This is a genomic window from Pseudomonas sp. TWI929 (genome assembly GCF_039673335.1).
In the GTDB taxonomy this organism is placed as follows: domain Bacteria; phylum Pseudomonadota; class Gammaproteobacteria; order Pseudomonadales; family Pseudomonadaceae; genus Aquipseudomonas.
The window spans coordinates 1-57,671 of sequence record NZ_JBDJLK010000008.1 but is presented as its reverse complement, the minus strand read 5'-3'; the positions used below and the strand labels follow the sequence as shown (position 1 = coordinate 57,671).

General features: G+C 63.0%; 53 protein-coding genes. 49 read left to right on the top strand and 4 right to left on the bottom strand.

All coding sequences use genetic code 11. The annotated features are described in order from the left end of the window. Positions 1-153: 153 nt before the first annotated feature. The 49 genes from ABE456_RS06130 (at position 154) to ABE456_RS05890 (ending at position 49,856) form a co-directional block, all read left to right on the top strand. The gene (locus tag ABE456_RS06130; protein WP_024087482.1) at positions 154-324 is read left to right on the top strand and encodes a hypothetical protein; all 171 of its coding nucleotides are present in this window, start codon (positions 154-156) and stop codon (positions 322-324) included. Positions 325-483: 159 nt separating this feature from the next. Continuing rightward, positions 484-1,224 carry a flagellar basal body rod protein FlgF gene (locus tag ABE456_RS06125; protein WP_024087481.1) on the top strand — a complete coding sequence of 247 codons (741 nt, stop codon included), beginning with the start codon at positions 484-486 and terminating at the stop codon, positions 1,222-1,224. A gap of 47 nt (positions 1,225-1,271) precedes the next feature. Next, complete coding sequence (flgG, locus tag ABE456_RS06120) at positions 1,272-2,057, top strand: flagellar basal-body rod protein FlgG (protein ID WP_024087480.1); 786 nt, start codon at positions 1,272-1,274, stop codon at positions 2,055-2,057. Positions 2,058-2,102: 45 nt separating this feature from the next. Continuing rightward, positions 2,103-2,798 (top strand): flagellar basal body L-ring protein FlgH, encoded by a 696-nt coding sequence (flgH, locus tag ABE456_RS06115; RefSeq protein ID WP_024087479.1) that lies wholly within the window; start codon positions 2,103-2,105, stop codon positions 2,796-2,798. A 6-nt stretch (positions 2,799-2,804) separates the two neighbouring features. Beyond that, a complete protein-coding gene (locus ABE456_RS06110) occupies positions 2,805-3,920 on the top strand; it encodes a flagellar basal body P-ring protein FlgI (RefSeq protein WP_346643147.1) in 1,116 nt (371 codons plus the stop codon). An 11-nt stretch (positions 3,921-3,931) separates the two neighbouring features. Continuing rightward, on the top strand, positions 3,932-5,086 hold the full coding sequence (flgJ, locus tag ABE456_RS06105) for a flagellar assembly peptidoglycan hydrolase FlgJ (RefSeq protein ID WP_346643146.1): 1,155 nt from the start codon (positions 3,932-3,934) through the stop codon (positions 5,084-5,086). Between the two features lie 12 nt (positions 5,087-5,098). Next, positions 5,099-7,141 carry a flagellar hook-associated protein FlgK gene (flgK, locus tag ABE456_RS06100; RefSeq protein ID WP_346643145.1) on the top strand — a complete coding sequence of 681 codons (2,043 nt, stop codon included), beginning with the start codon at positions 5,099-5,101 and terminating at the stop codon, positions 7,139-7,141. A 13-nt stretch (positions 7,142-7,154) separates the two neighbouring features. Then, positions 7,155-8,720 (top strand): flagellar hook-associated protein 3, encoded by a 1,566-nt coding sequence (locus ABE456_RS06095; protein ID WP_346643144.1) that lies wholly within the window; start codon positions 7,155-7,157, stop codon positions 8,718-8,720. A 498-nt stretch (positions 8,721-9,218) separates the two neighbouring features. Beyond that, the gene (locus tag ABE456_RS06090; RefSeq protein ID WP_024087474.1) at positions 9,219-10,148 is read left to right on the top strand and encodes a ketoacyl-ACP synthase III; all 930 of its coding nucleotides are present in this window, start codon (positions 9,219-9,221) and stop codon (positions 10,146-10,148) included. Positions 10,149-10,561: 413 nt separating this feature from the next. After that, positions 10,562-12,571 carry a flagellin gene (locus ABE456_RS06085; RefSeq protein WP_346643143.1) on the top strand — a complete coding sequence of 670 codons (2,010 nt, stop codon included), beginning with the start codon at positions 10,562-10,564 and terminating at the stop codon, positions 12,569-12,571. Positions 12,572-12,646: 75 nt separating this feature from the next. Beyond that, entirely contained in the window at positions 12,647-12,997 is a 351-nt protein-coding gene (locus tag ABE456_RS06080; protein ID WP_346643142.1) for a flagellar protein FlaG, read from the top strand. A gap of 78 nt (positions 12,998-13,075) precedes the next feature. Further along, positions 13,076-14,431, top strand: a complete 1,356-nt coding sequence (gene fliD / locus ABE456_RS06075) for a flagellar filament capping protein FliD (RefSeq protein WP_346643141.1) — start codon at positions 13,076-13,078, stop codon at positions 14,429-14,431. An 82-nt stretch (positions 14,432-14,513) separates the two neighbouring features. Continuing rightward, the gene (fliS, locus tag ABE456_RS06070; protein ID WP_346643140.1) at positions 14,514-14,909 is read left to right on the top strand and encodes a flagellar export chaperone FliS; all 396 of its coding nucleotides are present in this window, start codon (positions 14,514-14,516) and stop codon (positions 14,907-14,909) included. 16 nt (positions 14,910-14,925) lie between these two features. After that, the gene (locus tag ABE456_RS06065; RefSeq protein WP_156858277.1) at positions 14,926-15,219 is read left to right on the top strand and encodes a flagellar protein FliT; all 294 of its coding nucleotides are present in this window, start codon (positions 14,926-14,928) and stop codon (positions 15,217-15,219) included. A gap of 171 nt (positions 15,220-15,390) precedes the next feature. Next, a complete protein-coding gene (fleQ, locus tag ABE456_RS06060) occupies positions 15,391-16,866 on the top strand; it encodes a transcriptional regulator FleQ (RefSeq protein ID WP_346643139.1) in 1,476 nt (491 codons plus the stop codon). A gap of 242 nt (positions 16,867-17,108) precedes the next feature. Continuing rightward, positions 17,109-18,326 carry an ATP-binding protein gene (locus tag ABE456_RS06055; RefSeq protein ID WP_346643138.1) on the top strand — a complete coding sequence of 406 codons (1,218 nt, stop codon included), beginning with the start codon at positions 17,109-17,111 and terminating at the stop codon, positions 18,324-18,326. Then, positions 18,326-19,681: a sigma-54 dependent transcriptional regulator gene (locus ABE456_RS06050; protein WP_346643137.1), complete on the top strand. Its 1,356-nt coding sequence runs from the start codon at positions 18,326-18,328 to the stop codon at positions 19,679-19,681. Before ABE456_RS06055 ends, ABE456_RS06050 begins: the two co-directional genes overlap by 1 nt. 257 nt (positions 19,682-19,938) lie before the next feature. After that, complete coding sequence (gene fliE / locus ABE456_RS06045; protein ID WP_013973606.1) at positions 19,939-20,271, top strand: flagellar hook-basal body complex protein FliE; 333 nt, start codon at positions 19,939-19,941, stop codon at positions 20,269-20,271. Between the two features lie 15 nt (positions 20,272-20,286). Next, positions 20,287-22,065 (top strand): flagellar basal-body MS-ring/collar protein FliF, encoded by a 1,779-nt coding sequence (fliF, locus tag ABE456_RS06040; RefSeq protein ID WP_346643136.1) that lies wholly within the window; start codon positions 20,287-20,289, stop codon positions 22,063-22,065. After that, a complete protein-coding gene (gene fliG / locus ABE456_RS06035; protein ID WP_024087463.1) occupies positions 22,058-23,077 on the top strand; it encodes a flagellar motor switch protein FliG in 1,020 nt (339 codons plus the stop codon). Before fliF ends, fliG begins: the two co-directional genes overlap by 8 nt. Before the next feature lie 161 nt (positions 23,078-23,238). Further along, positions 23,239-24,021 (top strand): flagellar assembly protein FliH, encoded by a 783-nt coding sequence (gene fliH, locus ABE456_RS06030; protein ID WP_346643135.1) that lies wholly within the window; start codon positions 23,239-23,241, stop codon positions 24,019-24,021. Then, positions 24,011-25,366 carry a flagellar protein export ATPase FliI gene (gene fliI / locus ABE456_RS06025; RefSeq protein ID WP_051100825.1) on the top strand — a complete coding sequence of 452 codons (1,356 nt, stop codon included), beginning with the start codon at positions 24,011-24,013 and terminating at the stop codon, positions 25,364-25,366. The genes fliH and fliI overlap by 11 nt, the downstream gene beginning before the upstream one ends. A 6-nt stretch (positions 25,367-25,372) precedes the next feature. Further along, positions 25,373-25,825 (top strand): flagellar export protein FliJ, encoded by a 453-nt coding sequence (gene fliJ, locus ABE456_RS06020; RefSeq protein WP_346643134.1) that lies wholly within the window; start codon positions 25,373-25,375, stop codon positions 25,823-25,825. A gap of 189 nt (positions 25,826-26,014) precedes the next feature. Continuing rightward, the gene (locus ABE456_RS06015; RefSeq protein ID WP_013973600.1) at positions 26,015-26,320 is read left to right on the top strand and encodes an STAS domain-containing protein; all 306 of its coding nucleotides are present in this window, start codon (positions 26,015-26,017) and stop codon (positions 26,318-26,320) included. Between the two features lie 8 nt (positions 26,321-26,328). After that, positions 26,329-28,020 carry a fused response regulator/phosphatase gene (locus ABE456_RS06010; protein WP_346643133.1) on the top strand — a complete coding sequence of 564 codons (1,692 nt, stop codon included), beginning with the start codon at positions 26,329-26,331 and terminating at the stop codon, positions 28,018-28,020. A gap of 48 nt (positions 28,021-28,068) precedes the next feature. Next, positions 28,069-28,416: an Hpt domain-containing protein gene (locus tag ABE456_RS06005; protein ID WP_346643132.1), complete on the top strand. Its 348-nt coding sequence runs from the start codon at positions 28,069-28,071 to the stop codon at positions 28,414-28,416. Positions 28,417-28,488: 72 nt separating this feature from the next. After that, the gene (locus tag ABE456_RS06000; RefSeq protein ID WP_346643131.1) at positions 28,489-29,751 is read left to right on the top strand and encodes a flagellar hook-length control protein FliK; all 1,263 of its coding nucleotides are present in this window, start codon (positions 28,489-28,491) and stop codon (positions 29,749-29,751) included. Between the two features lie 162 nt (positions 29,752-29,913). Then, the gene (gene fliL / locus ABE456_RS05995) at positions 29,914-30,411 is read left to right on the top strand and encodes a flagellar basal body-associated protein FliL (protein WP_346643130.1); all 498 of its coding nucleotides are present in this window, start codon (positions 29,914-29,916) and stop codon (positions 30,409-30,411) included. Positions 30,412-30,420: 9 nt separating this feature from the next. Continuing rightward, entirely contained in the window at positions 30,421-31,389 is a 969-nt protein-coding gene (gene fliM, locus ABE456_RS05990) for a flagellar motor switch protein FliM (protein ID WP_027593022.1), read from the top strand. A 47-nt stretch (positions 31,390-31,436) separates the two neighbouring features. Then, the gene (gene fliN, locus ABE456_RS05985) at positions 31,437-31,904 is read left to right on the top strand and encodes a flagellar motor switch protein FliN (RefSeq protein WP_156858284.1); all 468 of its coding nucleotides are present in this window, start codon (positions 31,437-31,439) and stop codon (positions 31,902-31,904) included. A gap of 12 nt (positions 31,905-31,916) precedes the next feature. Then, positions 31,917-32,351: a flagellar biosynthetic protein FliO gene (gene fliO, locus ABE456_RS05980; protein WP_346643129.1), complete on the top strand. Its 435-nt coding sequence runs from the start codon at positions 31,917-31,919 to the stop codon at positions 32,349-32,351. After that, complete coding sequence (gene fliP / locus ABE456_RS05975; protein ID WP_346643128.1) at positions 32,351-33,106, top strand: flagellar type III secretion system pore protein FliP; 756 nt, start codon at positions 32,351-32,353, stop codon at positions 33,104-33,106. Before fliO ends, fliP begins: the two co-directional genes overlap by 1 nt. Before the next feature lie 21 nt (positions 33,107-33,127). Then, positions 33,128-33,397, top strand: a complete 270-nt coding sequence (fliQ, locus tag ABE456_RS05970; RefSeq protein ID WP_346643127.1) for a flagellar biosynthesis protein FliQ — start codon at positions 33,128-33,130, stop codon at positions 33,395-33,397. Between the two features lie 7 nt (positions 33,398-33,404). After that, positions 33,405-34,181 (top strand): flagellar biosynthetic protein FliR, encoded by a 777-nt coding sequence (fliR, locus tag ABE456_RS05965; protein WP_346643126.1) that lies wholly within the window; start codon positions 33,405-33,407, stop codon positions 34,179-34,181. A 2-nt stretch (positions 34,182-34,183) separates the two neighbouring features. Beyond that, positions 34,184-35,326 carry a flagellar biosynthesis protein FlhB gene (gene flhB / locus ABE456_RS05960; RefSeq protein WP_346643125.1) on the top strand — a complete coding sequence of 381 codons (1,143 nt, stop codon included), beginning with the start codon at positions 34,184-34,186 and terminating at the stop codon, positions 35,324-35,326. 377 nt (positions 35,327-35,703) lie between these two features. After that, the gene (gene flhA / locus ABE456_RS05955) at positions 35,704-37,833 is read left to right on the top strand and encodes a flagellar biosynthesis protein FlhA (RefSeq protein WP_156858290.1); all 2,130 of its coding nucleotides are present in this window, start codon (positions 35,704-35,706) and stop codon (positions 37,831-37,833) included. 11 nt (positions 37,834-37,844) lie between these two features. Continuing rightward, entirely contained in the window at positions 37,845-39,152 is a 1,308-nt protein-coding gene (flhF, locus tag ABE456_RS05950; protein WP_346643124.1) for a flagellar biosynthesis protein FlhF, read from the top strand. 93 nt (positions 39,153-39,245) lie between these two features. Continuing rightward, entirely contained in the window at positions 39,246-40,079 is an 834-nt protein-coding gene (gene fleN / locus ABE456_RS05945) for a flagellar synthesis regulator FleN (protein ID WP_264312203.1), read from the top strand. Then, positions 40,076-40,816, top strand: a complete 741-nt coding sequence (gene fliA / locus ABE456_RS05940) for an RNA polymerase sigma factor FliA (RefSeq protein ID WP_346643123.1) — start codon at positions 40,076-40,078, stop codon at positions 40,814-40,816. The genes fleN and fliA overlap by 4 nt, the downstream gene beginning before the upstream one ends. Positions 40,817-40,921: 105 nt before the next feature. After that, complete coding sequence (locus tag ABE456_RS05935) at positions 40,922-41,296, top strand: chemotaxis response regulator CheY (RefSeq protein ID WP_162241140.1); 375 nt, start codon at positions 40,922-40,924, stop codon at positions 41,294-41,296. 20 nt (positions 41,297-41,316) lie between these two features. Beyond that, on the top strand, positions 41,317-42,105 hold the full coding sequence (locus ABE456_RS05930; RefSeq protein ID WP_156858294.1) for a protein phosphatase CheZ: 789 nt from the start codon (positions 41,317-41,319) through the stop codon (positions 42,103-42,105). 12 nt (positions 42,106-42,117) lie between these two features. After that, entirely contained in the window at positions 42,118-44,349 is a 2,232-nt protein-coding gene (locus tag ABE456_RS05925; protein WP_346643122.1) for a chemotaxis protein CheA, read from the top strand. Positions 44,350-44,395: 46 nt separating this feature from the next. Then, the gene (locus ABE456_RS05920; RefSeq protein ID WP_156858296.1) at positions 44,396-45,514 is read left to right on the top strand and encodes a chemotaxis response regulator protein-glutamate methylesterase; all 1,119 of its coding nucleotides are present in this window, start codon (positions 44,396-44,398) and stop codon (positions 45,512-45,514) included. Continuing rightward, positions 45,514-46,254, top strand: a complete 741-nt coding sequence (locus tag ABE456_RS05915) for a flagellar motor protein (RefSeq protein WP_346643121.1) — start codon at positions 45,514-45,516, stop codon at positions 46,252-46,254. The genes ABE456_RS05920 and ABE456_RS05915 overlap by 1 nt, the downstream gene beginning before the upstream one ends. Positions 46,255-46,257: 3 nt before the next feature. Next, positions 46,258-47,115 (top strand): flagellar motor protein MotD, encoded by an 858-nt coding sequence (motD, locus tag ABE456_RS05910; protein ID WP_156858298.1) that lies wholly within the window; start codon positions 46,258-46,260, stop codon positions 47,113-47,115. Between the two features lie 138 nt (positions 47,116-47,253). Further along, positions 47,254-48,042, top strand: a complete 789-nt coding sequence (locus ABE456_RS05905) for a ParA family protein (RefSeq protein WP_156858299.1) — start codon at positions 47,254-47,256, stop codon at positions 48,040-48,042. Continuing rightward, entirely contained in the window at positions 48,042-48,935 is an 894-nt protein-coding gene (locus ABE456_RS05900) for a chemotaxis protein CheW (protein ID WP_346643120.1), read from the top strand. Before ABE456_RS05905 ends, ABE456_RS05900 begins: the two co-directional genes overlap by 1 nt. A gap of 44 nt (positions 48,936-48,979) precedes the next feature. Continuing rightward, entirely contained in the window at positions 48,980-49,459 is a 480-nt protein-coding gene (locus tag ABE456_RS05895; protein WP_003254393.1) for a chemotaxis protein CheW, read from the top strand. A 1-nt stretch (position 49,460) separates the two neighbouring features. Continuing rightward, positions 49,461-49,856 (top strand): DUF2802 domain-containing protein, encoded by a 396-nt coding sequence (locus ABE456_RS05890; protein WP_346643119.1) that lies wholly within the window; start codon positions 49,461-49,463, stop codon positions 49,854-49,856. Positions 49,857-49,888: 32 nt separating this feature from the next. Here ABE456_RS05890 and ABE456_RS05885 read toward each other — a convergent pair whose 3' ends face one another. From ABE456_RS05885 to ABE456_RS05870, 4 genes are all read right to left on the bottom strand, one after another. Continuing rightward, on the bottom strand, positions 49,889-52,573 hold the full coding sequence (locus ABE456_RS05885) for a DUF6543 domain-containing protein (protein WP_346643118.1): 2,685 nt from the start codon (positions 52,571-52,573) through the stop codon (positions 49,889-49,891). A gap of 257 nt (positions 52,574-52,830) precedes the next feature. Then, complete coding sequence (locus tag ABE456_RS05880; RefSeq protein ID WP_346643117.1) at positions 52,831-55,539, bottom strand: DUF6543 domain-containing protein; 2,709 nt, start codon at positions 55,537-55,539, stop codon at positions 52,831-52,833. Positions 55,540-55,608: 69 nt separating this feature from the next. Beyond that, complete coding sequence (locus ABE456_RS05875) at positions 55,609-55,950, bottom strand: EscU/YscU/HrcU family type III secretion system export apparatus switch protein (RefSeq protein ID WP_346643116.1); 342 nt, start codon at positions 55,948-55,950, stop codon at positions 55,609-55,611. Beyond that, on the bottom strand, positions 55,947-57,503 hold the full coding sequence (locus ABE456_RS05870) for a flagellar hook-length control protein FliK (RefSeq protein WP_346643115.1): 1,557 nt from the start codon (positions 57,501-57,503) through the stop codon (positions 55,947-55,949). Before ABE456_RS05870 ends, ABE456_RS05875 begins: the two co-directional genes overlap by 4 nt. Positions 57,504-57,671 lie beyond the last annotated feature (168 nt).

Genomic DNA, 57,671 nt, shown 5'->3' with positions numbered 1-57,671 from the left:
GCACAGTTGTGTGTGATTGGGGCTGCTTTGCAGCCCGTCGCAGGCAAGCCAGCTCCTACAGGGAAACGCGTTCCCCTTGTAGGCGCTGGCTTGCCTGCGATGGGCCGCAAAGCGGCCCCAAATTCTAAAAGGCTAACGCTAATGAAACGGCTAATGCTCACAGCCCTCCTGGCCATGGCCTTGCCGCTCTCGGCCGCCCCCGCGCCGTTCTACCAATGGCAAAGCCTGGCCACCGGCCGCTACATGTGTTCGGCCACCAACCCAGGCGATGGCTGGGTACGCCATTCCGGCCCGTACAACAACGCCGGCTGCCGTACCTACTGAGCAAACCCTTGCCGCAGGCGGCAAATATCCGCCGACAAACTGACGTTTATTGCCCCTTGCCTGGCTGAGCCCCCCGTAAACAGGGGCTTGCGGACTTGGTTCGATTATTGCTTGACCCTGCGCAGTGACAGCGCGGCAGGTGCGCGCATAGGAGATGCTGTGGACAAACTGCTTTATGTGGCCATGACCGGCGCCAGCCAGAACGCGCTGGCGCAAAAGGCCCACGCCAACAACCTGGCGAACGTTTCCACCAACGGTTTTCAGCGTGACCTGGAACAGGCGCGCTCGATGCCGGTGTTTGGCGACAGCTTTCCGGCGCGCGCCTTTGCCATGACCGAGCGCCCGGCTACCGACTTCAGCGAGGGCCCACTGGTGGAAACCGGCCGCGACCTCGACGTGGCGGTAACCGGCAAGGGCTTTATTGCCGTGCAGGCGCCGGATGGCAGCGAAGCCTATGTGCGTACCGGCAGCCTGAATATCGACGCCCTCGGCGTGCTGCGCGCCGGCAACGGCATGCCGGTGATCGGCAACGGTGGCCCGATTGCCATCCCGCCAGAGCAGAAGGTGGAAGTGGGCGCCGACGGCACCCTCAGCATCCGCTCCATGGGTGAAGACCCGCGGGTGATCGCCGAAGTCGACCGCATCAAACTGGTCAACCCGGACACCAAGGGCCTGAACAAGGGCCCGGACGGCCTGATCCACACCACCTCTGGCCAGCCGGCCGATGCCGACGTCAACGTACGGGTGGTATCGGGCTTCCTGGAAGGCAGCAACGTCAACGCTGTCGAGGAAATGACCTCGGTGCTGGCGCTGTCCCGCCAGTTCGAACTGCACGTCAAGATGATGAACACGGCCAAGGAAGGCGACGAAGCCATGGCTCGGGTTTTGCAAATCGGCTAATCACTTTTGAACGGGTGCCGTAAAACAGGCGCACGAGGAGAACTTACATGCTTCCGGCTCTTTGGGTCGCTAAAACCGGCCTGTCCGCCCAGGACACCAACCTGACGGTCATTTCCAACAACCTGGCCAACGTCTCCACCACCGGCTTCAAGCGTGACCGTGCCGAATTTGCCGACTTGCTCTACCAGATCAAGCGTCAGCCTGGCGCCCAGTCCACCCAGGACAGCGAGCTGCCGTCGGGCCTGCAGGTCGGTACTGGGGTGCGCATTGTCGGCACCCAGAAAAGCTTCATCGCCGGTAGCCTGCAAACCACCGAAAACCCGCTGGACATGGCGGTCAACGGCCGTGGTTTCTTCCAGGTCCTGCAGCCGGACGGCACTGTTTCGTACACCCGTGACGGTACCTTCCACCTGAACTCCGACGGCCAGATCGTTACCGCCAACGGCTACGCCCTGGAGCCTGCCATCGTCGTGCCGAACGACGCGCAAACCTTCACCGTGGGCACCGACGGCACCGTGTCGATCACCACTGCCGGCAACCCGGCTGCGCAGGTGATCGGCAACATCCAGACCGCCGATTTCATCAACCCGGCCGGCCTGCAGGCGATCGGCGACAACCTGTTCCTCGAAACCGCCGCCAGCGGTGCGCCGCAAGTCGGCACCCCGGGCCTGAACGGTTTCGGCACCACCCAGCAGCAGACCCTGGAAAACTCCAACGTCAGCACCGTGGAAGAGCTGGTGAACATGATCACCACCCAGCGTGCCTACGAGATGAACTCCAAGGTCATCTCCACCGCCGACCAGATGCTGTCGTTCGTTACCCAGCAGCTGTAAGCCGCATTGATCTTTCGTTACACCCGTGCCCGTGAGGTAAGCGTCATGAATCGTCTGTTGTCCGTTTTCGCCCTGGGGGGGGCGGTGTTGCTGGCAGGTTGCGTCGCGCCGACGCCCAAGCCCAACGACCCGTACTACGCGCCGGTACTGCCGCGCACCCCGTTGCCGGCAGCGGCCAACAACGGTTCGATCTACCAGGCCGGTTTCGAGCAGAACCTGTACAGCGACCGCAAGGCGTTCCGGGTGGGTGACATCATCACCATCACCCTCAACGAGAAAACCTCGGCCAGCAAGAACGCCGGTTCGCAGATCCAGAAGAACAGCAACGCCAACATTGGCCTGACGTCATTGTTCGGCACCACGCCGAACACCAACAACCCGTTCGGCAGCGGTGACCTGTCGCTGGAAGCCGGCTACAACGGCGAGCGCGCCACCAAGGGCGACAGCAAGGCCACTCAGGGCAACACGCTGACTGGCTCCATCACCGTGACCGTGGCTGAAGTGCTGCCCAACGGCATCATCGCCGTGCGTGGCGAGAAGTGGCTGACCCTGAACACCGGCGAAGAGCTGGTGCGCATTGCTGGCATGATCCGCGCCGACGACATCGCCACCGACAACACCGTGCCGTCCACCCGTGTGGCCGACGCGCGCATCACCTATTCCGGTACCGGCTCGTTCGCCGATGCCAGCCAGCCCGGGTGGCTGGACCGCTTCTTCATCAGCCCGCTTTGGCCTTTCTGAGTACGGATGACCATGTTCAACGTGAGGCAGTTGCTTGCCGCAACCCTGCTCCTGTCCTGTGCCTTTGCGGCCCAGGCCGAGCGCCTGAAGGACATCGCCAGCATCTCTGGCGTGCGTTCCAACCAGTTGATCGGTTACGGCCTGGTGGTGGGGCTTAACGGCACGGGGGACCAGACCACCCAAACGCCGTTCACCCTGCAAACCTTCAACAACATGCTGTCGCAGTTCGGCATCAAGGTGCCGGCCGGCTCCGGCAACGTGCAGCTGAAGAACGTCGCGGCGGTGTCGGTGCATGCCGACCTGCCACCGTTCGCCAAGCCCGGCCAGGTGGTGGACATTACCGTGTCCTCGATCGGTAACTCCAAGAGCCTGCGCGGCGGTAGCCTGCTGATGACCCCGCTCAAGGGTATCGACGGCAATGTCTACGCCATCGCCCAAGGCAACCTGGTGGTGGGCGGCTTCGATGCCGAGGGCCGTGACGGCTCGAAGATCACCGTCAACGTTCCGTCGGCCGGTCGCATCCCTGGCGGTGCCAGCGTTGAACGTGCCGTGCCGAGCGGCTTCAACCAGGGCAACAGCCTGACCCTGAACCTCAACCGCCCCGATTTCACCACCGCCAAGCGCATTGTCGACAAGGTCAACGACCTGCTCGGCCCTGGTGTGGCCCAGGCCGTGGACGGTGGCTCGGTGCGGGTCAGTGCGCCCATGGACCCAAGCCAGCGCGTGGATTACCTGTCGATCCTCGAAAACCTCGAAATCGACCCGGGCCAGGCCGTGGCCAAGGTCATCATCAACTCGCGTACCGGCACCATCGTCATCGGCCAGAACGTCAAGGTGTCGCCTGCAGCGGTGACCCACGGCAGCCTGACCGTGACCATTACCGAAGACCCGATCGTCAGCCAGCCGGGGCCGTTCTCCAACGGCCAGACCGCCGTGGTGCCACGCTCGCGGGTTAACGCCGAGCAGGAAGCCAAGCCGATGTTCAAGTTCGGCCCGGGCACCACGCTGGATGAGATCGTCCGCGCGGTGAACCAGGTGGGCGCAGCGCCCAGCGACCTGATGGCCATCCTCGAAGCCCTGAAACAGGCCGGCGCCTTGCAGGCCGACCTGATCGTGATTTGAGGACGGCGCGGATGAACAGCAAAAGCCTGGTTACCGGCAGCGGCGACAGCGGTGCCTACACCGACCTCAACCGCCTGAATGCCCTGAAGCATGGCGACCGCGACAGCGAAGCCAACGTGCGCAAGGTGGCGCAGGAGTTCGAGTCGCTGTTCATCAGTGAAATGCTCAAGGCCTCGCGCAAGGCCAGCGACGTGCTGGCCGATGACAACCCGATGAACACCGAAACGGTCAAGCAGTACCGTGACATGTACGACCAGCAGCTGGCCGTGAGCATGTCCCGCGAGGGCGGCGGTATCGGCCTGCAGGACGTGCTGGTGCGCCAGCTGACCAAGGGCCGCAGCGCGTCGATCAACACCAGCCCGTTCCCGCGTGTCGATAATGCTGGCCCGGCGCTGTGGGGCAACAAGGTGGCGGAGCCGGTACACGCCACGGATACGGCCACCACCCGCAACGACGTCGCCGCGCTCAACTCGCGGCGCCTGGCGCTGCCGAGCAAGCTCACCGACCGCCTGCTGGCTGGCATCGTGCCGTCGGCAGCCACCGCCAACAGCGCTGCCGTGCCGGCCCGCGAGGGCCAGCAAGTGGCCAAGGCCTTCGCCGTACCAGACAGCGGCCTGCGCATTGTCGGCCGCGCCGTGGCTCAGCCGCCGCTTGCGCCGAACAAGGCCTTCGCCGACAGCGACGCATTCGTCGCCACCATGCTGCCGATGGCCGAGCAGGCCGCCAAGCGCATTGGCATCGACCCACGCTACCTGGTGGCCCAGGCCGCCCTGGAAACCGGCTGGGGCAAGTCGGTGATGCGCAATACCGATGGCAGCAGCAGCCACAACCTGTTCGGTATCAAGGCCACTGGCAACTGGCAGGGCGAGCAGGCCAGGGCGATTACCAGCGAGTTCCGCGATGGCCAGTTCGTCAAGGAAACGGCGGCGTTCCGCAGCTACGACTCGTATCAGGACAGCTTCCACGACCTGGTAAGCCTGTTGCAGAGCAATTCTCGCTATCAAGGTGCGCTGGATTCGGCCGATAACCCTGAGCAGTTTGCAAGAGAGCTGCAAAAGGCAGGTTATGCGACCGACCCGGGCTATGCGCGCAAGATCATCAGCATCGCCCAGCAAATGCAGACAACCCCGCAATACGCCATGGCTGGCAGAACCACGAATCTATAAAAGGACTAAATCATGTCGAGCCTGATTTCGATCGGCCTGAGTGGCCTGAGTGCCAGCCAGGCGGCCTTGTCGGTAACCAGTAACAACATCGCCAACGCCGCGACCAGTGGCTATTCGCGCCAGCAGACGATCCAGGCGGCGGGGCCCTCGCACAATATCGGCGCCGGCTTCCTCGGCACCGGTACCACGCTGTCAGACGTGCGCCGCATCTACAGCTCCTACCTGGACAACCAGCTGCAGACCGCCACCTCGCTGCAGGCGGATTCGGTCGCTTACCAGGACCAGATCAACAGCGTCGACAAGCTGCTGGCCGACCGCGACACCGGCATCAGCTCGGTGCTCACTGCGTTCTTCTCGGCCCTGCAGACCGCAGCGGCCAAACCCGGTGACGTGGCCTCGCGCCAGCTGCTGCTGACCCAGGCGCAAACCCTGAGCAACCGTTTCAACGCGGTAAGCGCCCAGCTGACCCAGCAGAGCGAAACGATCAACTCCCAGCTCGACACCATGGCTGGCCAGGTCAACAAGCTGACCGCCAACATCGCCGAGTACAACAAGCAGATCGCCGCAGCCAGCGGCACCGGCAACACCCCCAACAGCCTGCTGGATGCGCGCAACGAAGCGGTGCGCCAGCTCAACGAGCTGGTGGGTGTGACGGTGCAGGAGCGCGACGGCAACTACGACGTGTACCTGGGCAGTGGCCAGTCGCTGGTTACCGGCAACAAGGCCAACACCCTGTCGGTGCAGCCTGGCGCTGCCGACAAGAGCCAGGCCAGCCTGCGTATCAACTACGAGTCGTTCAGCTCCGACGTGACCTCGGTGGTGACCGGTGGCGCGATCGGTGGCCTGCTGCGCTATCGCCAGGACGTGCTGATGCCGTCGATGAACGAGCTGGGTCGGGTTGCTCTGGTGGTGGCCGACAGCATCAACAGCCAGCTGGGCCAAGGCTTGGATGCCAACGGCCAGTTCGGCAGCTCGCTGTTCTCCAGCATCAACAGCGCCACCGCCATTGCCCAGCGCAGCCTGGCCTCGTCGAACAACAGTACAGGTTCCGGCAACCTGGACGTGACCATTGCCGATAGCGGCGCGCTGACCACCTACGACTACGAGGTGACGTTTACCAGCGCCAACCAGTACAGCGTGCGCCGCTCCGACGGCACCGACATGGGCAGCTTCGACCTCAGCGCCGACCCGGCGCCGGTCATCGACGGTTTCAGCCTGTCGCTGAAGGGCGGCGGCCTGGCAGCAGGGGACAGCTTCAAAGTGATCCCCACCCGCGCAGCGGCGGGCAGCATCAGTACCGTGCTCACCGATGCCAACAAGCTGGCCTTTGCCGGGCCGATCAGCGCCACGGCGGGCAGCGGCAATGCCGGCACTGGCACCATCACCCAGCCGTCGCTTGGCGAAACGCTGGATATCTACGGCGGTGCCGACACCGCGCTGGTGCAAAAGGCAATCAGCGACTCGATGCCGGTGCGCGTGGTGTTCGACGCCGCCAGCGGCGGCTCCCAAGGCTACAAACTGTACGACGCCAAAGGTACCCAGATTGGTACCGGCAGCGTGGTGCCTGGCCAGGACAACAAACTGTCCATCGCCGTGCCGATGCTCGATGCCTCTGGCAACCCGATTCTCGATGCCAGCGGCAACCCGCGCAGCTTTGCCGTCGAAACCACCATCGGCGGCAGCCCGGCGGCCAACGACAGCTTCACCCTGTCGTTCAATGCCGACGGCAAGGCAGACAACCGCAACGCCAACGCCCTGCTGGACCTGCAAACCAAGTCGACCGTGGGTACCAACTCCGGTACCGGCACCAGCTTCACCTCGGCTTATGCCTCGCTGGTCGAGCGGGTAGGGGCCAAGGCCAGCCAGGCCACCATCGACACCACGGCGACCCAGGCGGTGCTCAAGTCCGCCACCGAAAGCCGCAGCGCGGTGTCGGGCGTGAACCTCGATGACGAGGCGGCCAGCCTGGTGAAGTTCCAGCATTACTACACGGCGTCGTCGCAGATCATCAAGGCGGCGCAAGAAACCTTCAGCACCCTGATCAACGCCTTGTAAGGAGTAGACGACCGTGCGTATTTCCACTGCTCAGTTCTATGAGACCAGCGCCACCAGCTACTCGCAGAACTACTCCAACCTGGCCAAGATCACCGAACAGGTCACTTCCAAGTCGCGCATCCAGTCTGCCGGTGACGACCCGGTTGGCGCTGCGCGCCTGCTGGTGCTGCAGCAGCAGAGCGCCTTGCTGGAGCAGTACAGCGGCAACATGACCACGGTCAAGAATGCCCTGCTGCAGGAAGAGAGCGTGCTCTCCACCATCAACGACGCCCTGCAGCGCGCCAGCGAACTGGCGATCCAGGCCGGTAACGGCGGCCTCAGCGATGCCGACCGCACCTCGATTGCCAGCGAGATCAAGGAAATCGAAGCCAACGTGTTCGGCCTGCTGAACACGCGCGATGCCAACGGCGACTACATGTTCGGCGGCTCCAAGTCGTCGACCCCGCCCTATGTGCGCAACGCCGATGGCACCTACAGCTACCAGGGCGACCAGACCCAGCTGAGCCTGCAGGTGTCCGACACCCTGCGCTTGGCCACCAACGACACCGGCTACAGCATTTTCGACCAGGCCACCAACAACAGCCGCACCCAGTCGAACCTGGTGGCGCCGTCGCCGGATGATGGCAAGGTGCTGTTGTCTGGCGGCCTGCTGACTTCGGCCACCACCTACGGCAACCAGTTTGCCGCCGGCCAGCCGTACACCGTCACCTTCACCAGTGCCACCGAGTACAGCGTGAAGGATGCCGCCGGCAACGACATCACCACCGAAACCGCAGGCAAGGGTAAGTTCGACGTCAACACCGAAGGCGGCAAGATGATCTCGCTGCGCGGTGTCGACTTCGAGGTCAACCTCAACCTCGCCGAAGGCGACGATGCCGACGCTGTGGTGGCTGGCCACGTGTTCACCCTTGAAGCCAAGCCAGACACCCTGACTGCCACGCGCAGCGCCGGCAACCCGTCGACGGCGCAGGTGACCGGCACCAGCATCACCGACCCGGAAGCTTACCGCAGCACCTTCCCCAGCGACGGCGCGGTGATCCGCTTTACCAGCGACACCGAGTATTCGCTGTATGCCCAGCCGTATAGTGCCGACAGCAAGCCGATTGCCTCGGGCACGGTAGGGGCGGGCAACGCGGTCACGGTGGCTGGCGTTACCTACCAGTTCGACAGCGCGCCAGCGCAGGGTGACCAGTTCTCGGTGAGCGCCAATACCCACCGCACGCAGAACGTGCTGGACACCCTGGGCCAGTTGCGCAGCGCCCTGGAAAAGCCGATTGACTCGCCAGAGGCGCAGGCCGCGCTGAAAACCGCCACCGACTCGGCGATTTCCAACCTGGCCAGTGCCCGTGACCGCATCGACATCACCCGCGGTTCGATCGGTGCGCGGGGCAACTCGCTGGATATTCAGGCGCAGGAAAACGAAAGCCTGGGGCTGGCCAACAAAAGCACGCAAAGTGCCATTGGTGATACCGACATGGCCTCGGCGACCATCCAGCTGACCCTGCAGCAAGCCATGCTCGAAGCCTCGCAGCTGGCCTTTGCGCGCATTTCGCAGCTGAGCCTGTTCGACAAGATCTGATCCATCGCCTGGCAGGCTGGAGCGCTCGCCCTGGCGGGCGCTGCTGCCGTGTTCAACTTCTGGAAGCTGGTGCGGTCCCTGTGGGAGCGGGTTCACCCGCGAACACCGGCGCAGCCGGTGCCATCCACCGCGTCGCCTGCTTCGCGGGTAAACCCGCTCCCACAGGGATCGAGCAGGTTTCAGGATCACACATAACTGTGGGATGCTTTTTTTACCCGCCTTTCGCGACTGAAGGCCTATCCCGCAGGTGTTGTGCCCGCCCGGTCACCCCCAAAATTCCCCAGTCCCCACACCTTCCGCACGGCTTTCGTAGCATTTCAATGTGACCAATGAGTCAAAACGTTCATCTTCCCTGTATTCTATGCAGCAGCTGTTGCAGCATTTTGTTACCGGTGCGCAGGCGAGCACTGCCTTCAGCCCCCAGCGGTGACGCTCCGGTATTTGGCGCCCTCAATTCATCGAGTGGTGGTCTTTGGCTGTTTTCATTGGGAAGCCAGAATGATTGGCATCAAAAGCATCGCGAGTTACGTGCCCACCGCTGGCCTGGACAACTACGTCCAGGGTGCGAAGTTCGGCAAGGACGAAGAGTTCATGTTCGGCAAGATCGGCGCGTCGTTCCTGCCGCGTAAAGCCGCCGAACAGGAAACCTCCGACCTGTGCGTAGAAGCCGCCCAGGCGCTGTTCGCCAGCAACCCCGACCTCGACCCGCAATCGATCGATGCGCTGATCGTGGTCACCCAGAACGGTGACGAAGAAGGCCTGCCGCACACCGCCGCCATCGTCCAGAGCAAACTCGGCCTGTCTACCCGCGTGGCAGCGTTCGACGTGTCGCTGGGCTGCTCTGGCTATGTGTACGGCCTGTACGCGATCAAGGGCTTCATGGAAGCGGCAGGGCTGAAAAACGGCCTGCTGATCACTGCCGACCCGTATTCGAAGATCGTCGACCCGGAAGACCGCAATACCACCATGCTGTTCGGCGACGCCGCCACGGCCACCTGGATGGGTGAAAATGCGGTATGGAACCTGGGCCAGGCACGTTTCGGCACTGACGGTTCCGGTGCCGAGCACCTGAAAGTCACCGATGGCAAGTTCTTCATGAACGGCCGCCAGGTGTTCAACTTCGCCCTGGTCAAGGTGCCGGCGCACCTGCACGAGCTGCTCGACGCCAGCGGCCTGAAGTCGGCGGATATCGACGCCTTCTGCATCCACCAGGGCAGTGCGGCGATTGTCGATGCCGTGGCGCGCCGCTTCGAAGAGCAGCACCCGGAGAAGTTCGTCAAGGACATGCTGGAAACCGGCAATACCGTGTCCTCCAGCGTGCCGCTGCTGCTGCAGAAGCACATGCTCGACGGCAGCTGGAAGCGCGTGGCGATCAGCGGCTTCGGCGTGGGCCTGTCATGGGGCTCGGCCATCCTCTATCGCGACTGATCCCTCTCAGTCCAAAAAAAAGCGCCCGGCGGCCACCGCCCGGCGCTTTTTTCATGCCTTAAAAAAATCGCGGCTCCGGGTGCGTTCCCTATGTGGGAGCGGGTTCACCCGCGAACACCGGCGAAGCCGGTGCCATCCACCGCGTCGCCTTCTTCGCGGGTAAACCCGCTCCCACAGGAGAGGGTGGTGGTGCTGAGAACCGGCACCCGGGCTATCTTGCTTGGAACTTGACGCCAATAATCCGCCCTTAACCCCTTGATTTCTCTGGGCTGGCCCCCTGCCAGTATTTTTTTTTCGAAAAACCCCTCAAGCAACCCGCGCACCCGACGATAACCATTACGAAGGTTCTCTAGGCCACACCCGGCTGTCGCCAGGGCCGGAAGCCGCAGTATCCATACAACGAGGAATTCGTCATGGCTTTGACCGTTAACACTAACATCACCTCCTTGGGCGTTCAGAAGAACCTGAACCGTGCTTCCGACGCGCTGGGCACCTCGATGTCCCGCCTGTCCTCTGGCCTGAAAATCAACAGCGCCAAAGACGACGCCGCTGGCCTGCAGATCGCCAACCGTCTGACCAGCCAGATCAAAGGCCTGAGCGTTGCCGTGAAAAACGCCAACGACGGCATCTCCATCGCCCAGACCGCTGAAGGCGCGATGCAGGAATCGACCAGCATTCTGCAGCGTATGCGCGAACTGGCCCTGCAGTCGGCTAACGGCTCGAACAGCGGCGACGACCGTACTTCCCTGCAGCAGGAATTCACTGCTCTGTCGGGTGAGCTGACTCGTATTGCAAAGACTACTACTTTCGGTGGCCGTAACATTCTGGACGGTTCGTTCCAGAACGTTGGCTTCCAGATCGGCGCTAGCGCTAACGAAACTATTTCGTTTGGCATGACCGATATTGGCGCTACTGGTTTGAAAGGTTCTTACAGCGAAGCCACCGTTGACGGCGACGCGATGAAAGGTCTGACCAAAACTTCCCTGGGCACCAAGCTCGTCACACCGGCAACGCCTGCAGGTGTTTCGGTTGATGGTGCAGCAACTGCCGCACTGCAGGCTGCCGGTGCTGGTTTGGGTGCTGCTGGCACCATTTCGATCAATGGTACAAACGTCAATCTGGCTGCTGGCGATAAAGGCGCTGCTGTAGCGACCAAAATTAACGCCGCTGCAATTGGTGACGTTAAAGCAGAATGGGATGAAACTGCAGGTAAACTGAAACTTACCTCTACTGGGCAGATCGCCACTGGCGGCGCTGATATCGGTAACATTGGTCACACAACTACTACCACTTCTCGTACTGCCACAGGTGTCGCCGTTGAAGGCGTTGCTACCGCAGCGCTGAAGTCTGGTGGCGCCGGCCTGGGTGCTGCTTCCGCAATTACGGTAAACGGTACAACTGTTAACCTTGCGGCGGGCGATAAAGGTGCTGACGTTGCTTCTAAAATCAACGGTGCCTTGATTGGTGATGTCAAAGCTGAATGGGACGATACCGCTGGTAAGTTGAAACTGACTTCCGCTACCGGTATCACAACTGGCGGTGCTGATATTGCTAGCGTTGGTCTGACAGGTAGTGTTGCGGGCGTTACTGCTCCAGTGCCAGCGGCGACTAAGACTGGCGCCACTGCCCTGGAAAAAGCTGGCGATATCACTGTAAACGGCACTGCAGTATCTTGGAAAGCTGGCGATGATATCGACAGCGTACTGGCAAGCATCAAAAATGCTGATGGCATTGCAGATGCAAAAATCGAAGATGGGCGTATCAGCATCACCTCAGAAGATGGCAGCGATGTCAAACTCGCCAACGCCAGCAGCGGTGCTCTCGGCCAGCTGGGTCTGACCGCCGGGTCTGCAGAGGCACGCACCAGCCAAGATACCTCGATCACTCTGAACAATGTTGAAGTCAAGTTCGTCAAAGGCTCTACTGCCCAGGAAATCGTTTCGGCGATCAATAGCGCAAGTACTGGCGTAACTGCTAGCCTGAGCGAAGATGGCAAGTTGTCGCTGTTCTCGGACAAGGACATTTCCATCGCTGACGGCAGTGCGGGCACTGGCTTGGATATCCTGGGCCTGACTGGTAAAACCGGTGCTACGGCGATTTCGATGGAAACCACCGTTTCCAATCTGAATATCACCGATGCCAAATCTTCCCAGATTTCTATTCAAGCCCTTGATGCGGCCATCGCTCAGGTCGACAGCCAGCGCGCCCAGCTGGGTGCCGTTCAGAACCGCTTCGATAGCACCGTCGCCAATCTGAATAGCATCTCGGAAAACTCCACTGCTGCCCGCAGCCGTGTTCAGGACGCCGACTTCGCTGCCGAAACCGCCGAGCTGACCAAGCAGCAGACCCTGCAACAGGCTTCCACCGCGATCCTGTCCCAGGCCAACCAGCTGCCGTCGTCGGTACTGAAACTGCTGGGCTAATTCAAAAGCTGAGTAGTTTGACGAAGGGTACGGTGACGTACCCTTTCGTCTTTCCAAGAAAAAGAGGTGTAAGACATGGATATGAGCGTGAAACTGGGCCTGTCCTATCCCGCCTCCGCTGCGCTCGACGCATCGACGAGCAAGCGGCAAGCAAGCGAGCAGGCAGCCAACGAGCCTGTCGACAAAGAATCCAAGCCTGCAGCCCGGCAAGACCTGGAAAGCGCCGTCAGTGCCATCCAGGACTTCGTCAAGGCTTCAGAGCGACAACTCGACTTTTCGATCGATGACTCTACTGGTCAAGTGGTGGTCAAGGTCATCGCTCGCCAGAGCGGCGAAGTCATCCGTCAGTTGCCCTCCGAAGTGGCACTGAAGCTGGCGGAAAACCTGAAAGATGCCAACAGCCTGCTGTTCAATACCCAGGTTTGAATTGGCATGACATTTGATTGTCAGCGCAGGGACGCCTTTTCGTCGAAAAACCGGCGGATATGATTAAGGAGATGTGAAATGGCGAGCTCAACCATCAATGGGCTTGGCTCTGGCCTGGATATCAGCGGTATCGTAAAGGCCCTTGCGGATGCTGAGAAGGCACCGAAGCAGTCCCAGATCAATACCCAGACCGCTACGGCGACGACGACCCTTTCAGCAATCGGTACGGTTAAGAGCGCGCTGGATACCTACCGAGCCGCGATTGCCAAACTGAATACCCAGGCAAGTTTCAGCGGGTTGGCTGCAACTTCATCTGATGAGGCGGTTGCAAAAATCAAGCTGGGCGATGGCGCATCGTCGGGTAATTATTCACTTGAAGTTACCCAATTGGCGACGGCATCGAAAATTTCGACGCAGGTATATAACTCTACCTCGTCTGTGGTCAATGCTTCGGGGGAAAGCCAGACGCTGACCATTACCCAAGGAAGCGCCACTCACAGTGTTGCGATCGCTACTGGCAGTACCCTGCAGCAGGCGCGGGATGCTATCAACGGGCAACTGCAGTCCAAGGGCATCACCGCTAACATCGTCACCGATTCAAGCGGCTCGCGTCTCATTTTCTCATCTACGCAGATGGGTGAGGGTACCGAACTGACGCTGGGCGGCAGTGCTGATATGGCTGCCGATGTAACTACCCTCGCTACGCCGCAGAATGCTAAGTACAAGCTAGATGGCATGGAGCTGCAATCGGCTTCCAACACTGTCACCGGGGCGGTGAGCGGTGTAGATATCGAATTGATCAAGGAGGGTAAATCCTCCCTGTCTGTGGCGAGTAACAATGCTACGTTGAAGAGCTCTGTTCAGTCTTTTGTGACGGCTTACAACGCTTTGATGACGGCTATCAACGGGCAGACCAAGGTCACTGCTGGTGCTGACGATAGTAGTGCTTCCGGGGCTTCGCTTACAGGTGACGCTACCATGCGGTCCTTGGTCAACTCGATCCGGAGTGAGCTCACGCGAAGCGTTGGTACCGGCTCGCTTCGTACTTTGTCGCAGCTTGGTATCAATACTGTTCAGAAAACGGGCTTGCTCGAATTTAGTGACACCAAATGGGACGCGGCGGTCAAAACCTATGGTGCTGACATCAACGGCCTTTTCACGGGTAAAGATGGTCTTTTGACGCGTATGACCGCGGCCACTGAAGACTATACGAAGGCCGGTGGCATACTTGCTTCACGGCAGGCTAGCTTGACGACACAGCTCAAAGAGTTGGAAGAATCGCAAAAAACGCTCGACCGTCGCATTGAGTCGCTGACAGATACCCTAACCAAGAAATACAACGCCATGGACACCATGGTCGCCCAACTCAAGTCCACTAGCGACAGTGTGATGAGCACGCTGAACGCACTGAACAAAGCCAACAGCGACGACTGACCGTACTAAAGAAAACCGTGGCAGGGCCGATGCAGTTGGTATGCGGCCCCTGTCCAGCAGCCCCGTTCACTGAGGATCCCCCATGCACCCGATGAGAGCCCTTCGCCAGTACCAGAAGGTCAATTCCCACGCCCAGATTTCCGAAGCCACTCCACACCGCCTGGTGCAGATGCTGATGGAAGGCTCGCTCGACCGCATGGCTCAGGCCAAGGGGGCAATCGCTCGTGGCGACGTTGCTCAGAAATGCATCATGCTGGGCAAGGCCATCGACATCATCGGTGGCCTGCGTGAAGGCCTGGACAAGGAAAAAACCGACAATCCAGACGAACTGGACCGCCTCGACAGCCTGTACGACTACATGGCCCGTCGCCTGACCCAGGCCAACCTGCACAGCGACCCGGCGATGATCGACGAAGTCGCCCAGCTGATGATCACCGTGAAAAGCGGTTGGGATGCCATCGCCTCAGCCGAGCAATAACCGCCAAGGAGTGCCCATGAGCGCGTTGCAGCAAATCGAAGATACCCGCCAGGCCCTCAGCGAGGCCCTGCAAGCGCGCGACTGGGCCGCCATCGGTGAGCTGGACCTGGCGTGCCGGGCGCTGATGGATGAAGTGCTGCAGGATGAGCAGGAAGATGAGGCCGCCGTGCGGGCCAAGCTGGAAGCGTTGATGGCGGTTTATCGTCAGCTAATCGACGTTGCAAGTGACGAGCGTCAATCGTTGGTCACGCAAATGTCGAATATCAATCAAGCGAAACAAGCCACAAAGGTATACCATCTGTTCAGCTGAGGCTGAGCAAAATGCAACGTTTCGGCGCCATTAATTTGACTGCCTTTAAGTTTTTGACTTTACTAGTGGCTGTTCTCGAATTTTCAGACGTCCGAACACTGACCATTCAGTCGGAATGATGTCGAGCATGCCCCTGCTGGGCGCCGATATGACTAGGGAAGTTGCTATTGCATGTGGCGTGAAACCAAGATTCTGCTGATCGACGACGACAGCGCGCGCCGCCGCGACCTTGCGGTGGTGCTGAACTTTCTCGGCGAAGAAAACATCGCGTGCTCCAGCCAGGACTGGCAGCAGGCCGTCGAGCCGTTGTCTTCAAGTCGCGAAGTGCTGTGTGTGCTCATTGGCGCCGTCAGCGCTCCGGGCAATCTCCTTGGGCTCGTTAAGACAGTGGCTGGGTGGGATGAGTTCCTTCCGGTTCTGCTTTTAGGTGAAATTTCTTCTGCGGAGTTCCCGGAAGACCTTCGCCGCCGGGTGCTTTCCAACCTGGAAATGCCGCCAAGTTACAGCCAGCTGCTGGATTCGCTGCACCGTGCCCAGGTTTACCGCGAAATGTACGACCAGGCGCGCGAGCGCGGTCGCCAGCGCGAGCCCAACCTGTTCCGCAGCCTGGTCGGCACCAGCCGTGCCATCCAGCACGTGCGGCAGATGATGCAGCAAGTGGCCGATACCGACGCCAGCGTGCTGATCCTGGGTGAGTCGGGCACCGGCAAGGAAGTGGTGGCGCGCAACCTGCACTACCATTCCAAGCGCCGCGAAGCACCGTTTGTGCCCGTGAACTGCGGGGCGATCCCGGCCGAGTTGCTGGAAAGCGAACTGTTCGGCCACGAGAAGGGTGCCTTTACCGGGGCAATCACCAGCCGAGCCGGGCGTTTCGAGCTGGCCAACGGCGGTACCCTGTTCCTCGACGAAATCGGCGACATGCCGCTGCCGATGCAGGTCAAGCTGCTGCGCGTGCTGCAGGAGCGTACCTTCGAGCGCGTGGGCAGCAACAAGACCCAGAGCATTGACGTACGCATCATCGCCGCGACCCACAAAAACCTCGAAACCATGATCGAGGAGGGTACGTTCCGCGAAGACCTGTACTACCGCCTGAACGTGTTCCCCATCGAAATGGCGCCGCTGCGTGAGCGGGTAGAAGACATCCCGCTGCTGATGAACGAGCTGATCTCGCGCATGGAGCACGAGAAGCGCGGCTCCATCCGCTTCAACTCCGCCTCGATCATGTCGCTGTGCCGCCACGGCTGGCCGGGTAACGTGCGTGAGCTGGCCAACCTGGTCGAGCGCATGGCCATCATGCACCCGTACGGGGTGATTGGTGTGTCCGAGCTGCCGAAGAAGTTCCGCTACGTCGACGACGAAGACGAGCAGATGGTCGACAGCCTGCGCAGCGACCTGGAAGAGCGCGTGGCCATCAATGGCCACACGCCAAACTTCAGCAACCACGCCATGCTGCCGCCTGAAGGCCTGGACCTGAAAGACTACCTCGGCAGCCTGGAGCAAGGCCTGATCCAGCAGGCGCTGGACGATGCCAACGGTATCGTTGCGCGCGCGGCTGAACGTTTGCGTATTCGCCGTACCACCCTGGTCGAGAAGATGCGCAAATACGGCATGAGCCGCCAGGGCGGCGAGGACCAGGCTGAGGATTGACGCCTGGCTTGGAATTTTGGGGGCGCTTTGCGCCCCTTTCGCGACACAAGGCCGCTCCCACAGGACTGTGCAATGCTTGAAGCCTGCGCCGTACCTGTGGGAGCGGCCTTGTGTCGCGAAAGGGCTGCGCAGCAGCCCCAGGGTTGTTCAGGGTAAACCCAATCCCCCATCTCCGGCACGGCTATTGCTACACCGCAGGCAACATACCGTTTTTATGACGGTCAGCCACGCGAGAGAGCATGATGCCCCAGGCCGCCCACCTATCCCGAGCCCCCGATCAGCAGGGGCACACCCCGGTCGAGCAGGACAGCCGCCAGGGTATCGAGCACGCCTTTGCCCTGTTCAATCAGGTGTCCAGCCAGCTGAGCCAGTCCTACAGCCTGCTTGAAGCCCGGGTCAGTGAACTCAAGGGTGAGCTGGCGGTGGTCAGTGCCCAGCGTATCGATGAGCTGAGCGAAAAAGAGCGCCTGGCCAACCGCCTGCAAAACCTGCTGGACCTGCTGCCTGGCGGGGTTATCGTGATCGATGGCCAGGGCCTGGTGCGCGAAGCCAACCCGGCTGCCTGCGAGCTGCTCGGCGAGCCGCTGATCGGCCAGCTGTGGCGCCAGGTAATCGCCCGCAGCTTCGCCCCTCGCAAAGACGACGGCCACGAAGTCTCGCTGCGCGACGGCCGCCGCCTGTCCATCGCTACCCGCTCGCTGGATGCCGAACCCGGCCAGCTGGTGTTGCTCAACGACCTGACCGAAACCCGGCGCCTGCAAGACCAGCTGGCGCGCCACGAGCGCCTGTCGTCGCTGGGGCGCATGGTTGCCTCGCTGGCACACCAGATTCGCACGCCTCTGTCGGCGGCCATGCTCTATGCCAGCCACCTGGCCGACAGCGAGCAACACCTGAGCACGGAAACCCGCCAGCGCTTTGCCGGTACCCTGAAGGAGCGCCTGCACGAGCTGGAGCACCAGGTGCGCGACATGCTGGTGTTCGCCCGGGGCGAGCTGCCGCTGGGTGACCGGTTAACCCCAAAAGCCTTGTTCCAGGCCCTGCAGCAGGCTGCCCAGCCGCATGTGCAGGGCCACGCCGTGCGTTGGCAGTGCGACAGCCATCTGGGCGAGCTGCTGTGCAACCGCGACACCCTGGTCGGTGCCTTGCTCAACCTGGTCGAAAACGCCCTGCAAGCCAGCGACGGCGCGGCGCGGCTCAAGGTGCACCTGTTCCGCCGCGAGCACACCTTGCATCTGTGCGTGAGCGATGCCGGCAGCGGCATCGACGCCGCTTTGCTTGGCCGGCTGGGTGAGCCGTTCCTCACCACCAAGGCCACCGGCACCGGGCTGGGCCTGGCCGTGGTCAAGGCCGTGGTGCGGGCGCACCAGGGCACGCTCAGCCTGCGCTCCAAGGTTGGCCGGGGCACCTGCGTGCGGGTGGCGTTGCCATTGATCGACGGGCAGTTGGCGGAGGGCGTGTAATGGCAATCAAGGTGCTGCTGGTCGAGGATGACCGCGTATTGCGCCAGGCGCTGGGCGATACCCTGGAAATCGGCGGCTTCGCCTACTGGGCGGTGGGCAGTGCCGAAGAGGCGCTGGAGGCGGTGCTGGATGAAGCCTTCAGCCTGGTGGTCAGCGATGTGAACATGCCTGGCATGGACGGGCACCAGCTGCTGGCCCAGCTGCGCCGCCAACAACCGCAGCTGCCGGTGTTGCTGATGACCGCGCACGCCGCCGTGGAGCGCGCCGTCGAGGCAATGCGCCAGGGCGCTGCGGATTATCTGGTGAAACCATTTGAGCCCAAGGCGCTGCTCAGCCTGGTCGAGCGGCATGCCGCCGGGCGGGTGGTTGGCGAGGAAGGCCCGGTGGCCTGCGAGCCGGCCAGCCGGCAGTTGCTGGAGCTGGCCGCCCGTGTTGCGCGCAGCGATTCGACCGTGTTGATTTCTGGCGAGTCTGGCACCGGCAAGGAAGTGCTGGCGCGCTACATACACCAGCAGTCGCCTCGGGCGGCGCAGCCCTTCGTGGCGATCAACTGCGCGGCCATCCCCGACAACATGCTCGAGGCCACCCTGTTCGGCCACGAGAAGGGCGCCTTCACCGGCGCCATCGCCGCCCAGGCCGGCAAGTTCGAGCAGGCCGAGGGCGGTACCCTGCTGCTCGACGAAATCTCGGAAATGCCCATGGCCTTGCAGGCCAAGTTGCTGCGCGTGCTGCAGGAGCGTGAAGTGGAGCGGGTAGGTGGGCGCAAGCCGATCAGCCTCGATATTCGCGTGCTGGCTACCACCAACCGTGACCTGGCCGGCGAAGTGGCGGCCGGGCGCTTCCGTGAAGACCTGTACTATCGCCTGTCGGTGTTCCCCCTGGCCTGGCGGCCGCTGCGCGAACGCCCGGGGGACATCCTGCAACTGGCCGAACGCCTGCTGGCGCGGCATGTGGCCAAGATGAAGCACGCCCCGGTGCGCCTGTCGCCGCAGGCGCGGGCCTGCCTGCAGGCGCATGCCTGGCCAGGCAACGTGCGCGAGCTGGACAACGCCTTGCAGCGGGCGTTGATCCTGCAGCAGGGTGGGGTGATCGAGGCGGCGGATTTTTGTCTGGCAGGCGCCATTCCATTGTCAGCTGGCACTGCGCCATTACCTGAGCAGGCTAACGAAGCCAGCGGGCTGGGTGATGACATGCGCCGCCACGAGTACCAGATGATCATCGACACCCTGCGCGCCGAGCGCGGTCGCCGCAAAGAGGCAGCCGAACGCCTGGGCATCAGCCCGCGTACCCTGCGCTACAAGCTGGCGCAAATGCGCGATGCCGGGTTTGACGTCGAGGCCAGCCTGTTCGGCTGACACCGCACCCGCTGCAGGCGCGATCCCCTGTAGGAGCGGCCTTGTGTCGCGATAGGGCCGCAAAGCGGCCCCAGGTTTCAGCTTCGCCGCCGGTATTGCCGGCGCCGCTCTGCGGCCCTATCGCGACACAAGGCCGCTCCTACAGGGACCGCGTAATCACGTGGAAGTGATTGCAAAGGCTGGCACCTTTGTTGCTTTACGTAGGCTATTCGCCGCATGAGTGTCAAAAAAATGCGGCCGCAGGAGAGAGAAGGGTCATGAGCCAAGGTGTTGAATTCAATCGTCTGATGTTGGACATGCGGGCCATGCAGGCCGATGCCATGTCGCTGCCCAAGGTGGCTGCAGCCCCCGAGCTGGCACCGGGGCAGAGTACCTTTGCCGACATGCTCGGCCAGGCCATTGGCAAGGTGCATGAGACGCAGCAGGCTTCGACCCAACTGGCCAACGCCTTCGAAATCGGCAAGAGCGGCGTCGACCTGACCGACGTGATGATCGCTTCGCAGAAGGCCAGCGTGTCCATGCAGGCCCTGACCCAGGTGCGCAACAAGCTGGTCCAGGCGTACCAGGACATCATGCAGATGCCGGTTTGAGGACGGACGTAAACCATGGCTGATGCAGTCGTCGACAACGCCCCCGCCAAGGCTGGTTCGCCAGCGGCCAAGCCGCCGTTGTTCGGCATGGCGTTTCTGGAAAACATCGCGCAGATGCCCATGCTGCGCCAGATCGGCCTCATGGTCGGCCTGGCCGCCAGCGTGGCCATCGGCTTTGCCGTGGTGCTGTGGTCGCAACAACCGGATTACCGCCCGTTGTACGGCAGCCTGGCGGGCATGGACACCAAGCAGGTCATGGACACCCTGGCCGCTGCCGACATCCCCTACAACGTCGAGCCCAACTCTGGCGCTCTGCTGGTCAAGGCCGACGACCTCTCCCGTGCGCGCCTGAAGCTGGCAGCCGCTGGCGTGGCGCCGAGCGATGGCAATGTCGGCTTCGAACTGCTCGACAAGGAGCAGGGCCTGGGCACCAGCCAGTTCATGGAAGCCACCCGCTACCGCCGCAGCCTGGAAGGCGAGCTGGCGCGTACCGTTTCCAGCCTGAACAACGTCAAGGCTGCACGCGTGCACCTGGCCATTCCGAAAAGCTCGGTGTTCGTGCGTGACGAACGCAAGCCCAGCGCCTCGGTACTGGTCGAGCTGTACCCGGGCCGCGCCCTGGAAGCCGGGCAGGTGATGGCCATCGTCAACCTGGTTGCCACCAGCGTGCCGGAACTGGACAAGTCGCAGGTTACCGTGGTCGACCAGAAGGGCAACCTGCTGTCCGAGCAGATACAGGATTCTTCGCTGACCCAGGCGGGCAAGCAGTTCGACTACAGCCGCCGGGTGGAAAGCATGCTCACCCAGCGTGTGCACAACATCTTGCAGCCGGTGCTGGGCAATGACCGCTACAAGGCCGAAGTGTCTGCCGACCTCGACTTCAGCGCGGTCGAGTCCACCTCCGAACAGTTCAACCCCGACCAGCCGGCCCTGCGCAGCGAGCAGTCGGTGGACGAACAGCGTGCCAGCAGCCAGGGCCCGCAAGGCGTGCCCGGCGCGCTGAGCAACCAGCCGCCAGGCGCCGCCTCGGCACCGCAAACCACCGGTGCTGCCGCCACCCCGGCCGCGGCCATTCAGCCAGGCCAGCCGCTGGTGGATGCCAACGGCCAGCAGATCATGGACCCGGCCACCGGCCAGCCAATGCTCGCGCCGTACCCATCGGACAAGCGCCAGCAAAGCACCAAGAACTTCGAGCTGGACCGCTCCATCAGCCACACCCGCCAGCAGCAGGGGCGCATGACCCGCCTGTCGGTGGCGGTAGTGGTGGACGACCAGGTCAAGCTCGACCCGGCCACCGGCGACAGCACGCGTGCGCCATGGGCTGCCGAGGACCTGGCGCGCTTTACCCGGCTGGTGCAGGACGCGGTCGGCTTCGACGCCAGCCGTGGCGACAGCGTAACGGTGATCAACGTGCCGTTCGCCGCCGACCGTGGCGAAGAAATCGGCGAGATCGCCTTCTACCAGCAGCCGTGGTTCTGGGACATCGTCAAGCAGGTGCTGGGCGTGGTGTTCATCCTGGTGCTGGTGTTCGGCGTGCTGCGGCCGGTGCTGAACAACATTACAGGGGGCGGCAAGCAGGCTGCCTCGGACAGCGACATGGAGCTGGGCGGCATGATGGGTCTGGATGGCGAACTGGCCAACGACCGCGTCAGCTTGGGTGGCCCGACAAGCATTCTGCTGCCTAGCCCGAGCGAGGGTTACGAGGCACAGCTCAACGCAATCAAAGGCCTGGTGGCCGAAGACCCGGGCCGCGTGGCCCAGGTTGTGAAAGAGTGGATCAACGCCGATGAGTGACAACCGAGCCGTTACCGCCAAGCTGAGCCGCGTCGACAAAGCGGCGATCCTCCTGCTCTCGCTGGGCGAGACCGATGCGGCCCAGGTGCTGCGGCACATGGGGCCCAAGGAGGTGCAGCGGGTAGGTGTGGCCATGGCGCAGATGGGCAATGTGCACCGTGACCAGGTCGAGCAGGTAATGGGCGAGTTCATCGACATTGTCGGTGACCAGACCAGCCTGGGCGTCGGGTCTGACGCCTATATCCGCAAGATGCTCAACCAGGCCCTGGGCGAAGACAAGGCCAACGGCCTGGTCGACCGCATCCTGCTGGGTGGCAACACCAGCGGCCTGGACAGCCTGAAGTGGATGGAGCCGCGCGCGGTAGCCGATGTGATCCGCTACGAGCACCCGCAGATCCAGGCCATCGTGGTTGCCTACCTCGACCCGGACCAGGCCGGCGAAGTGCTGAGCAACTTCGACCACAAGGTACGGCTGGACATCGTCTTGCGCGTGTCGTCGCTGAACACCGTGCAACCGGCGGCGCTGAAGGAGCTGAACCAGATCCTCGAGAAGCAGTTCTCGGGCAACTCCAACGCGGCGCGCACCACCCTCGGCGGCATCAAGCGCGCCGCCGACATCATGAACTTCCTCGACAGCTCGGTGGAAGGTGCACTGATGGATGCGATCCGCGAAATCGACAGCGACCTGTCGGAGCAGATCGAAGACCTGATGTTCGTCTTCAACAACCTGGCCGACGTCGACGACCGCGGCATCCAGGCGTTGCTGCGCGAAGTGGCGTCCGACGTGCTGGTGGTGTCGCTCAAGGGTGCCGACGAACGGGTCAAGGACAAGATCTTCAAGAACATGTCCAAGCGTGCCTCCGAGCTGCTGCGCGACGACCTGGAGGCCAAGGGGCCGGTGCGGGTCAGCGACGTGGAAACGGCGCAGAAGGAAATCCTCACCATCGCCCGCCGCATGGCCGAAGCCGGCGAGATCGTGCTCGGCGGCAAGGGTGCCGAGGAAATGATCTAAGAAATTCGCGATCTACCGGCCGACGCCACCCCTTGTGGGAGCGGGTTCACCCGCGAAGGCGTCAGGCCTGGCGGTCGAGGTTGTCGCTACCGACGCATTCGCGGGTAAACCCGCTCCCACAGGGACCGTGTCGGCTGAACATGGTTTGAGAACATGACCGCATGCCCACCAAAGAACATCACCCCAGCGACCTGATCCGTGCCCGCGACCTCGAGGGCGTGGACGTGTGGGCGTTGCCCAGCTTCGACCCGGAACCCGAGCCCGAACCGGAGCCCGAGCCGGAACCTGAGGTAATCGAGGAAGAAGTCGAGGAAGTGCCGCTGGAAGAGGTCCAGCCGCTAACCCTGGAAGAACTTGAAGCCATCCGCCAGGAGGCCTACAACGAAGGCTTCGCCACCGGTGAGCGCGAGGGCTTTCACAGCACCCAGCTCAAGGTGCGCCAGGAAGCCGAAGCTGCCCTGAATGCCAAGCTGAACAGCCTTGAGCGGCTGATGGCCAACCTGATGGAGCCGATTGCCGAGCAAGACACGCAGATCGAGAAAACCCTGGTGCACCTGGTGGCGCACATGACCCGCCAGGTAATCGGCCGCGAGCTGCGCAATGATTCCAGCCAGATCACCCAGGTGCTGCGCGAAGCGCTGAAATTGCTGCCCATGGGCGCGGACAATATCCGCATCCACCTCAACCCGCAGGATTTCGAGCTGGCCAAGGCCCTGCGCGAACGCCATGAAGAAAGCTGGCGGCTGCTGGAAGACAGCACCTTGCTGCCCGGCGGCTGCCGTATCGAAACCGCCCACAGCCGCATCGATGCGTCCATGGAAACGCGCATCGAAAAAACCGTGGCGCAGCTGTTCGACCAGTTGCATGACCACGCCCTGCACCCGGCGGCGGCCGACATTGAGGTGGACTTGAATAGCCCGGTGGACGCCCCTGATGCACCTTAAGCGCACCAGCTTCGGCAAGCGCCTGGGCAGTTATGCCGAGGCCATCGAGCTGCCGGCCCAGCCCATCGTCGAAGGCCGCCTGCTACGCATGGTCGGCCTTACCCTGGAGGCCGAAGGCCTGCGCGCTGCAGTGGGCAGCCGCTGCCTGGTAATCAACGACGACAGTTACCACCCGGTGCAGGTCGAAGCCGAAGTGATGGGCTTTGCCGGGCCCAAGGTGTTCCTCATGCCGGTTGGCAGCATTGTCGGTATTGCCCCGGGTGCGCGGGTGGTGCCGCTGGATGACGGCGGCCGCCTGCCCATGGGCATGAGCATGCTCGGCCGGGTACTCGACGGCGCCGGCCGTGCGCTGGATGGTAAGGGCGGGATGAAGGCCGAGGACTGGGTGCCAATGGACGGCCCGGTGATCAACCCGCTCAACCGCGACCCCATCAGCAAGCCGCTGGACGTAGGTATCCGCAGCATCAATGGCTTGCTCACCGTCGGTCGCGGCCAGCGCCTTGGCCTGTTTGCCGGTACCGGCGTGGGTAAATCGGTGCTGCTGGGCATGATGACCCGCTTCACCGAAGCCGAGATCATCGTGGTCGGCCTGATTGGTGAGCGGGGCCGCGAGGTAAAGGAATTCATCGAGCATATCCTTGGTGAAGAGGGCCTCAAACGCTCGGTGGTGGTGGCATCGCCGGCTGACGATGCGCCGCTGATGCGCCTGCGTGCGGCCATGTACTGCACGCGTATTGCCGAGTACTTCCGCGACAAGGGCAAGAACGTGCTGTTGCTGATGGACTCGCTTACCCGTTTCGCCCAGGCCCAGCGGGAAATCGCCCTGGCCATCGGCGAGCCGCCGGCCACCCGCGGTTACCCGCCTTCGGTGTTTGCCAAGCTGCCCAAGCTGGTGGAGCGGGCGGGCAACGGCGAGCCGGGCGGTGGCTCAATTACCGCGTTCTATACCGTGCTGTCCGAAGGCGACGACCAGCAGGACCCGATCGCCGACTCGGCGCGTGGTGTGCTCGACGGCCACTTCGTGTTGTCGCGGCGGCTGGCCGAAGAGGGCCATTACCCGGCCATCGACATCGAGGCCTCGATCAGCCGGGTGATGCCCCAGGTGGTCGATGCCGACCATTTACGCCAGGCGCAGAAGTTCAAGCAGTTGTGGTCGCGCCTGTCGCAAAGCCGCGATCTGATCAGCGTGGGTGCCTACGTGGCGGGTGGCGACCCGGAGACCGACCTGGCCATTGCCCTGCAATCGAAGCTGGTGGAGTTTTTGCGCCAAGGCCTGCGCGAGAACGTAGGCATGGCGCAAAGCCGCGAACAGTTGGGGGCGATCTTCACGCCCCCGGCGGGCTGATAGGCCATGGCGCTGCCCGGACGCGCCGCGCGCCTGGCGCCGGTGGTGGACATGGCCGAGGAGGCCGAGCGCAAGGCGGCCCAGCGCCTTGGGCATTTCCAGCAGCAGGTGGCCCAGGCTCAGGCCAAGCTGGCGGAGCTTGAGCGGTTTCGTGAAGATTACCAGCTGCAGTGGATCAACCGCGGCGGGCAGGGGGTGAATGGCAGCTGGCTGGTCAACTACCAGCGCTTCCTGGGGCAGCTGGAAACGGCCATGACCCAACAGCGGCAGAGCCTGGTCTGGCACCAGAACAACCTCAACAACGCCCGTGGTACCTGGCAGCAGGCCTATGCCCGGGTGGAGGGTTTGCGCAAGCTGGTGCAGCGCTACATGGACGAAGCCCGGCGTGCCGAAGACAAGCGCGAACAGCGCTTGCTGGATGAGCTGTCACAGCGCTTGCCGCGGCAGAATCACCTTTAACCTGTACCGGCCTCTTCGCGGGTAAACCCGCTCCCACAGGTACGGCACAGGATTTGAAGTCTGTGGAGATCCTGTGGGAGCGGGTTTACCCGCGAAGAGGCCGGCACAGGCGCATGTGCTTGCAGCCCTCACCATCGCCTGCTAAACCTTCAAGGAGTTGCATCCGCCATCATCGAAGGAATCGCTAGCATGGCAGTCGAGACTGATTTTTCGCAGGACGGGAAAAAGCTGACGATCAAGATCAAGGGGCGTTTCGATTTCGGCAAGCATCAGGAGTTTCGTGACGCCTATGAACGCCAGCCCAGTCGGCCCGATTCGGTGGTCGTCGACCTGAAGGACACCACCTACCTCGACAGCTCCGCGCTCGGCATGCTGCTGTTGCTGCGTGACCATGCGGGCGGCGATGAGTCGGATGTGCGGGTGGTGCATGCCAGCTCCGACGTGCGCAAGATTCTCGCCATCTCCAATTTCGAAAAACTGTTCGATATCAGTTGAGTGCCGACATGCCGGCCGAACAGGCGTTGACCGTGCTGGTCGCCGAAGACGGTGCCACCGACCGCCTGCTACTGGCGCAGATCGTGCGCCGCCAGGGCCATCAGGTGTTCACCGCAGAAAACGGCGAGCAGGCGGTGGCGCTGTTCGTCGAACGGCGCCCGCAACTGGTGCTGCTGGACGCGCTGATGCCTGTGATGGACGGCTTCGAGGCCGCGCGGCAAATCAAGGCCCTGGCCGGCGAGGCGCTGGTGCCGATCATTTTCCTGACCTCGCTGAACGAGGAGGAAGCCCTGGTGCGCTGCCTGGAGGCCGGGGGCGATGACTTCATGGCCAAGCCCTACAGTGCAGTGATTCTCGGCGCCAAGATCCGCGCCATGGACCGCCTGCGCCGGCTGCAGGCCACGGTGCTGGCGCAACGCGACCAGATTACCCGGCACCATCACCACCTGCTCAACGAACAGCGGGTGGCCAAGGCCGTGTTCGACAAGGTGGCCCACTCCGGTTGCCTTGCCGCGCCCAACATTCGCTACCTGCAGTCGCCCTATGCGCTGTTCAATGGCGACCTGATGCTGGCCGCGTTCACCCCGTCTGGCGACATGCGTGTGCTGCTTGGCGATTTCACTGGCCACGGCTTGCCGGCTGCGGTGGGCGCCATGCCGTTGGCCGAGGTGTTCTACGGCATGACGGCCAAGGGCTACGGCATGGCGCAGATCCTGCGCGAGATGAATGCCAAGCTCAAACGCATCTTGCCGGTGGACATGTTCTGCTGTGCGCTGCTGCTTAACCTCAGCATGCAGCGCGGTGCTGTGGAGGTGTGGAACGGCGGCATGCCTGATGGTTATCGCCTGTCGGCAGACGGCCAGGTGCTGTCGGTGCTGAGCTCGCGGCACCTGCCGCTGGGCATCCTGGCCGCCGAGCGTTTCGATGACAGCACCGAGATGTTGCCGCTGGCGCCGGGCGAGCGCTTGTTGCTGCTGTCGGACGGCGTGCTCGACACTGCCGACGACCAGGAGCGGCTGTTCGGCGTGCAGCGCCTGCGTGCGGTGCTGGCCGACAACCGTGACCCGGTGCAACTGTTCGACGAAGTGATGCAGGCCCTGGAGCGCTTTGGCGGGCGCCCGCGCGATGACATCAGCTTGTGCGACATTCGCATGTTCAGCGCCGAGGAGTGCGTACCGGCGCCGATGATCTACTCTGATAGCGGCCGCTCCAGCCCGCTGGACTGGTCGCTGGGTTTCGAGGTGCGCGGCGAGAGCCTGAAACGCTTCAATCCAGTACCGTACCTGGTGCAACTGTTACAGGAAATTCACGGCCTGCGCGCACGTACCGGCAACCTGCACAGTGTCCTCAGCGAGCTGTATTCCAACGCGCTGGAGCATGGTGTGCTGGGCCTCGATTCGCAGCTCAAGCGCGATGTGCAGGGCTTTACCGACTATTATCAGGAGCGCGCGCGGCGCTTGGGTTCGCTGGTCGACGGCTTTGTGCGTATCGACTTCAAGGTTGAACCCTATGCCGCTGGTGGGCGTCTGATGGTCGAGGTTCGCGACAGTGGCGCGGGGTTTGATGTGCAGCAGGTGCTGGCACGGCCTGCGCTGGAGCAGGGCCTGAGCGGGCGGGGTGTGAACCTTGTGCGCCGGTTGGCCAGCAGCGCCTGTTGGAGTGAAGGCGGCCGTTGCGCACATGTGGAGTTCGTCTGGTGAGCCACAGGCTGGCTCGGGCATAATCTGGCTTGATCAAGGAGTGAACAAGTGACTGACATGCATATTGACCACAAGGTACTCAGTGACCTGCGTGAAGTCATGGAAGATGGCTACCTGCAGTTGGTGCAGACTTTTCTCGACGACTCCGAACGCCGCCTGGGCCAGTTGCACGCGGCCAAAAGTGCCGAAGAGCTGGGCTCGGCCGCCCACAGTTTCAAGGGCAGCAGCAGCAACATGGGCGCGGTGGCGTTGGCCAACCTGTGCCAGCAGCTGGAAGAGCGTGCACGGCGGCCTCCGCTGTATGGCATCGAAGACCTGATCAACCGCATCGACCAGGAGTTCATCGAGGTACAGCGCTTCTACCGGGGTGAGCAACAACGTATTTCGGCGGGCTGAAGCGCGACTTGGCGCGAGTCTTGCCTGTCTCTGGCCGGATGTTCTTTTTGTTTCTGGCGCGGAGATCGCTCAATGCCTGTCGCACCCAACCCTTTGTTGCAAGCCAACGCCCTTGGTAACACCTCGCGTGCGGCTGGCGCGCAGGTGGAAAAACCGCTGCAGGCGCCGGGCGACAAAGGCGACGGCTTTGGCCAGGTGATGGCCAAGCAAGGGCGCGACAAGGCCGCCGGGCAGGACGACAAGGTCGCCCAGGCCAAGCCCAAGGACAAACCCGAAGCGGCACAGGGCGGCAAACCAGACCCGGCTGACAAGCCCAGCGTTGCCGATGACGGCAACAAGTTGCCAGCCGACGACCAGGCCCAGGCCGATACCGGGCTGCGCGATGCCAGCCTGGTGGCGGGCCAGGTCACCGACGCACAACCTGGTGCTCAGCTGATCCAGGCCCAGGCCGAAGCAGTGGCACCGGTGCTGCAGGCCGCCACGGCGCAAGTGCAGGCCAGCGCCGCGCTGCCTGAGGAGCCCGCCACCGAAGAAGCCTTCGACCCTGACGCCGACCCATTGGCCAACCTGCCGACCTTGCGCCTGGCGCTGGAGCACAGTGCCCAGGCCAAGGGCGGCACCTCGGCACATGCCCTTGATCCTTCCCAGGCCCAGGGCGACGATGGGCGGGGCGCCGTCAATACCTTGGCGAACTTGGTCGAGAATGCCGAAGGTGAAACCGGTGAGCCTGGTGACAAGGCTTTCGGCGCTTTGCTTGAAGATGGCCTGAAAGACACCAAGAGCGCCAACAGCGACACGCGCCTCGACGATTTTGCCAACCGCTTGGCCAGCCTGACCCAGGCGGCCACGGCCAAGACTGCCAACGCCGTGCCGGCTAACGCAAGCCCGTTGCACCAGCCGTTGCCGATGAACCAGAACGCCTGGGCCGAGGGGCTGGTCAACCGGGTCATGTACCTGTCCAGCCAGAACCTCAAGTCGGCGGACATCCAGCTGGAGCCGGCAGAGCTCGGCCGCCTGGACATTCGCGTCAATGTTGCGGCGGACCAGCCGGCCCAGGTCACCTTCATCAGCGGCCATGCTGGCGTGCGTGATGCCCTCGACAGCCAGGTGCACCGCCTGCGCGAACTGTTCACTCAGCAAGGGCTGGCCCAGCCGGATGTCAACGTGGCCGACCAGTCGCGCGGGCAACAGCAGCAGGGGCAGGCGCAGGGCAGCCAGCTGTCCGGGGTGGCGGCGCGGCGGGCGGAGCAGGGTGGAAGTGAGGCAGTCGATGCTGCCCGGCCTGTGGAACAGCAGGTGGTTGTCGGCGACAGTGCGGTGGATTACTACGCTTAAATATTGATTGCCTGTTCTGGCCTCTTCGCGGCGGTTCGACGCCTGCGAAGAGGCCAGCACAGTTGTTCCTGCCGAAATCCCTCCTTGCACAAAATCTGGCATAACACTTGCTCAAGCCAAGCCATCCTCCCTTGAACCCCCGATGGACGACGGATTATTGGCATGGCGAAGAGCGAAGCAGTCAAAGACCCCGCCACTAAAGGCAAACTCAAGCTGATCCTGCTGGCAGTAGTGGGCCTGTTGCTGGCGATCGGCCTGTCGGTGGGCGCTACCTGGTTCATCATGCACAAGAGCGAGCCGGCCCCGGCCACCGAGGTCGAGGCCAGCAACGCCAAGCCAGTGGCCATCTACCAGGCGCTGACCCCGGCCTTCGTGGTCAACTTCAACCAGAACGGCCGCCAGCGCTACATGCAGGTGAGCATCACCCTGCAAGCGCGCAACCAGGCCGACCTGGATGCGCTCAAGGTGCACATGCCGGTGATCCGCAACAACCTGGTGATGATGTTCTCCGGGCAAGGCTTCGACACCCTGGCCAGCAGCCCGGTGGGGCAGGAGATGCTGCGCCAGAAGGCCACCGCAGTGGTTCAGGAAGTGGCACAGAAGGAAGTCGGCAAGCCGGTCGTCGACCAGTTGCTGTTCACCAATTTCGTATTGCAGTAGGAGTCCGCAATGGCCGTACAGGACCTGCTGTCCCAGGATGAAATCGATGCCCTGTTGCATGGCGTCGACGATGGTCTGGTACAGACCGAAAGTGCATCCGAGCCTGGCAGTATCAAAAGCTACGACCTGACCAGCCAGGACCGTATCGTACGGGGCCGCATGCCGACCCTGGAAATGATCAACGAGCGCTTCGCCCGTTACACCCGCATCAGCATGTTCAACCTGCTGCGCCGTTCCGCCGACGTGGCGGTGGGCGGCGTGCAGGTGATGAAGTTCGGCGAATACGTGCACTCGCTGTATGTGCCGACCAGCCTCAACCTGGTCAAGATCAAGCCGCTGCGCGGTACTTCGCTGTTCATCCTCGACGCCAAGCTGGTGTTCAAACTGGTGGACAACTTCTTCGGCGGCGATGGCCGCCACGCCAAGATCGAAGGCCGCGAATTCACCCCCACCGAACTGCGCGTGGTGCGCATGGTGCTGGACCAGTGCTTCGTCGACCTCAAGGAAGCCTGGCAGGCGATCATGCCGGTCAACTTCGAGTACATGAACTCCGAGGTCAACCCGGCCATGGCCAACATCGTCGGCCCCAGCGAGGCGGTGGTGGTGTCCACCTTCCACATCGAACTGGACGGCGGTGGCGGCGACCTGCACGTGACCATGCCGTATTCGATGATCGAGCCGGTGCGGGAAATGCTCGATGCCGGTTTCCAGTCCGACCTGGACGACCAGGACGAGCGCTGGGTCAAGGCCCTGCGCGAGGACGTGCTGGACGTGGCCGTGCCGTTGACCGCCACGGTTGCCCGGCGCCAGTTGAAGCTGCGCGACATCCTGCACATGCAGCCTGGCGACGTGATCCCGGTGGAGCTGCCCGAGCACCTGGTGCTGCGGGCCAACGGCGTGCCGTCGTTCAAGGCGCGCCTGGGCTCGCACAAGGGCAACCTGGCGCTGCAGATCATCGACCCGATCGAACGCCGCTGACGGCGTGCCGGTCGCTCATAACGTATTGAATGCCTGTCGAGGAAACCATGGCTAACGAAAACGAGATCACCTCCCCAGAGGACCAGGCGCTGGCCGATGAGTGGGCCGCCGCACTGGAGGAAACCGGTGCCGCCGGCCAGGCCGACATCGATGCACTGCTGGGCGGTGACACCGGTGGCATCAGCGGCCCAGGCCGCCTGCCGATGGAAGAGTTCGCCAGCTCGCCGAAGCCTAACGAAAACGTCAGCCTCGAAGGCCCGAACCTGGACGTGATCCTGGACATCCCGGTGAACATCTCCATGGAAGTGGGTAGCACCGAAATCAACATCCGCAACCTGCTGCAGCTCAACCAGGGCTCGGTGATCGAACTCGACCGCCTGGCCGGCGAGCCGCTCGACGTGCTGGTCAACGGTACGCTGATCGCCCATGGCGAAGTGGTGGTGGTCAACGAGAAGTTCGGCATCCGCCTGACCGACGTGATCAGCCCTAGCGAACGTATCAAGAAGCTGCGCTGAGTGAAGGGCACGATGCGCGCCATCGCGGCGTTCGCGGCGCTGCTCGCCAGCCAGGCCTGCCTGGCTGCGGCCACGCCGGCAGCGACCACGGCGGCTGCGCCTGGCAGCCTGGGCGGGCAGCTGGCGCAGATGGTCTTCGGCCTGCTGCTGGTCGTGGGCCTGATCTTCTTCCTGGCCTGGCTGCTGCGGCGCCTGCAGAGCACGGCAGTGAAGGGTGGGCAGGTGATCGAGATCGTCGGCAGCCGGGCCATCGGCCCGCGTGACCGCCTGCTGCTGGTGCAGGTGGGCAAGGAGCAGATCCTGATCGGCCACACCCCGGGCAGCATCGAAGCCCTGCATGTGCTGGCCGAACCCGTGCAAGTGCCGGAAAGCGCCCGCCAGGCGACGCCGGAGTTTGCCCAGCGGCTGATGGAGCTGATGGGCAAGGACCCTAAGGACAAGAAGTGATGAGCGGCGCGCTGCGTACGTTATTGACCCTGGTGCTGCTGCTGGCTGCGCCACTGGCCCTGGCCGCCGACCCGCTGTCGATCCCGGCCATTACCCTGTCCAATACCCCGGACGGGCAGCAGGAATATTCGGTCAGCCTGCAAATCCTGCTGATCATGACCGCGCTGAGCTTCATCCCGGCGTTCGTCATCCTGATGACCAGCTTCACCCGCATCATCATCGTGTTCTCGATCCTGCGCCAGGCCCTGGGCCTGCAGCAAACGCCGTCGAACCAGTTGCTCACCGGCATGGCGCTGTTCCTGACCATGTTCATCATGGCCCCGGTGTTCGACCGGGTGAACCAGGACGCCCTGCAGCCGTACCTGAAGGAGCAGATGACCGCCCAGCAGGCCATCGACAAGGCCCAGGGGCCGCTCAAGGACTTCATGCTGGCGCAGACCCGGCAAAGCGACCTTGACCTGTTCATGCGCCTGTCCAAGCGCACCGACATCGCCGGCCCCGACCAAGTGCCGCTGACGATCCTGGTGCCGGCGTTCGTCACCTCGGAGCTGAAGACCGCGTTCCAGATCGGTTTCATGATCTTCATCCCGTTCCTGATCATCGATATGGTGGTGGCCAGTGTGCTGATGGCCATGGGTATGATGATGCTGTCGCCGCTGATCATCTCGCTGCCGTTCAAGATCATGCTGTTCGTGCTGGTTGATGGCTGGGCGCTGATCATGGGCACCCTGGCCAGCAGTTTCGGCGGCGTCTGACGCCGTCAAGGAGAGCCGCCGATGACACCTGAAGTAGCTGTCGACCTGTTCCGCGATGCCCTGTGGCTCACCACCCTGATGGTGGCGGTGCTGGTGGTGCCGAGCCTGCTGGTGGGTCTGGTGGTGGCGATGTTCCAGGCCGCCACGCAGATCAACGAACAGACCTTGAGCTTTCTGCCGCGCCTGCTGGTGATGCTGGTTACGCTGATCGTTGCCGGGCCGTGGCTGGTGCAGAAGTTCATGGAATACATCACCAACCTCTACACCAACATCCCGCAGCTCATCGGTTGATGTGGCCATGCTGGAGCTGACCGACACGCAGATCGGCACTTGGGTCGCCACTTTCATCCTGCCGCTGTTCAGGGTGACTGCAGTGCTGATGACAATGCCGATCATCGGTACCCGCATGCTGCCGGCGCGGGTGCGCCTGTACGTGGCGGTGGCCATCACAGTGGTGATTGTCCCGGCGCTGCCACCTTTGCCCGAGTTCGACCCGTTGAGCCTGCGCGGCCTGCTGCTGTGCGCCGAGCAGATCATCGTTGGCGCGCTGTTCGGCCTGGCGCTGCAGTTGCTGTTCCAGGCCTTCGTGGTCGCCGGGCAGATCGTGGCGGTGCAGATGGGCATGGCCTTCGCCTCGATGGTCGACCCCGGCAACGGCGTCAACGTCACGGTCATCAGCCAGTTCATGACCATGCTGGTGAGCGTGCTGTTCCTGCTGATGAACGGCCACCTGGTGGTGTTCGAGGTGCTGACGGAAAGCTTCACCACCTTGCCGGTGGGCAACGCGCTGGTGGTCAACCACTTCTGGGAGCTGGTCGGGCGCATGGGTTGGGTGTTTGGCGCCGGTCTGCTGCTGATCCTGCCGGTGATCGCCGCGTTGCTGGTGGTGAACATCGCCTTTGGCGTAATGACCCGCGCCGCGCCACAGCTGAACATTTTCTCCATCGGCTTCCCGTTGACCTTGGTCATGGGCATGTTCATTTTCTGGGTTGGCCTGGCCGATGTGCTGTCGCACTACCAGGCATTGGCCAGTGAAACGCTGCAATGGCTGCGTGAACTGGCAAGGGCGCGCTGAGCATGGCAGAGAGCGAGAGCGGTCAGGACAAGACAGAAGACCCCACCGACAAGCGCAAGCGCGATGCCCGCGAGAAAGGCGAGATTGCGCGCTCCAAGGAGCTGAACACGGTGGCGGTGACCCTGGCCGGCGCCGGTGGCCTGCTGGCGTTCGGCGGCCACCTGGCCGAGACGCTGCTGGCGTTGATGCGCATGAACTTCAGCCTGACCCGCGAGATCATCGTCGACGAGCGGGCCATGGGCGCCTTCCTGCTGGCGTCGGGCAAGATGGCCATCTGGGCGGTGCAGCCGGTGCTGATCCTGCTGTTCGTGATTTCCTTCGTGGCGCCCATCGCGCTGAGCGGCTTCTTGTTCTCCGGCAGCTTGCTGCAGCCAAAATTCAGCCGCATGAACCCGCTGGCGGGGATCAAGCGGATGTTCTCGATGCATGCGCTGACCGAGCTGCTCAAGGCGCTGGCCAAGTTCTTCGTGATCCTGGTGGTGGCGGTGGTGGTGCTGGTCGGCGACCGCCAGGCCTTGCTGTCGATTGCCAACGAGCCGCTGGAGCAGGCGATCATCCACAGCTTGCAGGTGGTGGGTTGGAGTGCGTTGTGGATGTCGGCCGGGCTGCTGCTGATTGCGGCGGCGGATGTGCCGTTCCAGCTGTGGCAGACGCACAAGAAAATGAAGATGACCAAGCAGGAAGTGCGCGACGAGTACAAGGACAGCGAGGGCAAGCCCGAGGTCAAGCAGCGTATTCGCCAGTTGCAGCGCGAGGTGTCGCAACGGCGCATGATGGCGGCGGTGCCGCAGGCCGACGTGATCATCACCAACCCCACGCACTACGCGGTGGCCTTGCAGTACGACCCGGAGAAGGGCGGGGCGGCGCCATTGCTGCTGGCCAAGGGCACTGACTTCATGGCCTTGAAAATTCGTGAAATTGGCGCGGAGCACAAGATCCAGATCCTCGAATCGCCGGCGCTGGCGCGGGCGATTTACTACTCCACCGAGCTTGAGCAGGAAATCCCCGCCGGCTTGTACCTGGCGGTGGCGCAGGTGCTGGCTTATGTGTTCCAGATCCGCCAGTACCGCGCGGGCAAGGGCAAGCGGCCAGACCCGCTGAAAGAAGACCTGCCAATTCCGCCGGATTTGCGCCGCGACAGTTGACCTTGTGCCAGGGCTTCCGGCCCTTTCGCGGGCTCGCCCGCTCCCACAGGGATCTCACCGCTTTCAAGGGCGACGCCGCACCTGTGGGAGCGGGTTCACCCGCGAAAGGGCCGGTACAGGCAAGCGGAGTCTCTGCTCGGCCAGCGCAGCATCAGTTGGCCTTGTGCCATGGCTGCTGGTCTCTTCGCGGGTAAACCCGCTCCCACAGGTATTTCACTGCTCTTAAGGGCGGCGCCGTACCTGTGGGAGCGGGCATGCCCGCGAAGGGGCTGGAACAGGCAACATAAATCCCCCGCCAGGCAAAGTTGGAAAGCTTCTTGCAAAGCCAGCGCCAGGCGCCCCGTGGGCGTCAAAGTTTTGCTTCAAGAGGACTCGCGGTGGATCGCACTCAGTTAATCAGCAACGCCCGTAACAACCTGGCCGGGCTCGGCCGGGGCAACCTGGGTGTGCCGCTGTTGCTGCTGGTGATGTTGGCAATGATGATGTTGCCGATACCGCCGTTCCTGCTCGACGTGTTCTTCACCTTCAACATCGCCCTGTCGATCGTGGTGCTGCTGGTGTGCGTTTACGCCCTGCGTCCGCTCGACTTCGCCGCGTTCCCCACCATCTTGCTGGTGGCCACGCTGCTGCGCCTGGCCCTCAACGTGGCCTCTACCCGGGTGGTCATGTTGCATGGCCAGGAAGGCCACGGCGCCGCAGGCAAGGTGATCCAGGCCTTCGGTGAGGTGGTGATCGGCGGCAACTACGTGGTCGGTGGCGTGGTGTTCGCCATCCTCATGATCATTAACTTCGTGGTGGTGACCAAGGGCGCCGGGCGTATCTCGGAAGTGAGCGCGCGGTTCACCCTCGACGCCATGCCCGGCAAGCAGATGGCCATCGACGCCGACCTCAATGCCGGCCTGATCGACCAGGCCCAGGCCAAGGCCCGCCGTGCCGAGGTGGCGCAGGAGGCCGAGTTCTACGGTTCGATGGACGGTGCCAGCAAATTCGTGCGCGGTGACGCCATCGCCGGCTTGCTGATCCTGTTCATCAACCTGATCGGCGGCATGCTGATCGGCATGCTGCAGCACGGCATGAGCTTCGGTGATGCCGGCAAGGTGTACGCCTTGCTGACCATCGGTGACGGTTTGGTGGCGCAATTGCCATCACTGCTGTTGTCCACCGCCGCCGCGATCATGGTCACCCGTGCTTCGGGCTCCGAGGACATGGGCAAGCTGATCAACCGGCAGATGTTCGATTCGCCCAAGGCGCTGGCGGTGTCCGGCGCGCTGATGATCGTCATGGGCCTGGTGCCAGGCATGCCGCATGTTGCCTTCCTCAGCCTCGGCCTGCTGGCCGGTGGCGGTGCCTACCTGGTGTGGAAGAAGCAGCAGAAAGCCAAGCTTGAGGCGCAGCAGGAAGTACAGCGCCAGCAAGACCTGCTGCCGTCGCCACAGCGCGCACAGGAGACCAAGGAGCTGGGCTGGGACGACGTAACGCCCATCGACATGATCGGCCTGGAGGTCGGCTACCGGCTGATCCCGCTGGTCGACCGCAACCAGGGCGGGCAGTTGCTGGCGCGGATCAAGGGTGTGCGCAAGAAGCTGTCCCAGGACTTGGGCTTCCTCATGCCCACCGTGCACATTCGCGACAACCTCGACCTGCAGCCCAGTGCCTATCGCCTGACCCTGATGGGGGTGATCCTGGCCGAGGCGGAGATCTACCCGGACCGGGAACTGGCGATCAACCCGGGCCAGGTGTTCGGCACCCTCAATGGCATTGCCGCACGTGACCCGGCGTTTGGCCTGGAGGCGGTGTGGATCGATGTCGGCCAGCGCTCCCAGGCGCAGTCGCTGGGCTATACCGTGGTCGACGCCAGTACCGTGGTGGCTACCCACCTCAACCAGATCTTGCAGAAGCACTGCCACGAGCTGATCGGCCACGAAGAGGTCCAGCAACTGTTGCAGGTGCTGGCCAAGGCATCGCCTAAACTTGCTGAAGAACTGGTGCCGGGTGTCATTTCCTTGTCGGGCTTGCTGAAGGTGCTGCAAGCGCTGTTGTCCGAACAAGTGCCAGTACGCGATATCCGCAGCATTGCCGAAGCCATCGCGAACAACGCTGGCAAGAGTCAAGATACCGCCGCGCTGGTGGCGGCAGTGCGCGTCGGATTGTGTCGTGCCATCGTGCAAAGCATTGTCGGCGTTGAGTCGGAGCTGCCAGTGATTACCCTGGAGCCAAGGTTGGAACAGATTTTGCTGAATAGTCTGCAAAGGGCCGGGCAAGGTCAGGAAGACGGTGTTCTTCTGGAACCGAGCATGGCCGAGAAGCTGCAGCGTTCGCTGATCGAAGCGGCCCAGCGCCAGGAAATGCAGGGCCAGCCGGCCATACTCCTGACGGCCGGCCCGATCCGCGCCATGCTGTCGCGTTTCGGTCGCCTGGCTGTACCGAATTTGCATGTTCTGGCGTATCAGGAAATACCTGACAACAAGCAAGTCACCATCGTTGCCACCGTGGGCCCTAACGGCTGAGGTAGGGGATAATGCAAGTTAAGCGATTTTTCGCCGCCGATATGCGTCAGGCCATGAAACTGGTCCGTGACGAGCTGGGCGCCGATGCCGCGATCATTGGCAACCGCCGCATTGCCGGTGGTGTCGAACTGACGGCTGCGCTGGACTACAAGCTGTCCGCCCTGGCCCCGCGTGTGCCCAACGCCGAGCTGGAAGAAGAGCTGCGCAAGACCCACACGCGCATCGCCACCGCCCAGGCCGAACTGGACCACCGCCAGGACAGCAGCGATAACAACCGCCAATTGTTTGCCGGGCAGTCGCTGACCGCCGCCGAGCCGCTGATCGAACCGCACGCCGATGCCCCCGAGGCCGCTGCCGCAGCCACGCCGGCGCCGGTGGACCCGCGCCTGTTCGATGCCATGCGCTCCGAGTTGTCGGGCCTGCGCGAGCTGCTGGAAGTGCAGCTTGGCTCGCTGGCCTGGAACCAGTTGCAGGGCAGCAAGCCGCAGCAGGCAACCGTCTGGCGCCGCCTGCAACGTATCGGCCTGTCCGGGCCGATCGCCCGCGAGCTGCTCGACTTGACCTGCGAGATCGAAGAGCCACGCCAGGCCTGGCGCATGTTGCTGGCGCACCTGGCGCGGATGATCGAAATCCCCGAAATCGAGCCGATCGAAGAGGGCGGGGTAATCGCCATGGTCGGCCCGGCCGGCATGGGCAAGACCACCACCCTGGCCAAGCTGGCCGCCCGCTACGTGCTCAAGTACGGCGCGCAGAATCTGGCGCTGGTGAGCATGGACAGCTTCCGTATCGGTGCCCAGGAGCAGCTCAAGACCTTGGGCCGCATCCTCAACGTGCCGGTGACCTACGTCGACCCGGGCCAGTCGCTGGCCGCGGCGCTGGAGCCGCTGCTGCGCAAGCGCGTGGTGCTGATCGACACCGCCGGCCTGCAGGCCAGCGACCCGGCCCTGCGCATGCAGCTGGAAACCCTGGCCGGGCGCGGCATCGCCGCGAAGAACTACCTGGTACTGGCCACCACCAGCCAGAAGCAGGTGCTGACCGCCGCCTATCACAGCTACAAGCGCTGTGGCCTGGCCGGTTGCATCCTGACCAAACTCGATGAAACGGCAAGCCTTGGCGATGTGCTGAGCCTTGCCATCAGTCATGAATTGCCAGTGGCCTACCTGACCGATGGGCCGCGCATTCCGGACGACCTGCACCTGCCACGGGGGCACCAGCTGGTAACCCGCGCGGTCAATGTGCAGCAGCAGGACGAGCCCAGCGAAGAGGCCATGGCCGACATGTTCGCTGATCTCTATCACAACCCACGGCGAGCGGGTTGATGATGAAGCGTGTGCAAGGTAGCTATGCCAAGGGGTACGCAGAATTGCCCTACGTGTGGCCTGAGTCCCAGCGAGACAAGGTAAAGAACAGACATGGGTAGCATGCATCCCGTACAGGTGATCGCCGTAACTGGTGGCAAAGGTGGCGTCGGCAAGACTAACGTTTCAGTGAACTTGTCCCTGGCGCTGGCCGAGCTTGGCCGCAGGGTCATGTTGCTGGACGCCGACCTGGGCCTGGCCAATGTCGACGTGTTGCTGGGCCTCACCCCCAAACGTACCCTGGCCGATGTCATCGAAGGGCGCTGCGAGCTGCGTGACGTGATGCTGCAGGGCCCTGGCGGCGTGCGCATCGTGCCGGCAGCCTCGGGCACCCAGAGCATGGTGCACCTGGCCCCGGCGCAGCATGCCGGGTTGATCCAGGCGTTCAGCGACATTGGCGACAACCTCGACGTGCTGGTGATCGACACCGCTGCGGGTATCGGTGACTCGGTGGTCAGCTTCGTCCGCGCCGCCCAGGAAGTGTTGCTGGTGGTGTGCGACGAACCCACCTCGATCACCGACGCCTACGCCCTGATCAAACTGCTCAACCGCGACTACGGCATGAACCGCTTCCGCGTGCTGGCCAACATGGCGCAGAGCCCGCAGGAAGGGCGCAACCTGTTCGCCAAGCTGACCAAGGTCACCGACCGCTTCCTTGACGTTGCCCTGCAGTACGTGGGCGCCGTGCCGTACGACGAGTGCGTGCGCAAGGCCGTGCAGAAGCAGCGGGCGGTGTACGAAGCGTTCCCGCGCTCCAAGTGTGCGCTGGCCTTCAAGGCGATTGCCCAGAAGGTCGACAGCTGGCCGCTGCCGGCCAACCCGCGCGGCCACCTGGAATTCTTCGTCGAGCGCCTGGTGCAACCCACCAGCGCGGGTCCCGTGCTATGAATGCCAGCGGCTTCAAGATGTACAGCCGGGCGGCGAAAGACGCCCAGTACGAGCTGATTGAACGCTACGCCCCGCTGGTCAAGCGCATCGCCTATCACCTGCTGGCGCGGCTGCCGGCCAACGTTCAGGTCGAGGACCTGATCCAGGCCGGCATGATCGGCTTGCTGGAAGTGGCCAACAAGTACGATGCCAGCAAGGGCGCCAGCTTTGAAACCTATGCTGGCATCCGCATCCGCGGGGCCATGCTGGACGAGGTGCGCAAGGGCGACTGGGCGCCGCGTTCGGTACACCGCAACACGCGCATGGTCAGTGATGCAATGCGCACCGTTGAAGCAAGAACCGGCCGCGACGCTAAAGATCATGAAGTTGCTGCCGAACTCCAATTGAGTCTCGATGATTACTACGGGATCTTGAACGATACCCTGGGCAGCCGCCTGTTCAGCTTCGACGACCTGTTGCAGGACGGCGAGCACGAAGGGCTGCACGAGGACGGGGCCAGTGGCCAGGTGGAGCCTGCGCGTGGCCTGGAGGACGAACGCTTCCAGGTTGCCCTCACCGAAGCCATTGCCAACCTGCCGGAGCGTGAGCGCCTGGTGCTGGCGCTGTACTACGACGAAGAGCTGAACCTCAAGGAAATCGGTGAGGTGCTTGGGGTCAGCGAGTCGCGGGTCAGCCAGTTGCACAGCCAGTGTGCCGCGCGCCTGCGCAGCCGCCTGGGGGAATGGCGGGCACGTTGAGCCCGCTGTCGTTGCAGTCGTTTTCCATGTTGCACCGAATTGATTGAATGCGCGCTCGGGGCCGAGCGCGTTTGAGACTGCTTGGAGGTCTACTTGAACAAAGACATGAAAATCCTCATCGTTGACGACTTTTCGACGATGCGGCGGATCATCAAGAACCTGTTGCGTGACCTGGGCTTCACCAACACGGACGAAGCCGACGACGGCACCACGGCGCTGCCGATGCTGGAAAACGGCCACTACGACTTCCTGGTGACCGACTGGAACATGCCGGGCATGTCCGGCATCGACCTGCTGCGTAAAGTGCGTGCCAGCGACAAGCTGAAAACCATGCCGGTACTGATGGTGACCGCCGAAGCCAAGCGCGACCAGATCATCGAAGCGGCCCAGGCCGGCGTCAATGGTTACGTGGTCAAGCCGTTCACCGCCCAGGTGCTCAAAGAAAAGATCGAGAAGATCTTCGAACGCGTCAACGGCTGAGTCACGTCAGGGGGCGCGCCATGGATTCATCACAAACGTCTTTGGGCGAGTTCGAATCGACCCTGAAGAAACATGCCCAGGAGTTGGTCGAGAGCCTGGAACGCGGCCGTTTCGGCGAGGCGGTGCAGCTTATTCACGAGCTGAACCAGACCCGCGACCGCGGCCTGTACCAGGAAGTCGGCAAGCTCACCCGCGAGCTGCACAGTGCCATCGTCAGCTTCCAGATCGACCCGACCATGCCGCAGGCCGAGGAGGTGTCGCAGATTACCGACGCCACCGAGCGCCTGTCGTATGTGGTCAAGCTGACCGAGGGCGCGGCAAACCGCACCATGGACCTGGTCGAGGAAAGCACCCCGGTGCTCAACGACCTGGCCAGCGAGGCCAAGGCCCTGAGCACTGACTGGCAGCGCTTCATGCGCCGCGAAGTGGCGGCGCCGGAGTTCCGTGATCTGGTCAAGCGCGTCGACAGTTTCCTGACGCACAGCGCTGAAGGTAACCGCAAGGTTGCCGGCCACCTCAACGACATTCTGCTGGCCCAGGACTATCAGGACCTGACCGGCCAGGTGATCAAGCGCGTCACCACATTGGTGACCGAAGTGGAAAGCAACCTGCTCAAGCTGGTGCTGATGGCCAGCCAGGTCGACCGTTTCGCCGGCATAAATCATGACCACGATCAATTGCGCGCAGAAAAAGATCGAGAAAAACATCCGACTCGGGGTGAAGGTCCGCAGATTCATGCCGATAAGCGTGAAGACGTCGTGTCCGGTCAGGACGATGTCGATGATCTGCTGTCCAGCCTGGGTTTTTAAGGAGCACGTTAGATGAGCTTCGGCGCCGATGAAGAAATCCTTCAGGATTTCCTGGTAGAAGCCGGCGAAATTCTTGAGCAACTGTCCGAGCAACTGGTCGAGCTGGAAAGCCGGCCCGACGATGCCGACCTGCTCAATGCGATCTTTCGCGGTTTCCACACTGTAAAAGGGGGCGCCGGCTTCCTTCAGCTGAACGAGTTGGTGGAGTGCTGCCATATCGCCGAGAACGTGTTCGACGTCCTGCGCAAAGGTGAGCGCCGGGTCGACGCGGAATTGATGGATGTGGTGCTCGAAGCACTGGACACGGTCAACAGCATGTTTGGCCAGGTGCGCGAGCGTGGTGATGTGACCCCGGCTACCCCCGAACTGCTGGCGGCGTTGTCGCGCCTGGCCGAACCTGGCGGCGCTGCAGCCGCTGTGGCGGAACCGGTCGTCGAGGCGCCGGTCGTGGCCGAGGAACAGCACCAGGACATCACCGACAGCGAATTCGAGCAGTTGCTCAATTCGCTGGATGCGGTCAAGGCACAAGCTGAGGCCGACGAGCAGCTGCAGGGCGAGACCGTCAGTGGCGCAGGTGACGAAATCACCGACGCCGAGTTCGAGTCGCTGCTCGACCAGTTGCACGGCAAAGGCCAGTTCAGTGCCGAGGTTGCCGCGCCGCCAGTCGCCGTCAGCGCCGAAGCGGCCAGCGACGAAATTACCGACGCCGAATTCGAATCGCTGCTCGACCAGCTGCACGGCAAGGGCACCTTCCAGGCAGACGCCCTGCCTGCCGTGAAGGCGCCGGCACCTGCTGTGGCTGACAACGCCGTAGTGGCCAGCGCAGCCAGCGACGAAATCAGCGAGCACGAATTCGAGGCCCTGCTGGACCAGTTGCACGGCAAGGGCAAGTTCGGCGGCGACGTGGCTGCCGTTGAAGCGCCTGCCGCCGCCAAGCTGCAGGCACCGGCCGCGGCCAAGGCCGACAGCCAGCCGGCACCCAAGCCAGCTGCTGCGGCCCCGGCACCAGCCCCGGCCAGCAAGCCGGCGCCGCGCGCACCGGCACCGGCTGCCGACAAGCATGCGGTCAGCGAAGCGGAAACCACCGTACGCGTCGACACGGCGCGCCTGGACGAGATCATGAACATGGTCGGCGAACTGGTGCTGGTGCGTAACCGCTTGGTGCGCCTGGGCCTGAACAGCGGCGACGAGGCCATGTCCAAGGCCGTGTCCAACCTCGACGTGGTCACCGCCGACCTGCAAACCGCGGTGATGAAAACCCGCATGCAGCCGATCAAGAAAGTCTTCGGCCGCTTCCCGCGCCTGGTCCGTGACCTGGCCCGCCAGCTGAAGAAAGAGATCAACCTGGAGCTGGTCGGCGAAGAGACCGACCTGGACAAGAACCTGGTCGAGGCCCTGGCCGACCCGTTGGTGCACCTGGTGCGCAACGCCGTCGACCATGGTATCGAGATGCCCGATGAGCGTGACGCTTCCGGCAAGGCCCGCACCGGCCGTGTGGTGCTGTCGGCGGAACAGGAAGGCGACCACATCCTGCTGTCGATCTCGGACGACGGCAAGGGCATGGACCCCAACATCCTGCGCGCCAAGGCTGTGGAAAAGGGCCTGATGGACAAGGACGCCGCCGAGCGCCTGAGCGAGTCGGACTGCTACAACCTGATCTTCGCCCCGGGCTTCTCGACCAAGACCGAGATCTCTGACGTGTCTGGCCGTGGCGTGGGCATGGACGTGGTGAAGACCAAGATCTCCCAGCTCAACGGCTCGATCAATATCTTCTCGGCCAAGGGCCAGGGTTCGAAGATCGTCATCAAGGTGCCGCTGACCCTGGCGATCATGCCCACCCTGATGGTGATGCTGGGCAACCAGGCGTTTGCCTTCCCGCTGGTCAACGTCAACGAGATCTTCCACCTCGACCTGTCGCGCACCAACGTGGTCGATGGCCAGGAAGTGGTGATCGTGCGCGACAAGGCGCTGCCGCTGTTCTACCTCAAGCGCTGGCTGGTGCAAGGCCAGGTGCACGAAGAGCAGCATGAAGGCCACGTGGTGATCTTGTCGGTCGGCACCCAACGCATCGGCTTTGTCGTCGATCAACTGGTTGGCCAGGAAGAAGTGGTAATCAAGCCGCTGGGCAAGATGCTGCAGGGCACCCCGGGCATGTCCGGGGCCACCATCACCGGCGACGGTCGCATCGCGTTGATTCTCGACGTCCCGAGCATGCTCAAGCGTTACGCCGCGCGGCGTATTTGATTTCGGTGGCGCACCCTGGCGGGTTGCGCCGCCTAATGGAGTGTTTATGGCAGTCAAGGTCCTGGTGGTGGATGATTCCGGTTTCTTCCGCCGCCGCGTCTCGGAAATCCTCTCGGCGGATCCGACGATCCAGGTAGTGGGTACCGCGACCAACGGCAAGGAAGCAATCGACCAGGCGCTGGCGCTCAAGCCCGATGTCATCACCATGGACTACGAAATGCCCATGATGGATGGCATTACCGCAGTGCGGCACATCATGCAGCGCTGCCCCACGCCCGTGTTGATGTTCTCCTCGCTGACCCATGAAGGCGCCCGCGTTACCCTTGATGCGCTGGATGCCGGTGCGGTGGATTACCTGCCGAAGAACTTCGAGGACATCTCGCGCAACCCGGATAAGGTCAAGCAGATGCTGTGCGAGAAGGTGCATACCATTTCCCGCAGCAACCGCCGCTTCGGCAGCTACGCCAGCCCAGCACCGGCCGCTGCACCAGCGCCAGCCAGCAGCCATGCGCCCGCCAGCAGCTTCACCAGCCCTGCGCTGGTGCGCCCTGCTGCGCCTGCCCGGGCAGCGGCTGCCGCGCATTCGCCGGCACCCAAGCGCAAACCTTACAAACTGGTAGCCATCGGCACCTCCACCGGTGGCCCGGTCGCCCTGCAGCGGGTACTGACCCAACTGCCGGCCAACTTCCCGGCACCTATCGTGCTGATCCAGCACATGCCGGCAGCGTTCACCAAGGCATTTGCCGAGCGCCTGGACAAGCTGTGCCGGATCAACGTCAAGGAGGCCGAGGACGGCGACATGCTGCGCCCGGGCCTGGCCCTGCTGGCCCCGGGTGGCAAGCAGATGATGATCGACGGCCGTGGCACGGTGAAGATCCTGCCCGGTGACGAGCGCCTGAACTACAAGCCTTGCGTGGACATCACCTTCGCTTCGGCGGCCAAGTCGTATGGCGACAAGGTGCTGTCGGTGGTGCTTACCGGCATGGGCGCCGATGGCCGCGAAGGTGCACGCCTGCTCAAGCAGGGCGGCAGCACGGTGTGGGCCCAGGATGAAGCCAGCTGCGTGATCTATGGCATGCCCATGGCCATCGTCAAGGCCAACCTGGCCGACGCGGTGTACAGCCTGGACGAAATCGGCAAGCACCTGGTAGAGGCGTGCGTCTGATGGACGTCCTCAGCCTGATCGGCCTGATCCTCGCCTTTGTTGCCATTGTCGGTGGCAACTTTCTCGAAGGTGGCCATGTGGGCGCCCTGGTCAATGGCCCTGCGGCGCTGATCGTGCTGGGCGGCACCCTGGCGGCGGCCTTGCTGCAGTCGCCGCTGTCGTCCTTCAAGCGCGCCTTGCAGATCCTGCGCTGGATCCTGTTCCCGCCGCGGGTCGACCTGGCCGGCGGGATCGACCGCGTGGTGAACTGGAGCCTGACTGCGCGCAAGGAAGGCCTGCTGGGCCTGGAAGGGGTGGCCGATTCCGAGCCCGACCCCTATGCACGCAAAGGCCTGCAACTGCTGGTGGACGGCGCCGAGCCGGAAGCTATCCGCAGCATCCTTGAAGTCGACTTCCTGACCCAGGAAGGCCGTGACATCCAGGCCGCCAAGGTATTCGAAAGCATGGGCGGCTACGCGCCGACCATCGGCATCATTGGTGCGGTGATGGGCCTGATCCACGTGATGGGCAACCTCGCCGACCCGTCGCAGCTAGGTAACGGTATTGCCGTGGCCTTCGTTGCCACCATCTACGGCGTGGCCAGCGCCAACCTGGTGTTGCTGCCGGTCGCCAACAAGCTCAAGGCCGTCGTCATGCGCCAGTCGCGCTACCGCGAAATGCTGCTCGAAGGCCTGCTGTCGATTGCCGAGGGTGAAAACCCGCGCTCGATCGAGCTGAAGCTGCAAGGCTTCATGGAGTAACCCATGCGTCGCCGTCGCCATACCGAGGAACACGAAAACCACGAACGCTGGCTGGTGTCGTACGCCGACTTCATCACCTTGCTGTTCGCTTTTTTTGTGGTGATGTACTCGATTTCCTCGATCAACGAGGGCAAATACAAGGTCATCTCCCAGGCCTTGCTCGGGGTGTTCAACGACCCTGAACGCAGCATGAAGCCGATCCCCATTGGTGATGAGCAGCCATTGAGCGTGCGCCCGGCCGAACCACTGGTCAAAGACAGCGAGCAGACCGAGGCGGGCCTGGCGGCGACCAATGTCGACCCGTTGAAAACCATCAGTGATGACGTGCGCGATGCCTTTGGCGACCTGATCAAGAGTGACCAGATGACCGTGCGCGGCAATGAGCTGTGGATCGAGATCGAGCTCAACTCGTCGCTGCTGTTTGGCAGTGGCGATGCCATGCCCAGCGACAAGGCGTTTGCCATCATTGCGAAGGTGGCCGGCATCCTCAAGCCGTTCGCCAACCCGGTGCATGTCGAAGGTTTCACCGACAACCTGCCGATTCGCACTGCGCAGTACCCGACCAACTGGGAGCTGTCGTCGGCGCGGGCTGCGAGCATCGTCCGCCTGCTGGCCATGGAAGGGGTCAACCCGGCGCGCATGGCCTCGGTGGGCTATGGCGAATACCAGCCGGTAGCCAGCAACGACAATGCCGAAGGCCGCGCGCGTAACCGCCGTGTGGTGCTGGTGATTTCGCGCAACCTGGAAGTGCGCCGCAGCCTGACGGGCTCGGGCAGTGCCAATGCCACGCCGGATGCCGCATTGCGGCGGGCTGGCACACAAAGTGCACCGGCTACGCCAGCAACGGTGGCGGGGCAGTAACTCGTCAATTCTCTGTCACCGGACACAGGGTTCGCGAGATTACCGCCGCCCCCTGTGGGAGCGTGCAAGTTTTCGAGTTTCGCGCAAGACAGTTGCCCTAGCAGTGTCCCTGCCAAATCAATAGATAGAGTTTGCTTGATGAGAGTCTGGGCAGTAGCCAATCAAAAAGGTGGCGTTGGCAAGACCACCACTACCATCGCCCTGGCCGGCCTGCTGGCCGAGGCCGGCAAGCGCGTGGTCGTCGTCGACCTCGACCCGCACGGCTCGATGACCAGCTATTTCGGGCACAACCCGGATGCCTTGGAGCACAGCTGCTACGACCTGTTCCTGCACAAGGGCGCAGTGCCCGAGGGCTTGCCTGGGCAACTGCTGCTGCCTACCAGTGACGAGCGCATTTCGCTGCTGCCGTCGAGCACCGCGCTGGCTGTGCTGGAGCGCCAGTCGCCGGGGCAGAATGGCCTGGGCCTGGTGATCGCCAAGAGTCTGGCGCAGCTGTGGCAGGATTTCGACTTTGCCCTGATCGACAGCCCCCCCTTGCTCGGCGTGCTGATGGTCAATGCCTTGGCCGCCAGCCAGCAGCTGGTGATTCCGGTACAAACCGAATTCCTGGCGGTCAAGGGCCTGGAGCGCATGGTCGGTACCCTGGCCATGGTCAACCGCTCGCGCAAGCAGGCGTTGCCTTACCAGATCGTGCCGACCCTGTTCGACCGCCGTACCCAGGCCTCGCTGGGCACGCTCAAGCAGCTGCGCGACAGCTATGGGCAGCAGGTGTGGCAGGGCTACATCCCGGTGGATACGCGCCTGCGCGATGCCAGCCGCAAGGGCGTCACGCCTTCGCAGTTCGATAACAAGAGCCGCGGGCTGATTGCGTACAGGGCGCTGCTCAAGCACCTGCTGACCTACAAGACCGCAGCGCAGGTGGCCTGATGACCCAGATTCGGCAATCCAGCACCCGGCCACAGATGGCCCTGCAATCGTACCTCGATGGCCTGTTGCAGGAAGCCACCGAGGCCGAAGACTTGTTCGAGCCGCCAGCAGCGGCGGATGAATTCGCCGAAGCGGTGCGAGAGGAGCAGGCGCGCGATGCCCGGCAGCCGGCAAGGCCCGTGCCTGTCGAAGCGGTTGCCAGCCCGACCCCGCGGCCGTTTGCCGAGCCCAGGCTGACAGTACTGCCCAGCGTGATGCCGGTGGAGGCGCCGGTGGTGACGGTTATCGGGCAAGCGGTGGTGGCCGAAGCCGCCATCCCGCTCCTGGTCGAAGAACAGGCCATCGAGCCAGCAGTGCCGCTGGTCGATGTGCACTTGCCAGCGCCTGACCTGCCGGTGCCGCCTGCGACTGTCGATGGTCGCCCGGCCTGGGCAGCCGAGCCGTTCGAATGCCTGTTGTTCGACGTTGCCGGCCTGACCCTGGCAGTACCGCTGGTGTGCCTGGGCTCGATCTACACCCTGGCCGGCCAGGAGCTGACGCCGCTGTTCGGCCAGCCCGACTGGTTCCTCGGCATCCTGACCTGCCAGGCCGGCAACCTGAAAGTACTGGACACCGCGCGTTGGGTAATGCCCGACCGCTACCGCGATGATTATCGCCAGGGCCTGCAATACGTGATTTCCGTGCAGGGCTACGAATGGGGGCTGGCCGTGCACCAGGTCAGCCGCTCGCTGCGCCTGGACCCGTCCGAGATCAAGTGGCGCAGCCAGCGTGGTCAGCGGCCGTGGCTGGCCGGCACGGTAATCGAACACATGTGTGCACTGCTCGACGTCGCCGCACTGGCCGAGCTGATCGCCAGCGGCGCGGTCAAGCAGATGCACGCCAAACAGAAATGACACAGAACACAACCGCCAAACAGCGGATTTAGAGGGCTAGGGGAATGAAAAAGTCGTCTGCACAAGGTTCCGAAGATCCGATCCTGCAGTGGGTTACCTTCCGTCTGGACAACGAGTCCTACGGCATCAACGTGATGCAGGTGCAGGAAGTGCTGCGCTACACCGAGATCGCCCCGGTGCCGGGTGCGCCAAGCTACGTGCTGGGCATCATCAACCTGCGCGGCAACGTGGTGACGGTGATCGACACCCGCCAGCGCTTTGGCCTGATGCCGACCGAAGTCACCGACAATACCCGCATCGTCATCATCGAGGCCGACAAGCAAGTGGTTGGCATCCTGGTCGATAGCGTGGCCGAGGTGGTGTACCTGCGTCAGTCGGAAATCGAGACCGCGCCGAACGTGGGCAATGAAGAGTCGGCCAAGTTCATCCAGGGCGTGTGCAACAAGAATGGCGAACTGCTGATCCTGGTCGAGCTGGACAAGATGATGACCGAGGAAGAGTGGTCCGAGCTGGAGAATATCTGAGTTGATCCTACAGGTTGCTGTCATCTTCCTGGCGCTGGTCTGGGCGCTGAGCCTGTGGTTTTTCCTCAACTACAGCAAGCGCCAGCGCGAGCTGGCCGCGCAGCAGGCCGAGGGCGATGCCCTGCGTGACCAGCGCATCAAGGACCTGGCCAAGCGCCTGGACGACTACCAGAACGGTACCGTGCGCATGGGCGAAACACTGCACGACCTGAGCCTGGTGGTTGCGCCGCTGCCTGACAAGATCCAGCAGCTGGAGCAGCGCGACCCCAACAACGTCACCTTCAGCCAGGCGGCCAAGCTGGTGGGCATGGGCGCCAGTGTGGCCGAACTGACCGAAAGCTGCGGCCTGACCCAGGCCGAGGCCGAGCTGATGAGCAAGTTGCACCGCAGCGCTTGATGAAACGGGCGACGCAAGTCGCCCGGTTTGTTTCAGGGCTTGCCCCACGAGTGGTAGTTGCCGATATTCACTACGTTACCCAGCGCATGGTCGATGTTGCGCGCCTGGGAGACAGGCAAGGCCAGGTCTGCTGTGAGGGAGCGATAACCGGTTTCCGGGATTGACTCCAGCTTGCTCAATTGCCGCAGGAACTGCAGCCTGGGCAGGTGCCGGGCAACCATATCATTGAGCAGGCCAGGCCCGGTCATCCTGCTCAGTTCCTGGGCGTAGGCTTCGTAACCGTGGGTGCCTGCCAGCGGCCTGGTGTCGTAGAACGAAAGATTGCTGCGGTAGCGTGCGTTCATCTCTGCAGAAATCGCGCGCAAGGTCGGGTTGTTGGCATGGCTGCCGATCATGTTGCTGTTGTAGTCACAATGCATGCCCAGTAGCTCGTTGTCCACCGGGCTGCCAAGAACCAAGCCATCGGGCGTGGTTTTCAAGGCTACCGAGCTGATCATGGCGAAGCTGTCGGGGTTGTCTTCGAAGCTGCGCAGCGTGTCGTCGACGTCCATGTAGATGCCGCCCTCCGAATCGAGTAACGGGTAGCGCAGGATGTCGCAGGCAGACGCGAAGTTTGCCCCATTGCTGTCCAGAGCCTGCCGGTACTGATGGTAGAAGTCAGTTTGCTCGAAGGCTGCGTAGAAGGGCTGCTCTTCCAGTGTTCTGACCTGAACGTTCGATGCTGCGGTCAGCTTTGCCCGGTTCTTCATGAACGCTTTGGGGTTGGACTTCGACAGGTAGAACTCATAGGTAAAGCCCGTACCCTCAAGGCGTTTGGCGTTGCTGGCGATATTCTCCACCAGCTCATCGGGGATGCTTTTGTTGCCGACCCAGATGCTGAGAATCTTCTTCGGCAGAGGTGTTACTTGCGAGCTGTTGACCAACGGCACGCGGAGCGGCAGTTGCAGGTCTACATCCAGGTTACGCAGCGTGTACATGCGCATTGCGTTGCTGGTTCCCCGCGTGGCCGGGTTGACCACATACAGTTCGCGAGTGCCCGCAGTTACCTGGTAGTAGTTTGGCAGCACCTCGTTGGCATCCTCTTTGAGGATGAAGGCATCGTTTTCAGTGTCGTAGAGTATTTCGACTTCGTTGCCGTCCCTGAGTGCCAACAGCGCGTTGGTGCCCGTAGCGCGATTCAACGGGCCTCTGGTTATCCGCGTGGGCGCCACGGGTGGCGCGGCGGGCACGAAGAAGTCTGCCACTATCTCTTCGGGTAACCGGGGAGGGCTGTTGGGGCTCAGCGGGTAGCCCCACTGATCGTTCAGGCGCGTGGGCATGACGAAGCGTGAGCTTTTGCCTGGGAACAGCAGCCGCGGGCGAGCGGCCGGGAGCAAGGCCAGCGGGGCGGCATTGAGCAAGCCGAACGCAATGTTGCTCACGCCAGCGTCCTTGTCTGCAAGGGCCTTGCCGTTGATCGCCTGATCGAGCCCCAGGCCAAACTGCGCGACACCGCCGAGGGCAAGCAGCGGTATGAGTTCGGGCACCACCAGGGCTACGGGGGCCAATAAATTGAGCGTAGCCACCAGATAGCCACGCCAGCGTGACTTGGTCACTTGCGCATCGCTGGTGATGATGAAGTCGGCATCGGCATAGCTGCGTTCGCGCTGGCGCTGTGTGAGGGCCGCAAACAGGTCGCCCTCCAGCAGCGGGCTGTACTTGTCGACCTTGTAGTTGATGTACTCGCTGGGGGGCCAGTGGCCATCGACGGTAAACCCAGGCCGGTTGGGCGATCGATGGTGCATGCCCGGATAGGCGCCAAGGCCGTCCAGAGCGGTGTCCAGCCCACTGAAGTCCAGGCCATCGGGGGTGTCGGCCAGTTTGAAGTACTGGCGCAGGCTCAGGCGCTTGTCGTCGCTTCGGCATTGTTCGGCGAACCAACTGTGCATGGCCGCCATGTCGTCGAACTCATGCAGGGGCGATGAGTTGCCTGGCAGGTACAGCAGTACCTGCGGCAGTACAAGGTTTGCGATGCAGATCAGGTCGGTGGCGGCGTAGCCATACACGTTCAAGGGCCTGACCTGCAAGCCAGGCGCCATTGGCATAAGCCCCGCCGCTTGCCAGGCCAGTTGGCGGCCGGCGTCGCTCAACGAACCTTCCTGAACTTGTTTGTTGCAGGCTGCGATGAAGCTTATTTGCAGGGACTGCCGATGAGATTCCGTAGCCTGCTGCCAGTAATCGTCGAGCATGCCTACGAAGCGGTTGTGGAAGTCCAGGTTCCAGATGAACTGTTGCATGGCCTCGACGTCGACCGGCAAGTGCGTGCTGCTGTCGTAGCGGGCCGGGGTAGCTCTGTGGAACAGGCCGTTGAACACCGAAAAGTGGGCGCCGTTGCCAAGTAAGCCGGGTTCCGGCAGGCGCTCGACGATAGTCAGCGGGCCACTTGGCAAAGTGCCTGCCCACTGGCCAGGGAGCAATTGGCCGATCAGGTTCTTGTTGGTTTCACCTTGCCAGTCCGCGAGCACCGCCTGGGTGAGCGAAAGGCGCTGAGTGATGACGGCCTGGTGGCCACGGTAGTGCAGGGTGACGACGTCGGTCTGGTCGGGGTCGAGGTCATGGCCCTGTTGCTTGGCCCATTCACGGATAGCCTGGCAAGCCTGGCGGTCAGGGCGGGGAATGTGCTGCAGGTGGTTGCGGATGAACTGTTGGCCTGCGTGGCTCACTAAGGTGCCTGCCATGGGAATCTGCCTGTGCGGATAAATGAGGCACCACGGTAGCGAGGGAGATGGCTCAGGCTGTTTTACAGGGTTACTACCTTGCGCTTTTTTTGTGGGAGCGGCCTTGCGTCGCGATTGGGCTGCAAAGCAGCCCCGGGATTTCGGCAGCGCCGCACAAACAGCGTGGGCCGCTTCGCGGCCCTTTCCGACCGGTCCGGCGCCCCGGTAAGGCCGCTCCCACAAGGGCCGTGCAAGGCAGGTACAGTTCTAACTGCCGCTTATGTCCTGCTCCAGGAATGATTGCCGCCAACCTTGGCAACGCGGTTGAGTGGCAACAGTGTGCGCAGCGCCTGCTGGCTGCGCCGCAGGTCGACAAACTGGTAGGCGTTGATCCGCGGCATGCTGTACAGGTTGATGATTTGCCGCAAGGTACGCAGCGCCGGCAAGTGCCGGTCGACTACATCGCTGAGCATGGCCGGGCCGGTCATGCGGCTGAGTCGGTTGGCATAGCGGTAGAAGTTCGCCGGGTCATCGGCCAGGCTGGGCCTGCTGTCGTAGAAGGCCTGGTTGGTCTGGTAACGCGCATGCATCTCTTCGGAAATGGCCTCCAGTGTAGGGTTGCCGGGGTGGCTGCCGACCAGGCTGGTGTTGTACAGGCAGTTCATGCCCATCTTTTCGTTGGACATGGGCGGTGCCAGCAGCAGGCCATCGGGGGTGGCACGCAGTTCGATCTGGTCGATGGTTTCGCCGGTGGCCAGCAGGGTGTCATCGACATCCATGTACAGGCCCCCTTCGTGGTGCAGCATCGGGTAGCGCAGCACATCCGAAGCTGAGGCATAGTTGCTGGCGATGCCGCCATTGCCATCCAGCGCAGCGTCGTACTGGGCGTAGTAACGGCTCTGGCGAAATGCCCTGAAGAAGGTTTGCTCCTCCAGTGGCAGCACGTGCAGGCCGGGGGCGTGTTCAGCCAGCAGGCTCAGGTTCTCGGCATAGGCTGCGGGGGCCGCAGTGGAAAGGTAAAGGCGCAGGCTGTATTGGCTGTCTTTAAGCCGCTCGGCATTGCTGCCCAAGTTGGCCAGCAGTTCAGGGCTGATGACTTGGTCACCCACCCAGAGGCACGCAACTCGCTTGGGGATCGGGTAGCTTGCGCTGGCCAATGTCGGGATCTGCACTGGCAATGCAAGGTCGACGCCCAGCGCGCGCAGGCTACGGCTGCGCATGGCGTTGGTGACCGTGCGGGTGCCGCGAACAGGCTGCAGATCCCTGATTCCAGCTGTGGCGACGTAGCCGACCGGGTCGACTTCGTTGAGGCCCTGTTCACGAATGAAGACATCGCGTTCCAGGTCGTAGACCACGCGTTCGATATAGGTGTCGATGCTCGCATCGAGGTTGTCGACATCGCCGGTGTAGAGCGGCGTGCGGATAACCGAATCGGCAATGGCCTGGTCGCCTTCCGGCAGTGGCGCAATGGCCTCACAGATATGGAAGTAACGCGCACCTTCAGGCTCAGGAAAGCGGGGTGGCGAGACTGGGCTCAATGGGTAGCCGATCTGCTCATTCAGCCGAATTGGCGGTACGAAACCATCGGTTTTGAACTCGAACAGTGCCTTGGCCCTGGTGGTTCCTGCAATGGCCAGTGGCACGGCATTGAACAGACCCCAGGTGATATTGCCGACGCCGGCTTGCTTCTCATCGAGCGTCTTGCCATTGATCGCCTGGTCCAGTCCCAAGCCCAGTTGCACGATGCCGCCCACGGCCAGCAGCGGGGCCAGGCCGGGGACCACCAGGCACAACGGGGCGAGCAGGTTCAGCGTGGTAGTCAGGTAGCCCAGCCAGCGCGCTTTGCTGACCTGGCTGTCGAGTGTGATGAGGAAGTCGGCATCATCGTAGCTGCGTTGGCGCTGACGCTCGGCCAGTGCCTGGAACAGGTCGCCGACAATCCCGGGGCTGTATTTGTCGGGGCGATAGTTGACGTAGGTGCGCGGCGGCCAGATGCCGTCGTCGTTGAAGTAACCGTGCTCCGGGGGCAACTGATGGTGCTGCGGGTAAGCGGCCAGGCCATCGAGGGCGACATCCAGCCCGCTGAAGTCGAGGCCTTGCGGGCGGTCGGCCAGGCGGAAATGTTGCTTCAGCGCCTGGCGCCTGAGTGGGTCCTTGCACTGTTGGCCGACCCAGTCCTTCAGCAGGGTTTCGCTGTGGAATTCCAGTAACGGTGAACTGTTGCCGGGTATGTAGAGCACACTCAGGCCGCTAGCCGGATCGTTCAGGTGCAGCAGGTCGGTGGCGGCGTAGCCATAGATGTTCAGTGTGCTCACGTGCAGCGGGTTGCCCACGGGCATCAACCCGGCGGCTTGCCATATCAGCTTTCTGGCCGGCTCGCTCAGGCTACCATCACTGACTTGCCTGTTACAGGCGGCGATGAAATTGAGCTTGCAGGCCAGCCGGTGATCTTGCAGGTGCTTTTCCCAATAGTGGTCCAGCTGGGCCGTGAAAGGTGCATGGAAGTCCAGCGCTTCGATGAAGCGCTGGAAAGCCTCCGCGGCAATCGGCAGATGGGTGGAGGCGTCATAGCGTTGTGGGGTGGTGCGGCGGAACAGGCCGTTGAACACCTCAAAGGCGGCACCTTGGTGATTGAAACCAGGTGCCGGCAGGGTTTCGACCAGGCGCAGCGGTTCGTCAGGCAGCGAGCCGGCCCAGGGTTGACGAAACAGGGCACCGAGCAGGTCGTTGTTGGACTCGCCTTGCCAGTTGCCCAACACCGCCTGGGGCAAGCTCATGCACTGGATAACAGAAGCGAAATAGCTGCCGCGGCCTTCGGGGCAGTAGTGCAGGGTGACAACGTCAAGCTGCTCCGGGTCAAGGTCATGGCCCTGTTGCGCCAGCCATTGCCGGATAGCCCGGCTGGCTTCGCGATCCGGGCGGGGCACATGGCTGAGATGATCGCGGACGTACTGCACGCCGGCAGCGTTGAAGCGGCTTGTAGACATGGTATTCACCTTGCTCATTGACAGGAGTGGCAAGGCTGAACGGCTGATGCCGATCGGGGTGGTAGATAACTAGCGGTGATTGCTCGGTGGCAGCAGCGCAGTGACCGGCGTGATGTCGCGCGGTGCCTCGGGTTCGTCGCTGAAACCGGCGGGTACCTTGCCCCGCAGTTGCCAGGCGAAGGCAATGATCTCGGCAATGGTCAGGTACAACGCTTCGGGGATCCGCTCGCCCAGCTCCAGGCGCGCCAGCAGGCGCACCAGCTCGGCGTTTTCGTAGATCGGCACCTCATGCTCGCGGGCCAGGGCCAGGATGGCCTCGGCCAGGGCATCGTCACCCTTGGCGCTAAGGGTAGGGGCCTGCTGGCCGTCATAGCTCAGGGCGATGGCCTGGCGTGTGTGTTTCTGCGTCATGCGTTTTCATCCACCCAGCGTTGCTCTACCCGCGTGCGTGGGCCTTGTGGTGGTGTGCCGGGGTGGCACTCCAGGTCGCCGACATCCAGGCCACGTGCCAGCAGGCGCTCGCGCAAGGCGCCAAGCTGGGTATCGATCAACCGCGCGGTCTGCTCGCGCTCTGCCCACAGCTGCCCATTCAGGCGGCCCTGGCTAAGTTGCGCCTGCACCTGCATGGGGCCGAGCGGCGACAGGTCGAAGGCCAGCTCGATGCGCCACAGGGCTTGTAGCGGGTCTTGGGCTTCATGCTGGCGGTCGGCCTGCTGTTGTGGCGTTTCTTCGCGCTGCAGTTTGACCTGCAACGGGATGAACTCCTGGCCGTGGCGAATCGGCACTTCGGTCTGCCAGGTGGTCTGCAGGTTGCCGTTTTCCAGCGTGCCGGTTTGTTGCAGGCTGCTCATGGCGTGGCTTTGCAGGCGTGAAACGGCCGCCGCAGCCAGGCGCAGCAGTTGTTGCAGATCGCCTTCGTCTTCCATGGCCTTAAGCAGGCGCGACGGCAGCGGGAACGCCCCTGGCTGCGGCTTGGGGCTGACCCGCTCGAGCATACCCAGGGCGCTGCGGGCCAGCGCCGGCATGGTCACGGCCAGGCCGGCGGGGGCCAGGTTAGCGGCGCCGGCTGTGCCAGCGGGGGTCTGGGTCATCAGCCGCAGCAAATGCGCCTTGAGGTCGGTGGCAACGCTGGCGGGGAAGCCGCCCAGCAGTTTTGCTTCAAGAAAGGCACCGCTGTTGTTCAGGGCCTGGGCCACGGCCTTGGCATCGCCCAGTTGCCGGGCATCCGGCAGGCCGGCCAGCAGGCGTTCGGCACTGGCGCGCAGGTCGCCATCGGCACCTGGGTCGCGGGTAAGTTGCTGCAGGGCGTTGAGCAGGCCGGGCAATGAGGCCTGGCGGTTTTGCTGGGTCAGCAGTTGCTGGGCAATGCTGAGCTGGTCCTGCCTGCCGCTGAGCGGCACGAAACGCAGCGACTGGTCGCCCTGCACCAGCGCGCTGAGCAGGCTGCCAATGGCCAGCGGGCGCGGGCTGTCGACGGTCAGGGTAGCGCCGGCCTGGGCACTGTTGAGCAGGCTGACCAGCGCCCGGTAGACCGGCGCTTGGCCTGGCGCCTGGGCCAATGCCTGGTTGGTCACGACCTTGCCTTGCAGCAGGGTGCCGACGGGTACCTTGCTGGTGTCCAGGCGGGTGAGGGTGGCGACCTGGCTGGCGTTGGCCTGCTGCAGCAGGATTGCCAGGCGGTTGCTTTCGGTCTGGCTGACGGTGACTTGGCTGCCCTGGGGCAGGGGCTGGCTGGCGCTGGCTTGCAACTGGGTCTGAGTGCCATTGGCCTGCATCAGCCGCAGCACCAGTTGGAAGTCGCTACCCACCTGGCGCAACGACATGACTTCGGCCTGCGCGGTCTCGCCGGGGGCCATCAGGCCGGGCTGTGGTTGCGTCAGGCGCAGCAGTTCGCCAGTCATGGCCGCCTTGATGGCCTGGGTGCTGATTGCGGTTTGTGCACCGAGACTATTGATTTCAGTCATGATTGTATACAACCTGTCGAACCCGGCCTCTTGGCAGCGCGGCAGCGCGTGTAATAATGCTGGCCGCCCGTCGTTGCCAGTATAACGGCAGCGTGCGGGGCGACTTGAGACACAAGGGCTTCAGAGTGGTGTCGCCTGCTTCGCGGGCATGCCCGCTCCCACAGGTTC

Bases quoted from the DNA above. Each gene is read 5' to 3' on its own strand.
- ABE456_RS06130 (WP_024087482.1), top strand. From the start codon at position 154: ATGCTCACAGCCCTCCTGGCCATGGCCTTGCCGCTCTCGGCCGCCCCC.
- flgG (WP_024087480.1), top strand. From the start codon at position 1,272: ATGCTTCCGGCTCTTTGGGTCGCTAAAACCGGCCTGTCCGCCCAGGAC.
- flgH (WP_024087479.1), top strand. From the start codon at position 2,103: ATGAATCGTCTGTTGTCCGTTTTCGCCCTGGGGGGGGCGGTGTTGCTG.
- ABE456_RS06110 (WP_346643147.1), top strand. From the start codon at position 2,805: ATGACCATGTTCAACGTGAGGCAGTTGCTTGCCGCAACCCTGCTCCTG.
- flgJ (WP_346643146.1), top strand. From the start codon at position 3,932: ATGAACAGCAAAAGCCTGGTTACCGGCAGCGGCGACAGCGGTGCCTAC.
- flgK (WP_346643145.1), top strand. From the start codon at position 5,099: ATGTCGAGCCTGATTTCGATCGGCCTGAGTGGCCTGAGTGCCAGCCAG.
- ABE456_RS06090 (WP_024087474.1), top strand. From the start codon at position 9,219: ATGATTGGCATCAAAAGCATCGCGAGTTACGTGCCCACCGCTGGCCTG.
- ABE456_RS06085 (WP_346643143.1), top strand. From the start codon at position 10,562: ATGGCTTTGACCGTTAACACTAACATCACCTCCTTGGGCGTTCAGAAG.
- ABE456_RS06080 (WP_346643142.1), top strand. From the start codon at position 12,647: ATGGATATGAGCGTGAAACTGGGCCTGTCCTATCCCGCCTCCGCTGCG.
- fliD (WP_346643141.1), top strand. From the start codon at position 13,076: ATGGCGAGCTCAACCATCAATGGGCTTGGCTCTGGCCTGGATATCAGC.
- fliS (WP_346643140.1), top strand. From the start codon at position 14,514: ATGCACCCGATGAGAGCCCTTCGCCAGTACCAGAAGGTCAATTCCCAC.
- ABE456_RS06065 (WP_156858277.1), top strand. From the start codon at position 14,926: ATGAGCGCGTTGCAGCAAATCGAAGATACCCGCCAGGCCCTCAGCGAG.
- fleQ (WP_346643139.1), top strand. From the start codon at position 15,391: ATGTGGCGTGAAACCAAGATTCTGCTGATCGACGACGACAGCGCGCGC.
- ABE456_RS06055 (WP_346643138.1), top strand. From the start codon at position 17,109: ATGCCCCAGGCCGCCCACCTATCCCGAGCCCCCGATCAGCAGGGGCAC.
- ABE456_RS06050 (WP_346643137.1), top strand. From the start codon at position 18,326: ATGGCAATCAAGGTGCTGCTGGTCGAGGATGACCGCGTATTGCGCCAG.
- fliE (WP_013973606.1), top strand. From the start codon at position 19,939: ATGAGCCAAGGTGTTGAATTCAATCGTCTGATGTTGGACATGCGGGCC.
- fliF (WP_346643136.1), top strand. From the start codon at position 20,287: ATGGCTGATGCAGTCGTCGACAACGCCCCCGCCAAGGCTGGTTCGCCA.
- fliG (WP_024087463.1), top strand. From the start codon at position 22,058: ATGAGTGACAACCGAGCCGTTACCGCCAAGCTGAGCCGCGTCGACAAA.
- fliH (WP_346643135.1), top strand. From the start codon at position 23,239: ATGCCCACCAAAGAACATCACCCCAGCGACCTGATCCGTGCCCGCGAC.
- fliI (WP_051100825.1), top strand. From the start codon at position 24,011: ATGCACCTTAAGCGCACCAGCTTCGGCAAGCGCCTGGGCAGTTATGCC.
- fliJ (WP_346643134.1), top strand. From the start codon at position 25,373: ATGGCGCTGCCCGGACGCGCCGCGCGCCTGGCGCCGGTGGTGGACATG.
- ABE456_RS06015 (WP_013973600.1), top strand. From the start codon at position 26,015: ATGGCAGTCGAGACTGATTTTTCGCAGGACGGGAAAAAGCTGACGATC.
- ABE456_RS06010 (WP_346643133.1), top strand. From the start codon at position 26,329: ATGCCGGCCGAACAGGCGTTGACCGTGCTGGTCGCCGAAGACGGTGCC.
- ABE456_RS06000 (WP_346643131.1), top strand. From the start codon at position 28,489: ATGCCTGTCGCACCCAACCCTTTGTTGCAAGCCAACGCCCTTGGTAAC.
- fliL (WP_346643130.1), top strand. From the start codon at position 29,914: ATGGCGAAGAGCGAAGCAGTCAAAGACCCCGCCACTAAAGGCAAACTC.
- fliM (WP_027593022.1), top strand. From the start codon at position 30,421: ATGGCCGTACAGGACCTGCTGTCCCAGGATGAAATCGATGCCCTGTTG.
- fliN (WP_156858284.1), top strand. From the start codon at position 31,437: ATGGCTAACGAAAACGAGATCACCTCCCCAGAGGACCAGGCGCTGGCC.
- fliO (WP_346643129.1), top strand. From the start codon at position 31,917: ATGCGCGCCATCGCGGCGTTCGCGGCGCTGCTCGCCAGCCAGGCCTGC.
- fliP (WP_346643128.1), top strand. From the start codon at position 32,351: ATGAGCGGCGCGCTGCGTACGTTATTGACCCTGGTGCTGCTGCTGGCT.
- fliQ (WP_346643127.1), top strand. From the start codon at position 33,128: ATGACACCTGAAGTAGCTGTCGACCTGTTCCGCGATGCCCTGTGGCTC.
- fliR (WP_346643126.1), top strand. From the start codon at position 33,405: ATGCTGGAGCTGACCGACACGCAGATCGGCACTTGGGTCGCCACTTTC.
- flhB (WP_346643125.1), top strand. From the start codon at position 34,184: ATGGCAGAGAGCGAGAGCGGTCAGGACAAGACAGAAGACCCCACCGAC.
- flhF (WP_346643124.1), top strand. From the start codon at position 37,845: ATGCAAGTTAAGCGATTTTTCGCCGCCGATATGCGTCAGGCCATGAAA.
- fleN (WP_264312203.1), top strand. From the start codon at position 39,246: ATGGGTAGCATGCATCCCGTACAGGTGATCGCCGTAACTGGTGGCAAA.
- fliA (WP_346643123.1), top strand. From the start codon at position 40,076: ATGAATGCCAGCGGCTTCAAGATGTACAGCCGGGCGGCGAAAGACGCC.
- ABE456_RS05935 (WP_162241140.1), top strand. From the start codon at position 40,922: ATGAAAATCCTCATCGTTGACGACTTTTCGACGATGCGGCGGATCATC.
- ABE456_RS05930 (WP_156858294.1), top strand. From the start codon at position 41,317: ATGGATTCATCACAAACGTCTTTGGGCGAGTTCGAATCGACCCTGAAG.
- ABE456_RS05925 (WP_346643122.1), top strand. From the start codon at position 42,118: ATGAGCTTCGGCGCCGATGAAGAAATCCTTCAGGATTTCCTGGTAGAA.
- ABE456_RS05920 (WP_156858296.1), top strand. From the start codon at position 44,396: ATGGCAGTCAAGGTCCTGGTGGTGGATGATTCCGGTTTCTTCCGCCGC.
- ABE456_RS05915 (WP_346643121.1), top strand. From the start codon at position 45,514: ATGGACGTCCTCAGCCTGATCGGCCTGATCCTCGCCTTTGTTGCCATT.
- motD (WP_156858298.1), top strand. From the start codon at position 46,258: ATGCGTCGCCGTCGCCATACCGAGGAACACGAAAACCACGAACGCTGG.
- ABE456_RS05905 (WP_156858299.1), top strand. From the start codon at position 47,254: ATGAGAGTCTGGGCAGTAGCCAATCAAAAAGGTGGCGTTGGCAAGACC.
- ABE456_RS05900 (WP_346643120.1), top strand. From the start codon at position 48,042: ATGACCCAGATTCGGCAATCCAGCACCCGGCCACAGATGGCCCTGCAA.
- ABE456_RS05895 (WP_003254393.1), top strand. From the start codon at position 48,980: ATGAAAAAGTCGTCTGCACAAGGTTCCGAAGATCCGATCCTGCAGTGG.
- ABE456_RS05885 (WP_346643118.1), bottom strand. From the start codon at position 52,573: ATGGCAGGCACCTTAGTGAGCCACGCAGGCCAACAGTTCATCCGCAAC.
- ABE456_RS05880 (WP_346643117.1), bottom strand. From the start codon at position 55,539: ATGTCTACAAGCCGCTTCAACGCTGCCGGCGTGCAGTACGTCCGCGAT.
- ABE456_RS05875 (WP_346643116.1), bottom strand. From the start codon at position 55,950: ATGACGCAGAAACACACACGCCAGGCCATCGCCCTGAGCTATGACGGC.
- ABE456_RS05870 (WP_346643115.1), bottom strand. From the start codon at position 57,503: ATGACTGAAATCAATAGTCTCGGTGCACAAACCGCAATCAGCACCCAG.